Origin of the sequence: uncultured Caulobacter sp., from assembly GCF_947036865.1 — a bacterium.
Lineage (GTDB): Bacteria > Pseudomonadota > Alphaproteobacteria > Caulobacterales > Caulobacteraceae > Caulobacter.
The window spans coordinates 278614-335324 of the sequence record NZ_CAMQSF010000001.1 but is presented as its reverse complement, the minus strand read 5'-3'; the positions used below and the strand labels follow the sequence as shown (position 1 = coordinate 335324).

Annotated in this window: 46 protein-coding genes, 2 tRNA genes and 3 pseudogenes (2 of these 51 only partly in view); 31 read left to right on the top strand and 20 right to left on the bottom strand. The window is 69.2% G+C overall.

Annotation, left to right across the window (positions count from 1 at the left end; all coding sequences use genetic code 11):
• Together Q0V34_RS01610 and Q0V34_RS01605 are read left to right on the top strand one after the other, a co-directional pair.
• A protein-coding gene (locus Q0V34_RS01610; RefSeq protein ID WP_367272020.1) for a carboxylesterase/lipase family protein crosses the window boundary here: on the top strand, window positions 1-1270 show its 3' portion. The gene continues 380 nt to the left of window position 1, outside the view; the window shows 1270 of its 1650 coding nt (coding positions 381-1650); its start codon lies off the left edge, out of view; its stop codon occupies window positions 1268-1270.
• Complete coding sequence (locus tag Q0V34_RS01605; RefSeq protein WP_297506806.1) at window positions 1267-2823, top strand: AMP-binding protein; 1557 nt, start codon at window positions 1267-1269, stop codon at window positions 2821-2823. Before Q0V34_RS01610 ends, Q0V34_RS01605 begins: the two co-directional genes overlap by 4 nt.
• A 134-nt stretch (window positions 2824-2957) precedes the next feature.
• On the opposite strand, the gene Q0V34_RS01600 is transcribed toward Q0V34_RS01605, so the two are convergent.
• The 4 genes from Q0V34_RS01600 to Q0V34_RS01585 are packed head-to-tail and all read right to left on the bottom strand — an operon-like array spanning window position 2958 to window position 9515.
• Entirely contained in the window at window positions 2958-3662 is a 705-nt protein-coding gene (locus Q0V34_RS01600) for a hypothetical protein (protein ID WP_297506804.1), read from the bottom strand.
• A complete protein-coding gene (locus Q0V34_RS01595) occupies window positions 3650-5095 on the bottom strand; it encodes an efflux transporter outer membrane subunit (protein ID WP_297506802.1) in 1446 nt (481 codons plus the stop codon). The genes Q0V34_RS01600 and Q0V34_RS01595 overlap by 13 nt, the downstream gene beginning before the upstream one ends.
• Window positions 5092-8256: a CusA/CzcA family heavy metal efflux RND transporter gene (locus Q0V34_RS01590; RefSeq protein ID WP_297506800.1), complete on the bottom strand. Its 3165-nt coding sequence runs from the start codon at window positions 8254-8256 to the stop codon at window positions 5092-5094. The genes Q0V34_RS01595 and Q0V34_RS01590 overlap by 4 nt, the downstream gene beginning before the upstream one ends.
• On the bottom strand, window positions 8253-9515 hold the full coding sequence (locus Q0V34_RS01585) for an efflux RND transporter periplasmic adaptor subunit (protein WP_297506798.1): 1263 nt from the start codon (window positions 9513-9515) through the stop codon (window positions 8253-8255). The genes Q0V34_RS01590 and Q0V34_RS01585 overlap by 4 nt, the downstream gene beginning before the upstream one ends.
• A 108-nt stretch (window positions 9516-9623) precedes the next feature.
• On the opposite strand from Q0V34_RS01585, the gene Q0V34_RS01580 reads away from it, so the two are divergent.
• Window positions 9624-10298, top strand: coding sequence for a response regulator transcription factor (locus tag Q0V34_RS01580; protein ID WP_297506796.1), 675 nt, complete (start codon window positions 9624-9626; stop codon window positions 10296-10298).
• Complete coding sequence (locus Q0V34_RS01575; protein ID WP_297506794.1) at window positions 10295-11653, top strand: ATP-binding protein; 1359 nt, start codon at window positions 10295-10297, stop codon at window positions 11651-11653. The genes Q0V34_RS01580 and Q0V34_RS01575 overlap by 4 nt, the downstream gene beginning before the upstream one ends.
• Before the next feature lie 284 nt (window positions 11654-11937).
• Here Q0V34_RS01575 and Q0V34_RS01570 read toward each other — a convergent pair.
• Both Q0V34_RS01570 and Q0V34_RS01565 read right to left on the bottom strand, forming a co-directional pair.
• Window positions 11938-12012 (bottom strand) — tRNA-Val (locus tag Q0V34_RS01570).
• A 46-nt stretch (window positions 12013-12058) separates the two neighbouring features.
• Window positions 12059-12784, bottom strand: coding sequence for a phosphoglycolate phosphatase (locus Q0V34_RS01565; RefSeq protein WP_297506792.1), 726 nt, complete (start codon window positions 12782-12784; stop codon window positions 12059-12061).
• Window positions 12785-12852: 68 nt separating this feature from the next.
• Between Q0V34_RS01565 and glmU the strand changes: the two genes are divergently transcribed.
• The 9 genes from glmU (at window position 12853) to Q0V34_RS01520 (ending at window position 22914) form a co-directional block, all read left to right on the top strand.
• Window positions 12853-14235 (top strand): bifunctional UDP-N-acetylglucosamine diphosphorylase/glucosamine-1-phosphate N-acetyltransferase GlmU, encoded by a 1383-nt coding sequence (glmU, locus tag Q0V34_RS01560; protein WP_297506790.1) that lies wholly within the window; start codon window positions 12853-12855, stop codon window positions 14233-14235.
• A complete protein-coding gene (rpiA, locus tag Q0V34_RS01555) occupies window positions 14232-14915 on the top strand; it encodes a ribose-5-phosphate isomerase RpiA (RefSeq protein WP_297506788.1) in 684 nt (227 codons plus the stop codon). Before glmU ends, rpiA begins: the two co-directional genes overlap by 4 nt.
• A 45-nt stretch (window positions 14916-14960) precedes the next feature.
• The gene (gene gor, locus Q0V34_RS01550; RefSeq protein WP_297506786.1) at window positions 14961-16361 is read left to right on the top strand and encodes a glutathione-disulfide reductase; all 1401 of its coding nucleotides are present in this window, start codon (window positions 14961-14963) and stop codon (window positions 16359-16361) included.
• Window positions 16358-17581: an O-antigen ligase gene (locus tag Q0V34_RS01545; RefSeq protein ID WP_297506784.1), complete on the top strand. Its 1224-nt coding sequence runs from the start codon at window positions 16358-16360 to the stop codon at window positions 17579-17581. The genes gor and Q0V34_RS01545 overlap by 4 nt, the downstream gene beginning before the upstream one ends.
• Before the next feature lie 114 nt (window positions 17582-17695).
• Window positions 17696-19075, top strand: coding sequence for a class II 3-deoxy-7-phosphoheptulonate synthase (locus tag Q0V34_RS01540; RefSeq protein ID WP_297506782.1), 1380 nt, complete (start codon window positions 17696-17698; stop codon window positions 19073-19075).
• Window positions 19076-19217: 142 nt separating this feature from the next.
• Complete coding sequence (locus tag Q0V34_RS01535) at window positions 19218-21008, top strand: long-chain-acyl-CoA synthetase (RefSeq protein WP_297506780.1); 1791 nt, start codon at window positions 19218-19220, stop codon at window positions 21006-21008.
• Window positions 21009-21060: 52 nt separating this feature from the next.
• The gene (locus tag Q0V34_RS01530; protein ID WP_297506778.1) at window positions 21061-21675 is read left to right on the top strand and encodes a hypothetical protein; all 615 of its coding nucleotides are present in this window, start codon (window positions 21061-21063) and stop codon (window positions 21673-21675) included.
• Window positions 21676-21680: 5 nt separating this feature from the next.
• The gene (locus Q0V34_RS01525; RefSeq protein WP_297506775.1) at window positions 21681-21986 is read left to right on the top strand and encodes a transcriptional regulator; all 306 of its coding nucleotides are present in this window, start codon (window positions 21681-21683) and stop codon (window positions 21984-21986) included.
• Between the two features lie 58 nt (window positions 21987-22044).
• Window positions 22045-22914, top strand: coding sequence for an alpha/beta hydrolase (locus Q0V34_RS01520; RefSeq protein WP_297506773.1), 870 nt, complete (start codon window positions 22045-22047; stop codon window positions 22912-22914).
• Window positions 22915-23015: 101 nt separating this feature from the next.
• On the opposite strand, the gene Q0V34_RS01515 is transcribed toward Q0V34_RS01520, so the two are convergent.
• Together Q0V34_RS01515 and Q0V34_RS01510 are read right to left on the bottom strand one after the other, a co-directional pair.
• The gene (locus Q0V34_RS01515; RefSeq protein WP_297506772.1) at window positions 23016-23915 is read right to left on the bottom strand and encodes a M23 family metallopeptidase; all 900 of its coding nucleotides are present in this window, start codon (window positions 23913-23915) and stop codon (window positions 23016-23018) included.
• A 2-nt stretch (window positions 23916-23917) separates the two neighbouring features.
• Window positions 23918-24547 (bottom strand): hypothetical protein, encoded by a 630-nt coding sequence (locus Q0V34_RS01510; protein ID WP_297506770.1) that lies wholly within the window; start codon window positions 24545-24547, stop codon window positions 23918-23920.
• Window positions 24548-24739: 192 nt separating this feature from the next.
• Here Q0V34_RS01510 and panD point away from each other — a divergent pair, with 192 nt between their 5' ends.
• Window positions 24740-25096, top strand: coding sequence for an aspartate 1-decarboxylase (gene panD / locus Q0V34_RS01505; RefSeq protein ID WP_297506768.1), 357 nt, complete (start codon window positions 24740-24742; stop codon window positions 25094-25096).
• A gap of 3 nt (window positions 25097-25099) precedes the next feature.
• Window positions 25100-25564: a hypothetical protein gene (locus Q0V34_RS01500; RefSeq protein ID WP_297506766.1), complete on the top strand. Its 465-nt coding sequence runs from the start codon at window positions 25100-25102 to the stop codon at window positions 25562-25564.
• 106 nt (window positions 25565-25670) lie between these two features.
• On the opposite strand, the gene Q0V34_RS01495 is transcribed toward Q0V34_RS01500, so the two are convergent.
• The gene (locus Q0V34_RS01495) at window positions 25671-26414 is read right to left on the bottom strand and encodes an SIMPL domain-containing protein (RefSeq protein ID WP_297506764.1); all 744 of its coding nucleotides are present in this window, start codon (window positions 26412-26414) and stop codon (window positions 25671-25673) included.
• Window positions 26415-26561: 147 nt separating this feature from the next.
• Here Q0V34_RS01495 and Q0V34_RS01490 point away from each other — a divergent pair.
• Together Q0V34_RS01490 and Q0V34_RS01485 are read left to right on the top strand one after the other, a co-directional pair.
• Window positions 26562-26637, top strand: a tRNA-Ile gene (locus tag Q0V34_RS01490).
• A 269-nt stretch (window positions 26638-26906) separates the two neighbouring features.
• A pseudogene (locus tag Q0V34_RS01485) lies at window positions 26907-27128 on the top strand (hypothetical protein); the annotation flags it as partial.
• A gap of 100 nt (window positions 27129-27228) precedes the next feature.
• Here the strand turns inward: Q0V34_RS01485 and Q0V34_RS01480 are convergent.
• The 3 genes from Q0V34_RS01480 to Q0V34_RS01470 form a co-directional block, all read right to left on the bottom strand.
• Window positions 27229-27996: a hypothetical protein gene (locus Q0V34_RS01480; protein ID WP_297506762.1), complete on the bottom strand. Its 768-nt coding sequence runs from the start codon at window positions 27994-27996 to the stop codon at window positions 27229-27231.
• A gap of 60 nt (window positions 27997-28056) precedes the next feature.
• Complete coding sequence (locus tag Q0V34_RS01475) at window positions 28057-29559, bottom strand: tryptophan halogenase family protein (protein WP_297506760.1); 1503 nt, start codon at window positions 29557-29559, stop codon at window positions 28057-28059.
• A 95-nt stretch (window positions 29560-29654) separates the two neighbouring features.
• On the bottom strand, window positions 29655-32381 hold the full coding sequence (locus tag Q0V34_RS01470) for a TonB-dependent receptor (protein WP_297506758.1): 2727 nt from the start codon (window positions 32379-32381) through the stop codon (window positions 29655-29657).
• 303 nt (window positions 32382-32684) lie between these two features.
• On the opposite strand from Q0V34_RS01470, the pseudogene Q0V34_RS01465 reads away from it, so the two are divergent.
• Window positions 32685-34488, top strand: a pseudogene (locus Q0V34_RS01465) (alpha-amylase family glycosyl hydrolase).
• Window positions 34467-36110 carry an alpha-amylase family glycosyl hydrolase gene (locus tag Q0V34_RS01460; RefSeq protein WP_297506756.1) on the top strand — a complete coding sequence of 548 codons (1644 nt, stop codon included), beginning with the start codon at window positions 34467-34469 and terminating at the stop codon, window positions 36108-36110. Before Q0V34_RS01465 ends, Q0V34_RS01460 begins: the two are co-directional and overlap by 22 nt.
• 179 nt (window positions 36111-36289) lie before the next feature.
• Here Q0V34_RS01460 and Q0V34_RS01455 read toward each other — a convergent pair whose 3' ends face one another.
• Window positions 36290-37375 carry a LacI family DNA-binding transcriptional regulator gene (locus Q0V34_RS01455; protein ID WP_297506754.1) on the bottom strand — a complete coding sequence of 362 codons (1086 nt, stop codon included), beginning with the start codon at window positions 37373-37375 and terminating at the stop codon, window positions 36290-36292.
• Window positions 37376-37608: 233 nt separating this feature from the next.
• On the opposite strand from Q0V34_RS01455, the gene Q0V34_RS01450 reads away from it, so the two are divergent.
• The 3 genes and pseudogenes from Q0V34_RS01450 to Q0V34_RS01440 all read left to right on the top strand — a co-directional run.
• Entirely contained in the window at window positions 37609-39123 is a 1515-nt protein-coding gene (locus tag Q0V34_RS01450; RefSeq protein ID WP_297506752.1) for an MFS transporter, read from the top strand.
• Between the two features lie 13 nt (window positions 39124-39136).
• The gene (locus Q0V34_RS01445) at window positions 39137-41455 is read left to right on the top strand and encodes a glucan 1,4-alpha-glucosidase (RefSeq protein ID WP_297506750.1); all 2319 of its coding nucleotides are present in this window, start codon (window positions 39137-39139) and stop codon (window positions 41453-41455) included.
• A gap of 221 nt (window positions 41456-41676) precedes the next feature.
• Window positions 41677-43050, top strand: a pseudogene (locus Q0V34_RS01440) (methyl-accepting chemotaxis protein); the annotation flags it as partial.
• A 120-nt stretch (window positions 43051-43170) separates the two neighbouring features.
• Here the strand turns inward: Q0V34_RS01440 and Q0V34_RS01435 are convergent.
• Window positions 43171-43935: a hypothetical protein gene (locus Q0V34_RS01435; RefSeq protein WP_297506748.1), complete on the bottom strand. Its 765-nt coding sequence runs from the start codon at window positions 43933-43935 to the stop codon at window positions 43171-43173.
• A 376-nt stretch (window positions 43936-44311) separates the two neighbouring features.
• Between Q0V34_RS01435 and Q0V34_RS01430 the strand changes: the two genes are divergently transcribed.
• The 6 genes from Q0V34_RS01430 to Q0V34_RS01405 all read left to right on the top strand — a co-directional run bounded on the left by Q0V34_RS01430 (window position 44312) and on the right by Q0V34_RS01405 (window position 49458).
• A complete protein-coding gene (locus Q0V34_RS01430; protein ID WP_297506746.1) occupies window positions 44312-44809 on the top strand; it encodes a GAF domain-containing protein in 498 nt (165 codons plus the stop codon).
• Between the two features lie 81 nt (window positions 44810-44890).
• Window positions 44891-46042, top strand: a complete 1152-nt coding sequence (locus tag Q0V34_RS01425) for a GNAT family N-acetyltransferase (RefSeq protein ID WP_297506982.1) — start codon at window positions 44891-44893, stop codon at window positions 46040-46042.
• Complete coding sequence (locus Q0V34_RS01420; protein WP_297506744.1) at window positions 46042-46962, top strand: glycosyltransferase family 2 protein; 921 nt, start codon at window positions 46042-46044, stop codon at window positions 46960-46962. Before Q0V34_RS01425 ends, Q0V34_RS01420 begins: the two co-directional genes overlap by 1 nt.
• A complete protein-coding gene (locus tag Q0V34_RS01415) occupies window positions 46878-47873 on the top strand; it encodes a hypothetical protein (RefSeq protein ID WP_297506742.1) in 996 nt (331 codons plus the stop codon). Before Q0V34_RS01420 ends, Q0V34_RS01415 begins: the two co-directional genes overlap by 85 nt.
• A gap of 48 nt (window positions 47874-47921) precedes the next feature.
• Window positions 47922-48446, top strand: coding sequence for a flavin reductase family protein (locus Q0V34_RS01410; protein WP_297506740.1), 525 nt, complete (start codon window positions 47922-47924; stop codon window positions 48444-48446).
• Window positions 48447-48486: 40 nt separating this feature from the next.
• Window positions 48487-49458 (top strand): M15 family metallopeptidase, encoded by a 972-nt coding sequence (locus Q0V34_RS01405; RefSeq protein ID WP_297506739.1) that lies wholly within the window; start codon window positions 48487-48489, stop codon window positions 49456-49458.
• Here Q0V34_RS01405 and Q0V34_RS01400 read toward each other — a convergent pair.
• The 3 genes from Q0V34_RS01400 to Q0V34_RS01390 form a co-directional block, all read right to left on the bottom strand.
• On the bottom strand, window positions 49433-50167 hold the full coding sequence (locus Q0V34_RS01400; RefSeq protein WP_297506737.1) for a DUF72 domain-containing protein: 735 nt from the start codon (window positions 50165-50167) through the stop codon (window positions 49433-49435). The genes Q0V34_RS01405 and Q0V34_RS01400 overlap by 26 nt on opposite strands.
• A 30-nt stretch (window positions 50168-50197) precedes the next feature.
• Complete coding sequence (gene nth, locus Q0V34_RS01395; protein WP_297506735.1) at window positions 50198-50920, bottom strand: endonuclease III; 723 nt, start codon at window positions 50918-50920, stop codon at window positions 50198-50200.
• A gap of 80 nt (window positions 50921-51000) precedes the next feature.
• Entirely contained in the window at window positions 51001-51567 is a 567-nt protein-coding gene (locus tag Q0V34_RS01390; RefSeq protein WP_297506733.1) for an NUDIX hydrolase, read from the bottom strand.
• Window positions 51568-51850: 283 nt separating this feature from the next.
• Here Q0V34_RS01390 and Q0V34_RS01385 point away from each other — a divergent pair, with 283 nt between their 5' ends.
• The 3 genes from Q0V34_RS01385 to upp are packed head-to-tail and all read left to right on the top strand — an operon-like array spanning window position 51851 to window position 55159.
• Window positions 51851-52315 carry a (2Fe-2S)-binding protein gene (locus tag Q0V34_RS01385; protein ID WP_297506731.1) on the top strand — a complete coding sequence of 155 codons (465 nt, stop codon included), beginning with the start codon at window positions 51851-51853 and terminating at the stop codon, window positions 52313-52315.
• 2 nt (window positions 52316-52317) lie between these two features.
• A complete protein-coding gene (locus Q0V34_RS01380; protein ID WP_297506729.1) occupies window positions 52318-54495 on the top strand; it encodes a xanthine dehydrogenase family protein molybdopterin-binding subunit in 2178 nt (725 codons plus the stop codon).
• A gap of 34 nt (window positions 54496-54529) precedes the next feature.
• Window positions 54530-55159, top strand: a complete 630-nt coding sequence (gene upp / locus Q0V34_RS01375) for a uracil phosphoribosyltransferase (RefSeq protein WP_297506727.1) — start codon at window positions 54530-54532, stop codon at window positions 55157-55159.
• Window positions 55160-55162: 3 nt separating this feature from the next.
• Here upp and Q0V34_RS01370 read toward each other — a convergent pair whose 3' ends face one another.
• The 3 genes in view from Q0V34_RS01370 to Q0V34_RS01360 are tightly spaced (each overlapping or abutting the next) and all read right to left on the bottom strand, a layout consistent with a single transcriptional unit that may run on beyond the window.
• Window positions 55163-55549: a response regulator gene (locus Q0V34_RS01370; RefSeq protein WP_297506725.1), complete on the bottom strand. Its 387-nt coding sequence runs from the start codon at window positions 55547-55549 to the stop codon at window positions 55163-55165.
• The gene (locus tag Q0V34_RS01365; RefSeq protein WP_297506723.1) at window positions 55549-56637 is read right to left on the bottom strand and encodes a sensor histidine kinase; all 1089 of its coding nucleotides are present in this window, start codon (window positions 56635-56637) and stop codon (window positions 55549-55551) included. Before Q0V34_RS01365 ends, Q0V34_RS01370 begins: the two co-directional genes overlap by 1 nt.
• Window positions 56634-56711, bottom strand: partial view of an alpha/beta hydrolase gene (locus Q0V34_RS01360; protein WP_297506720.1) — the 3' portion only. Its footprint extends 768 nt past the window's final position; 78 of the gene's 846 nt are visible here — the last part of the coding sequence; its start codon lies off the right edge, out of view; its stop codon occupies window positions 56634-56636. The genes Q0V34_RS01365 and Q0V34_RS01360 overlap by 4 nt, the downstream gene beginning before the upstream one ends.

Sequence of the window (56711 nt, the reverse complement as noted above, 5' to 3'; positions counted from 1 at the left end):
CTGGATCCATGGCGGCTCCTTGGTCGGCGGCTCCAGCAGCGAGAGCCTTTACGATGGCGCGGCCCTGGCGCGACGGGGCCTGGTGGTCGTGTCCATCAACTATCGACTCGGCGTCCTGGGCTACATGGCCCACCCGGAACTCAGCGCGGAATCGCCGGACCACGTCTCGGGCAACTACGGCCTGCTGGATCAGATCGCGGCGCTGAAGTGGGTGCGAAAGAACATCGCCGCGTTCGGGGGCGATCCTGGCAACGTCACCATCGCGGGTGAATCCGCCGGCGGTCTCAGCGTCATGTATCTCCTGGCCTCGCCGGCCGCGCGTGGGCTGTTCCACAAGGCCATCGCCCAAAGCGCCTACATGATCTCGACGCCGGAACTGCGCGAGAACACCTACGGTCACGACCCGGCCGAGGCCATGGGCCTGGCGATCGGCCAGAAGCTGGGCGCCAAGAGCCTGGCCGACCTGCGCGCCATGGACGCCGAGACCCTGACCGGCGCCGCCCTGGCGGCCGGCTTCCAGACCTTCGGCGTGGTCGATGGCAAGATCCTGACGCGGCAGCTGGTGGACACGTTCGACAGGGGCGAGCAGGCCCGGACGCCGATCCTGGCGGGTTTCAACAGCGGCGAAATCCGCTCGCTGCGGATCCTGGCTCCGCCGCCCCCGGCCGACGCGGCGACCTATGAGAAGGAAATTCGGGCCCGCTACGGCGATCTGGCCGACGACTTCCTGACGCTCTATCCGTCCGGCGACCTGGCCGAGAGCGTGCTGCTGGCCCCTCGCGACGCCCTCTACGGCTGGACGGCCGAGCGGCTCGTGATCAAGCAGACGGCGGTCGGCCAGCCGAGTTTCCTCTACTATTTCGATCACGGCTACCCGGCGGCCGAAGCGGCGGGCCTGCATGGCTTCCACGCCAGCGAACTGCCCTACGTCTTCGGCACGGCGCGGGCCACCCCGCCGGCCTGGCCGAAAAATCCCGATACGCCCGCCGAGGCGCGGCTGACGACCGCCATCGGCGACTACTGGGCGTCCTTTGCCCGCGACGGCGTCCCCAAGGCGGCGGGCGAGCCCGCCTGGAAGCCATACGGCGCTGGACGGAACTACATGGCCTTCGTCGAAGAGCCTCGCCCTGGCGCGAACCTGAGGCCTGGCATGTACGCGCTGAACGAAGCCGTGATGTGCCGCCGCAAGGCGTCGGGTGGCATCCCCTGGATCTGGAACGTCGGCATCGTCTCGCCGCCGCTTCCCCCTGGAGTTTCTCAGTGCCGATGATTGACGGTGAGATGCAGGCGTACGCCCTGACGCTGGATAAGTTTATCGACCACGCCGCCAAGTGGCGGCCGAACGCCAAGGTGGTCACCGCGCGGGACGACGGCGGGATCCACCGCATCGGCTACGCCGAGCTTCGCGACCGCGCGGCGCGGGTTTCGGCGGTTTTGGCGGCCATGGGCGTGGAGACCGGCCAACGCGTGGCGACCCTGGCCTGGAATTCCCAGGCCCACGTCGAGGCGTGGTACGCGATCATGGGCATGGGCGCGGTCTGCCATACCTTGAACCCGCGCGTCACCGCCGAGCAGTTGGCGTCGATGGTCGTCCAGTCCGCGGCGCGAATCCTGATCGCCTCGGCCGATCTCGCCCCGCTGGCGGGCCAGATCATGGCCGGCGCGCCGGGCTTGCGGCGTCTGCTGATCATCGACGGCGAGGCCGAGGGCGGCGAGGCGCTGGAGCCGATGCTGGCGGCCGAACGCGGAACCGCGGCCTGGGGCCGGTTCGACGAGACCGCGCCGTGCGGCCTCTGCTTCACCTCGGGCACGACGGGCGCGCCGAAGGGCGTCACCTACACCCACCGCTCCAGCTACCTGCATACGCTCAGAGCGTTGCAGGCCGACGTCATGGCGATCACCGGGGAGGACTCGGTGCTGGCGGCCGTGCCGATGTTCCACGCCAACGCCTGGGGCCTGCCGTTCGCGGCGCCGGCCGTGGGGGCCAAGCTCGTCCTGCCGGGCCGTCACACCGACGGCGCGAGCCTGGCGCGCCTGATCGCCGCCGAGGCGGTGACGATGGCCGTGGGCGTGCCGACCGTTTGGCTCGGCCTGGTCGAGCACCTTGAAGCGCACGGCGGCGCCTTGCCGTCGTTAAAGCGCATCCTGGTCGGGGGCGCGCCGATGCCGCCGGCCCTGATGGAGCGCATCGAGGGACGTCTGGGGGCGAAGGTCCAGACGAGCTGGGGCATGACCGAGCTTTCGCCCTGCGGCACGGTCGCGCCGCTCGGCGCGCCCTCGGCGGCCGCGCTTTCGGGGCGTCCCGCCGTGGGATTGGACCTGCTGCTGACCGACGCCGACGGGGTGGCGCTCGCCGAGCAGCGCGATGTGGAAGGCCATCTTCGCGTACGCGGAGCCTCGGTGGTCGAACGTTACTTCGGCGCCGACGCGTCGGCCACCGACGCCGACGGCTGGTTCGCCACGGGGGATCTGGCCCGCATCGACGCCGAAGGCAATCTGACGATCACCGGACGCGCCAAGGACCTGATCAAGTCGGGCGGCGAGTGGATCAATCCGGCCGAGATCGAGGCGGTGGTTTGCGCCCTGCCGGAAGTGTCTCTGGCCGCCGTGATCGGACGATGCGACCCCAAATGGGGCGAGCGCCCGATTCTGCTGGTCGAGACCCAGGGCGAGGTCAGCGACGAGGCGTTGCTGGGCTCCCTGCGGGGCCGCGTGGCCTCGTGGTGGATGCCTGACGCGATCTACCGGCTGCCGCGCATGCCTCTGGCGGCGACCGGCAAGATCGACAAGATTCGTCTGAGATTGGAGTTTGGCGCGGGCTGACGGCCCACCCCGTCGCGCGGGCCGGCGCGGAGCCGCGCGCCGGATATCTCGGCGCCAGCGGCGTCGGCCAGGCGACGTTGAGCCACGGCCATCAGCTTGGCCCGCGCGCGCGGCGCGTCGGCCGTCTTCCCTCGCTATCGTTCGGTTCTCGACGGGGCGATCCAGAGGCTCCGATCCGGCAGAGCGAGCAGAACGCGGGCCGTGGCGAAACCGCGCCATCCGAGCCTGAAAGGCAGCGTGGACGTCGTGTCCGCCGCGCAGGCGGTTGGCTGCAACCGGACAGCGCCGAAGCCGATGTCGGGACAGGGCGATACCGGTACGCCGTTGACCATCAGAGCCGCAGGCGAAGTCAGATCCAAGGCGCCGTCCTTCTCGCCGCCAGGGCCAAGTCGCGCATTCAATCGCCATAGGCCGGGTCCCGCCGGAGTCAGCGGAACACGAACACGTCCACGGACCGCGGCTTTGTATTCGGCGGGCGTGACAAGGCTCAGTTGGTCGCGCGCGAAGTCGAGTTCGAGGCGCTCGGCTTCGAGGACGTCGCGGCCGATCACCAGGTCGACGCCCTTAGGGGCGCGCGACGCGCCGATGATGAGTTTTGGCGCGTCGAACTCCCTCGCGCCGAGACCGACCGTCGTGCCGCGCCTGGGCGCCAACTCGTCGCCGTCGCGATGGGCGCCGTGGGGATCGAGGCGATCCGCCAAGGATCGGCTGATCTCCGTCCGGGCCAGGCTGGCGTCGATCAAGGCGCGCACGCGCTCGTGGCCAACCCGCGAGTCGACCAGCAGGCCGGCCGCGACGAGGACGAATTTTCCGCTGACCGCGCCGACTACCCCGCCCATGACGCGTGCTCCTTTTTGATGTCGGGACCGCCGATGGCCTGGAAGAAGGCGACCGTGTCGCCGAGACGGGCGGCGCGGGCCTGGATCAGCTGGCCCCGGGCCTGGGCCTCGGCGGCGCTGGCGTTCAGCACGCTCAGCGTTCCGGCGCCGCCCAACTCCAGCTGCCGGCGGGTGAAGGCCAGGTTGCGCGCCGCGGCCGCTTGAGCGCGATCGGCGGCGTCTAGCGCCATCGCGTCGGTGCGCAGGGCGGTCAGGGCGTCGTCGACGTCCGCGAAGGCCTGCAGCACGGCCGCGCGATATTGCGCCTTGGCCCCATCCAGCGCCGCCTGCGCGCCCTTCTGTTGAGCGCGCAATTGGCCGCCGTGGAACAAGGGTTGCGTCGCCGCGCCGACCAGACTCCAAACAGCGGCGTCCGGTCCCAGCAGCGAGGAGAACCGAGTGCTCTCGCCGCCGACCTGTCCGGTCAGCTGCAGGTTGGGCAGCCGAGCGGCTATGGCCGCGCCGAGGTCCGCCGCGGCGCCGCGAACCTGGGCGTCGGCGGCGCGGATGTCCGGTCGGCGCGCCACGATCGCGGCGGGCGCGACCGCCGGCAGGTCGCCAGGCAGGGCCAGGGCCTCCAGGCGCGGAAGGGCGGGCAGCGGCGCGCCGGGCGCTTGGCCGATGAAGATCGCGATCAGCGCCCGTTGGTGGGCCTGTTGCCGGACCAGCGGCGGCAGCGCGCCTTCGGCGGTGGCCAGAGCGGTCTGCTGGGCGGCGACATCGGCGGACCCGACCTCGCCGAGGGCCTGCCGCTTCTGGAGGATGGCCAGCAGTTCGCGGTTGTCGCGGACCGATTGCTCCGCCGCTTCGATCTGAGCCTGCAGCGCGGCGTTCTGGATGACGGCCAGCGTCAGGTTGGCCGCGACCGTCGTGCGGGCGGCGTCGAGGCGGGCGGCGGCGACCTCGGCGGCGGCCTTGGCCGAAAGGCGCTTCTCGCGATTGGCCCCGAACAGGTCCAGCGGATAGCTGACGCTGAGTTGGGCGCTGTGCAGGGTGTAGAGGAACTGGTCGGGATCCGGCAGCGGATTGGAGAGGGCGCGCGGCGCCTTCACCCGCTGGCTCTGCGCGCTGGCGTCCAGCTGCGGCCAGAACGCGCCCGATGCGGCCGAGGCCTGGGCGCGAGCTTGGCGCAAGGCGGCCTCGGCGACGGCCAGGTCGTTGTCCGCGCCCAACGCGCGCGCGACCAGGGCGTCGAGGTCCGCGCTGCCGAACCGAGTCCACCAGTCGGCGGGCCGTTCGGCGTCGGCGACGAAGGTCTGGGCCGGTCCGCTTTCCGGTCGGATCGGCCTGGCGTCCGGCGTGGGCGGCGGCGCGACCGTCGGGATCGGATGCCGCGGGCCCAGCGCGCAGGCCGAGGCGCACAGCGCCAGCAGGGGGACGAAGCGCCGGATCATGCGCCGGCCTCCGGTTGCGCGACCGGCGGACGCGGCTTCTCTGCGCTGGCGCCGATGTGGCGCGAGAAACGCACGATCAGGACCGGCAGCACCACGAGGATCAGCAGCGGCGCGAGGCTCATGCCGCCGACCACCACCAGGGCCAACGGACGCTGGACCTGGCTGCCGATGCCGTTGGAGACCGCGGCCGGCAGCAGGCCGATGGCGGCGGCCAGACAGGTCATCAGCACCGGGCGCATGCCCTTCTTGACCGTCGCGACGACCGCCTTCTCGCGCGGCAGGCCGTCGTCCCTGGCCTGGTTGAAGATGGTCACCATCAGGATGCCGTCCATGACGGCGATGCCGAACAGGGCCACGAAGCCGATCGCGGCCGAGATCGAGAACGGCGTGCCGGTCAGGGCCAGGGCCAGCACCCCGCCGACGACGGCCATCGGGATGGCGCTGAAGGCCAGCAGGGTGTCGATGACCGACGTGAAGTTGGCGTAGAGCAGGATCAGGATCAGGGCCAGGCTGATCGGCACCACGATCTCCAGCCGCGCCACCGCGCTCTTCAGATTGGAGAGTTCGCCGGCCCATTCCAGATGATACCCGGGCGGCAGCTTGACGGTGCGGGCGATCGAGGCTTGGGCGTCGGTCACCGCGCCGCCCAGGTCGCGGTCGCGCACGCTGAACTTGATGGGCAAGTAGCGCTCCTGGTGCTCCCGATAGATGAAGGACGCGCCGGAGGTCAGGCTGACCTTGGCGACCTCGGACAGCGGGACTTGGACGATTCCCTGGCCGTCGGGCGAGGGCGCGCCGATGGTGATCCGCCGGATCGCCGCCAAGCTGCCGCGCTGGTCCTTGGGCAGGCGCACGACGATCGGGAAGTGGCGGTCGGTCCCGCGCTCGTAGAGGTCGCCGGGGCTCTGGCCGCCGATCGCCGCGGCGATCACGCCGTTGATGTCGTCCGGCGTCAGGCCATAGCGGGCGGCGGCCAGGCGATCGACCTCGATCCGCACGGTCGGCTGGCCGAGCGAGGCCGAGACGCCCAGGTCGGCGATGCCGCGCACCCGACCCATCTGGTCCTGCATCTGGCCGGCCAGACGCGTCAGCACCGCCAGGTCGGGCCCGAAGATCTTGACCGAATTGGCGCCCTTCACGCCCGAGGCGGCCTCATCCACATTGTCCTCGATGTACTGCGAGAACTCGAAGTCGACGCCGGGGAAGCGATCCTTGAGGCGCTTCTGCAGCTCGGCCGTCAGTTTCTCCTTGGTCATGCCATGCGGCCAGGAGTCGAACGGCTTCAGCGGCGTATAGTACTCGGCGTTGAAGAAGCCCGTGGCGTCGGTGCCGTCGTCCGGCCGCCCGTGGGTGGAGATGACGTGGTCGACCTCCGGATAGCCGGCGATCACGTTGCGGATGGCGTTGACCGTCGGCTGCCCCGCCTCCAGCGAGATCGAGGCGGGCAGGGTGGCGCGGATATAGAGATTGCCTTCCTCCAGGTGGGGCAGGAACTCGACGCCCAGGCCCCGCACGGCGACCACGGCGGCGACCAGCAGGACGGCCGCGCCGCCCATCACCACGTACCGATTGGCCAGGGCGAAAGCGGCCACCGGGTCGTAGATCCCGCGCAGCCAACGGACGACCCGCGTCTCGACCTCGCTCAGCTTGTCGGGCAGCAGCATGGCCGACAGCACCGGCGAGACCGTGAAGGTGGCGATCAGGCCGCCCGCGATGGCGTAGGCGTAGGTCTCGGCCATGGGGCCGAAGATGTGGCCCTCGACGCCGGTCAGGGTGAACAGGGGTATGAAGCTGGCGATGATGATGGCGGCGGAGAAGAAGATGCCGCGACTGACTTCGCTGGAGGCATGCAGGATGGCCGAGAAGCGGCTGGCCTGGGTGGCGTGACCGTGGCCGGCGCTGATGTGCTCCGACCGTTCCGCCATGTGGCGGAAGATGTTCTCGACCAGGATCACGGAGGCGTCGACCACGAGGCCGAAGTCCAAAGCCCCGACCGACAGCAGGTTGGCGCTCTCGCCTTTCAAAACCAGGATCAGCACGGCGAAGGCCAGGGCGAACGGGATGGTCGTCGCCACGATCAGCGCGCTGCGCAGGTCGCCGAGGAACAGCCACTGCAGCAGGAAGATCAGCACCACGCCCTCGACCAGGTTGTGCATGACCGTGTGGGTGGTGACGTCGATCAGGGCCGAGCGGTCGTAGAGCGGCGTCAGCTTGACGCCCGGCGGCAGGACGTTGCCGGCATTGATCGCCTCGACCTCCTTCTGAACGGCCTTGATGGTCGGCAGCGACTGGGCGCCGCGCTGCATCAGGACGATGCCCATGACGATATCGTCGTCCTTGCCCTCGCCGGCGATGCCCAGGCGGGGCTGGGCGCCGATGGTGACGTCGGCCACGTCCTTGAGCAGGATCGGCGCGCCGGGCGCGGGGGCGACCAGGACGTCGCGGATCTGGCTCGTCGACTGGATCAGGCCGACGCCGCGCACGATCGCCGCCTGAGCGCCGAAGTTGACGGTCTGGCCGCCGACATTGCCGTCCGACTTGCCGATGGCCTGGATCACCTGGCCGATCGTCACCCCGTGGGCGCGCAGCTTGTCGTTGTCGACCGTGACCTCGTAGGTGCGCAGCTTGCCGCCCCAGCCCGTGACGTCGATGACGCCCGGAATGCGCTTGAACCGGCGCTGCAGCACCCAGTCCTGCAGGGTCTTCAGGTCCATGACCGAGTAGCCGGCGGGCGCCTCGAGACGGTAGCGGAAGATCTCGCCGACCGGGCTGGTGGGCGAGATCTGGGGCTGCGCGCCCGCGGGCAGGCTGCCCAGCTGCGACAGCCGGCCCAGCACCATGCGCTCGGCTTCCTGGAAGCTGACGTCATAGGTGAACTGGATTTTCACGTCGGAGAGGCCGAACAGCGAGATCGAGCGCACGGTGGTCATGTGGGGCAGGCCGGCGACCTGCACCTCGATCGGTGTGGTGATGTTGCGTTCGATTTCCTCGGCCGAGACGCCAGGACTCTGGGTCACGATCTCGACCATCGGCGGCACCGGGTCGGGATAGGCTTCGATGTTCAGGTGGGCGAACGCGAAGCCGCCGGCCAGCACGAGGCCGACCAGCACCATGACCATCAAAAGGCGCTGACGCAGAGCGAATTCAACGACCCGGTTCACTGGCCCGAACCCGCCTCGTTCACGAAGATCGCGCCGGCGGTGACGATGCGCTCGCCCGCCGCCAGGCCGGAGTCGATCCGCTCGAAGCCCTCCGGCCCCTCCGAGGTTCGGACGGGGCGCGCTTGCAACAGGCCATCGGCGCGCGCGACCCAGACACGGGCGGCGTCGCCCTCGTGGATGACGGCCGCGGCCGGCACGAGAATAGCCGATCCGGCCTTGGGCGCGTGGATCGAGAAGTTGGCGAACATGCCCGGCTTCAGGGCCTGGTCGTGGTTCTCGACCGTCGCGCGGACGGGCAGGCGGTGGGTGACGGGATCCAGGGCCGAGCCGACATTGTCGACCACGGCGTGGAAGACGCGGCCGGGATAGGCGGGCGTCGTCACCTCGACCGCGTCGCCCAGATGCACCTTGGCGGCCAAGGCCTGTTCGACCTGGGCGGTCAGCCAAACACGGCTGAGGTCGGCGATCGTCATCACCGGCTTGTCGCCGCCGGCGGTGACATACTGGCCGGGGGATACCGCGCGGATCGCGATGGTGCCGGCGATGGGCGCGTGAAACGTGGTCTGGGCGTAGATCCCGGACACCTCCTTGGCCGCTTCCAGTCGCCTGATCTCGTCGGACGACTTGCCCAGCAGGGCCAGCTTGTCCCGCGCCGCGCCCAGAGCGGCGTCGGCGGCGCGCATCGCCGATTGCGCCGAGACCAGGTCGGTCTGGGCCTGGCGGTAGTCCTTGAAGGCGCCGCCGGCGGACTTGTAGATCGCCTCCTGCCGCGTGGCGTTGTCCTGCGCCGTGCGCAGCAGGGCCGAGGCGGTCAGATGCTGGGCCGCGGCGGCGAAGAGGGCGTTGCGCGCCTCGACGAAGTCGGGCGACTCGATCTTCAGCAGGGGCTGGCCCTTGGCGACGCGTTGGCCGGGCTGGGCCAGAACCTGGGTGACCTGGCCAGAATAGGGCAGCAGCAGCGGCGTCGCCTGATCCTCGTCGACGGCGATCGCGCCGCTGATTTGCAGGCTGTCGGGATCCGCGCCGACGTTCACGGTCTGGATCTTCAGTTCGGCCAGTTGGTCGGTGGTCGGGCGGAAGAGACCCGGCGGCAGGCTTCGCGCGGCCGGCGGCGGATGGTTCAGGAGCTTGCCCGCCAGGGTCACCGCGCCCCAGCCTACGAACAGGACACCGGCCGCTGTTGCGACCAGGCGGTACTGCCGCGCCTTGTCAAGACGGCGCGCGACTGGCAGTTCGCTGACTTGTTCTGCGCCCGTCATCTAAGTCGTTCCGCGCGATCGATTGGAATGTTGCGGCGCAACCTAGTGAGGCTGGCTTACACCAGACTTATGGCGGGGCCGCCCGACGGTCCCAGGCGCGAGGCATTGATGCGTCTCTTGATCGTCGAGGATGACGCCGCCCTGGCGGACGCCCTGGGCGAGGCCCTGGCGGGGGCTAGCATCGCCTGCGACAAGGCGGTTACGGCGGCCGACGCGGCCCTGATGTTGGACGCGACGCGCTATGCCGCGGTCATCCTCGATCTGGGTCTTCCCGATGGCGATGGACGATCGTTGTTGCGCAGGTTGCGGGCGCGCAGGGATCCCGTGCCGGTCCTGATTCTGACGGCGCGGGGCGACCTCAAGGACCGGATCGACGGGTTGGACGCGGGCGCCGACGATTATGTGACCAAGCCCTTCGCGTTCGACGAGCTGCTGGCGCGGCTGCGGGCGGTGCTGCGCCGCAAGGGCGACTTTCAGGGCAGCCACCTGACCTTCATCGATCTGCGCTTCGACACTCAGTCACGCGAGTTGCGGGTAGGCGAGGCGCCGCTCATCCTGTCCCAGCGCGAGGGTGAGCTGATCGAGCTCCTCATACGGCGCGGGGGGCAGGTGGTCAGCCGCCAACTGGCCGAGGACCAACTGTTCGGCATGAGCAACACCCTGGGGTCCAATGCGGTGGAGGTCTACATCCACCGCCTGCGCCGCAAGCTCGAGGACGCGGGCGCGACGGCGCGGATCGAGAACATTCGAGGGGTCGGCTATCTCTTGAGAGGCGAGGGGTGAGGATCCGCTGGCCGCGTTCGCTGATCGCCCGCATCCTGCTGGCCGAGGTCGTGACCTTCGCCTTGGCCGCCATCCTGCTGTTGTCCTTCACTCAGTCGGCCCTGCGCGGCGCGGTGGCTCGCTATCAGAGCGATATCTTCGTGGCCCAGGCCGACGCGGTGGCGAGCGGCCTGCGTCCGGGGCCCGACGGCCGCTGGCGCGTGGAGCTCAGTCCCTCGCTGTCGCCGATCTTCCAGACCCACTACGATGGTCGCGCCTATCGCGTCGTGGACACGCAAGGCGTCGTGGTCGCCAGGAGCGCCTTCGCGCCGACCGAGCCGGCGCCCGCGGCGCCTCGCGGTGATCGGCCCTCGGTCTTCAGCACGGGCCATCTGGCGGGCGTGAGCCTGCCCGTCGACACCGACGGTCAACGGCTGTGGGTGATCGTCACACAGGAGCAGGACCGCCCCGGCGCGATCCTCGACGACGTGGTCGCCGCCTTCATGCGCGCCCTGGCCGTGATCGCGCCGCTGATCCTGCTCTTGCCGATCGTCAACGGTCTGATCATCCGCCGCCTTGTGGGCGCGGTGCGGCGGGTGTCGGAACGCGCGGCCGAGATCGACGCCGATCGGCTCTCGGATCGCCTGCCCGAGGCGGGGCTGCCCTCCGAGGTCATTCCGCTGGTCCATGCGGTCAACGCGCTGGTCGACCGGCTGGAAGTCGGCTTTCGCCGGCAGGCCGAGTTCAGCTCGAACATCGCCCACGAGCTGCGCACCCCGCTGACGACCCTGAGCCTGAAGCTGAACCTGGTCGAGGACACGGGGTTACGCGCGCAGCTGGCCGCCCAGGTCGAGCGCCTCTCGCACGTCTTGTCGCAGTTGCGCGACTTGGCGGCGCTGGAAACCTTGGACAAGCAGAACTTCGAGGCGGTGGACCTGAAGGCGCTGGCGATCAGCGTGGTCGGCGAGATGGCCCCGAGCGTGGTCGCGCGTCACCACATGATCGAGGTGTCGGGCCCTTCGTCCGCGCCGGTGCTGGCCGAGCCCGCCCTGGTCGGCTTGGCGCTGCGCAATCTGATCGAAAACGCCGTGCGGCACACGCCCGACGGCGTCCGCATCCGGGTCAGCGTCGACGTCGACGGCAGTATCAGCGTCGTCGACGACGGACCGGGCATCGCCTCCGAGAAGATCGGCGAGGTCGTCCGCCGCTTCTGGCGCGCCGACCACGGGCGCACCGACAGCGCCGGCATTGGCCTTTCCATCGTCCAGCGGATCATGGACGTCCACGGCGGCGTTCTGACCGTCCAGAACCGCAAGCCGCGCGGCGCCAGCTTTTCGCTTCGCTTCCTTGGGGAACGCATTGCACGGGCCGATTGAACCCAAGCGGCGGCCGGAGTTTCATAAGGGAGCCAGTCGCGTTCCCCGCGCCTTGGCGCGAGGCGACGCTCGAACCGCGCTGGGTCGGCGAAGTCTCGGTGGGTTTGAAGCGCGCACTCCTGGCGACGCCTTCCGTTCGACGGTGAGCGGAGTGACGCTCGAGCGTGATCGCGCTCATGCCCAAATGGCAGGCCGTCAGCCCGATATCGACATTGGCCTCCATAAGCAGACGCCCCGAGGGACCCGGTCCGCGCGCCGCAAGTCATTTTAAGATAACGAGAAAATGGTGGATGCGACAGGGATTGAACCTGTGACCCCCTCGGTGTGAACGAGGTGCTCTCCCGCTGAGCTACGCATCCGCCGTGGGGAAGGTCCGAAACGGACCGATCCGCGAGAGGAGGGGGCCTATAGCCCGGCGCTCGGCGCGGGGCAAGAGGTCAAAAGCGTCAGGCAGGCGGGCGGGACGTCCAAAAAGCTGTGGATCACCAGATCCGCGCCCAGGGTCTCGACCGGCTCCTCGGTATAGCCGAACGACACCAGCACGCTGGGCACGCCGGCGTTGCGCGCGCCCAGCGCGTCGTTGACGCTGTCGCCGACCATCACCGCGCGTGCCGGATCGCCGCCGACGGCCGCGATGGCGGCGGCGACATGCCGGCCGTCGGGCTTGGCCGCCGGGGCGCTGTCGGCGCCGATCACCGCGTCGAAGAACGGCAGCAGGCCCACCGCCTCCAGCAGGGCGTCGGACAGGTTGGTCAGCTTGTTGGTGCAGACCACGAGCCGGGCGTCGGCCGCCTTCAGCCGGGTCAGCACCTCGACCACGCCGGGGAACGGCGCGCTCTCCTGGGCGATGCGGGTCAGGTAGTGAGCGATGAAGCGCTCGACCAGCGGCGGGGCGCGCTCGGCGTCCAGCGGCGCGCCGGCGGCGGCGAACCCGCGCTCCAGCAAGGCTCGCGCGCCGCGCCCGACCATCAGCCGCACGTCGTCGAACGGCAGGGGCGGCAGGGCCTCTTGCGCCAGGATCGTGTTCAGAGACCCGACCAGGTCCGGAGCGGTGTCGACCAGGGTGCCGTCGAGGTCGAAGGCGATGGTGGCGCCCTTCAAGGCCCCGTTCAGGTCATGAAGCTCGTTCATGGGTCTGGCCTTTCCGCCAATTGGGCGGCTAATGCAACGCTGAACGCTCGTGAGGGAGTCGCCCGGCCATGACTGACAACGCGCCCAAGCCCGCGCGCCGCCGCGCCGCCGTGATCCTGGCCGCCGGCCAGGGCACGCGGATGAAGTCCCCGACGCCCAAGGTGCTGCACAAGCTGGCCGGTCGCACCTTGATGGACCACGCGATCGACGCCGCCGAGGGCTTGGGCTGCGAGCGGATCATCGTGGTGGTCGGCGCCCATAGCCCGCAGGTGGGCGAAGCGGCCCGCAAGCGGCTGGGCGAGGGCGCGACGGTCGTGCAGGACCCGCCGCTGGGCACCGGGCACGCGGTGCTGGCGGCCAAGGAGGCCCTGGCTGACTTCGACGGCGACGTGGTCGTCACCTACGCTGACTGCCCGCTGACCACGCCCGGCGTGATCGCGCCGCTGTTCGACTTGCTGGCGGGCGGCACGGACGTCGCGGTGCTGGGCTTCGAGGCCGCCAACCCGACCGGCTATGGCCGCCTGGTCCTGGCCCCGGGCCACGTGCTGCTGCGCATCGTCGAGGAGAAGGAGGCGGATCTCGCCACCAAGCAGGTCAAGCACTGCAATTCGGGCGTGCTGGCCGCCGACCGGAAGGTTCTGTTCGACCTGCTCGCCCAGGTCCGCAACGACAACGCCAAGGGCGAGTACTATCTGACCGACATCGCCGGCCTGGCGCATGACCGCAAGTTCTCGACCCGCGCGGCCTTCGCGCCCGAGCCGGCGGTTCAGGGCGTCAATTCCCAGGCCGAGCTGGCCGCCGCCGAGGCCGTGTGGCAGCGCGGTCGCCGCAACGCCCTGATGGTCGAGGGCGTCACCATGCCCGCGCCGGACACCGTTCACCTGTCCTGGGACACCAGGATCGCCGGCGGCGCCGTGGTCGAACAGTTCGTCGTCTTCGGCCCCGGCGTCAGCGTCGCCTCGGGCGCGGTGATCAAGGCCTTCAGCCACCTGGAAGGCGCCGTGGTCGGCGAGGGCGCCCTGATCGGTCCCTACGCCCGCCTGCGGCCCGGCGCCGAGATCGGTCCCGAGGCCCACATCGGCAACTTCGTCGAGGTCAAGAAGGTCAAGGTCGGCAAGGGCGCCAAGGCCAACCACCTCAGCTATCTGGGCGACGGCTCGGTGGGCGAGAAGGCCAACATCGGCGCCGGCACCATCTTCTGCAACTACGACGGCTTCGACAAGTTCGAGACCCACGTGGGGGCGGGCGCCTTCATCGGCTCCAACAGCGCCCTGGTCGCGCCGGTGCGGGTAGGCGACGGGGCGATGACCGGCTCGGGGTCGGTGATCGTCAAGAACGTGCCGGCCGAGGCGCTGGCCCTGTCGCGCGCCGAGCAGGTGGTTAAAGCCGGCTGGGCGGCCAAGTTCCGCGCCGCCAAGCAGGACAAGAAAGCCAAGAAGGACAAGAAATGACCGCCGACGATCAGAAGCGCGCCTCGGGCCAAGCCGCCGCCGAGCTGGTCGAAAGCGGCATGGTGGTCGGTCTCGGCACCGGCTCGACCGCCGCCTGGTTCGTCAAGGCGCTGGCCGCGCGCGGCCTCTCTGACATTCGCGGCGTGCCGACCTCGGACGCCACCGCCGCCCTGGCCCGCGAGCTGGGCATTCCGCTGGCGGCGCTGGACGACGTCAAGACCGTCGACCTGACCGTGGACGGCGCCGACGAGATCGGTCCGGGTCTTTCCCTGATCAAGGGCGGCGGCGCGGCCCTGCTGCGCGAGAAACTGGTCTGGGAAGCCTCCACCCGCTGCGTCGTCATCGCCGACGCGGCCAAGCGGGTCGAGGCGCTGGGCAAGTTCCCGCTGCCGATCGAGGTGGTCCGCTTCGGCCACGTCCACACCGGCCACCGGCTGGCCGACATCGCCGCCGAGTTCGACCTGCCGCCGCCGCGCCTGAGGACGGCCGAGCGCGGCGTCGTCGTCACCGACGGCGGCAATCTGATCTACGACATGGCCTCCGGCCGCATCGACGAGCCGGCCGCGCTGGCGACGGCGCTGAAGAGCGTGACCGGGGTCGTCGACCACGGCCTGTTCCTCGATCTCGCCGACGAGGCGCTGGTCGGTACGGACGAGGGCGTGGTGCGCCTGGTTCCCTGACGTCCTACATAGAGCCGCGCGCTCAAGTTCCTCCGGAGGCCGGCCATGGCTGACTACGACTACGATCTCTTCGTCATCGGCGCGGGCTCCGGCGGCGTGCGCGCCTCGCGCCTGGCGGCGATGAGCGGCGCCAAGGTGGCCGTGGCCGAGGAGTATCGGGCGGGCGGCACCTGCGTTATCCGTGGCTGCGTGCCCAAGAAGTTCATGGTCTACGCCAGCGAGGTCACCAGCCAGCTGAAGACCGCCAAGGGCTATGGCTGGACGATCGGCGAGGCCAAGTTCGACTGGAAGGGCTTCATCCACGACAAGGACGTCGAGATCGCCCGTCTGTCGGGCATCTATGTCACCAACCTGCAGAAGGCCGGCGCGGATCTGCTGCATGGTCGCGCCCAACTGCTCGATCAGCACACGGTCGAGGTGCTGCCGAAGGAGGGCGGCAAGGACGCCGGGACCTATACGGCGCGCAAGATCCTGATCGCCACCGGCGGCCGCCCGGTGCGTCCCGACTTCCCGGGCGCCGAGCTGGGCATCACCTCGGACGAGGCGTTCCATCTACCGACCCTGCCGAAGAGCATCCTGGTCGTCGGCGGCGGCTATATCGCCGTCGAGTTCGCCGGCATCTTCGCGGGCCTGGGCGTGCAGACCACGCTCCTCTATCGCGGCGCCAACATCCTGCGCGGCTTCGACGACGACGTCCGCGCGCACCTGGCCGACGAGCTGGGCAAGCGCGGCATCAAGGTGGTGCTGGGCTGCGCGCATACGCGGATCGAGAAGCAGGACGACGGTTCGCTGCTGAGCACCCTGAACAACGACCTGACCTTCGAGACCGACGCGGTGATGTTCGCCACCGGCCGCGAGCCCTATGTCCAGGGCCTGGGCCTGGAAAAGGCGGGCGTGAAGCTGAACGCCCGCGGCGCGATCGAGGTCGACGACTATTCGCGGACCAATGTCCCCAACATCTGGGCGGTCGGCGACGTGACCGATCGGATCAACCTGACCCCGGTCGCCATTCGCGAGGGCGCGGCCTTCGCTCAGACCGAGTTCTACGACAATCCGACCAGCTTCGATCACGAGATGGTCGCCTCGGCGGTGTTCTCGCAGCCGCCGGTCGGCGCGGTGGGCATGACCGAGGCCGAGGCCCGCCACGCGTTCGGCGCGGTGGACATCTACCGCTCGGTGTTCCGCCCGATGAAGGTGACCTTCTACGGCGGTCAGGAGCGCTGCCTGATGAAGCTGGTGGTCAAGCAGGACGACCAGCGCGTGGTCGGGGTCCACGTCGTGGGGCCGGACTCGCCGGAGATCATCCAGATGGCCGCCATCGCGCTGAAGATGGGCGTGACCAAGGCTCAGTGGGACTCCACCTGCGCCGTGCACCCGACCCTGGCCGAGGAACTGGTCACGATGCGCGAGAAGTACGTGCCCATGGACGTCGGCGGCGTGGGATGACCCTGGCGGACGCCGCGGAGCGGCGCACACGCTGGCTGGGGGCGCTGGCCGTCTTCCTGTTCGTGATGACGCCGCTGGTCGGCTATCTGATCCCGCTGTGGTTCGCTGGCGTCATCAGCCTCGTGGGGCTGCTGGGCGCGCCGGTCTTGGCGCGTCCGCGCGCCCCGCTGCTGCCGATATTCGCCCTGCTGCTGATGGCGGCCTGGTCGCTGATCAGCCTGAGCTGGAGCCCCGCCACGCCGGCCTTGGCCGAGCTGAAGACGGGCAAGGCGTTGGAGCGGTTCACGGCCGTGAAGCTGGTGCTGGAGCTGGGTCTGTACAGCGCGGCCGTGGCGGCGCTGGGCGAGATGTCCGTCCGCTCGGCGCGACGGGCCGGACGGGTGATGCTGGTCGGCCTGGCCCTGCTGGCCCTGGTCGCCTGCGCCGACGCCGCCCTGAAGGCCAAGCTCTATATGAGTCTGCACAAGACCACCGGCGAGGGCATCCGGCCGGACCTCGCCATGGTCAAGGTGTCGATCGCCACCTATCCGCTGGCGCTGCTGTTCTGGCCCAGCGCGCGGCTTCTGGACGCCTGGCGGTTCCGGGGGCGCAATCTCGTGATCACGGCCCTGGCGCTGCTGACCATCGTGGCGGCGCACCTGACCGGCGCCGACGCCCCGATCGCCGCCCTGCTGGCCGGCGGCCTCGTCTGGCTGGGCGTTCGGTTCGTCGGCAAGCCCGTGGTCCGCGCGCTGATCCCGCTGGTTTCGGCCGTGTTCATCTTCGCCCCGATCGTCGTGCTGTGGTCGGTGCGGTCGGGCTTCATCGCCTGGCTGCACGTTCTGGCGCCGCCGTCGTGGGACGCCCGTCTGAACATCTGGGCCTTCGCGGCCAACGAGATCGTCCGCCATCCGCTGCGCGGCTGGGGGATCGACGCCAGCCGCACCTTCGGACCGGCCATCCCGCTGCACACCCACAACGCCGCCTTGCAGCTTTGGCTCGAGCTCGGTTCGGCGGGGGCCGCGATGGCGGCGGCCTTCTTCGCCTGGGTGCTTTATCGGATCGTCGGCCTGACCGGCGAGAACCGTCGCGATGGCGCGATGGCCGCCGCCGCCACGACCAGCTATCTGGTGATCGGCGCCATCAGTTTCGGCGTCTGGCAGGAATGGTGGCTGGCCCTCGGAGCGTTGACGGTCATCGCGTGCGACGTGGCGCAAAAATCGGTCGCCGAGCCTCGGTAGCGCGACAATGAAAATCCCCGCTCAGGCGCGCGTCTCCCATACATCCGCACGATTTTGCCTTTCCGGTCTATTCGCGCTATCTACCCCGCCCTTCGCCCACACCGAGCTATGATCATGACCGCCCGCTGGACCCCCGCCGCCTGGAGAGCCAAGCCCGCCAAGCACATGCCCACCGACTATCCGGACATGGGCGCCGTGGAGCGGGTCGAGAACACGCTGCGCCAGATGCCGCCTCTGGTCTTCGCGGGCGAGGCGCGCCGGCTGAAGAGCCTGCTCGGCGACGTGGCCGAGGGCCGGGCCTTCCTGCTGCAGGGCGGCGACTGCGCCGAGAGCTTCAAGGAGTTCCACGCGGACAACATCCGCGACACCTTCCGCCTGATCCTGCAGATGGCGGTGGTGCTGACCTTCGCCGGCGGCAAGCCCGTGGTGAAGGTCGGCCGCATCGCCGGCCAGTTCGCCAAGCCGCGCTCGGAGCCGACCGAGGTCCAGGGCGACGTGACCCTGCCGTCCTATCGCGGCGACATCATCAACGGCATGGACTTCAACGAGGCCGAGCGGGTCCCGGACCCGGACCGCCTGCTGAAGGCCTATGGCCAGTCGGCCGCGACGCTGAACCTGCTGCGGGCCTTCGCCAGCGGCGGCTATGCCGACCTCTACAACATCCACCGCTGGACCCTGGGCTTCGTCGGCGACAGCCCGCAGGGCGCGCGTTACCGCGAGCTGTCGGAGAAGATCTCCGAGGCGCTGACCTTCATGTCGGCGGTCGGCGTGACGCCCGACACCCAGCCCGATCTGCGCCGCGTCGAGTTCTTCACCAGCCACGAGGCCCTGCTGCTGGGCTTCGAGGAAGCCATGACCCGCGTCGATAGCACCTCGGGCGACTGGTACGACACCAGCGCCCACCTGCTGTGGATCGGCGAGCGCACCCGCCAGCTGGACGGCGCCCATGTCGAGTTCATGCGTGGCGTGAAGAACCCGATCGGCCTGAAGTGCGGTCCGACCATGGAGGGCGACGACCTGCTGCGCCTGATCGACGCGCTGAACCCCAACAACGAGCCGGGCCGCCTGACGCTCTACGGTCGCTTCGGCTCGGACAAGATCGCCGACCGCCTGCCGCGCCTGATGCGCGCCACCAAGAGCGCGGGCCGCTCGGTGGTCTGGGCGACGGACCCGATGCACGGCAATACGCTGAAGGCCTCGACCGGCTACAAGACCCGCCCGTTCGACCGGATCCTGTCCGAGGTGAAGAGCTTCGTGGAGATCGCCCAGGCCGAGGGCGTGCACCCTGGCGGCGTTCACCTGGAGATGACCGGCCAGAACGTCACCGAGTGCCTGGGCGGCGCGCGGGCGGTCTCCGAGACCGAACTCGCCGATCGCTACCACACCCACTGCGACCCGCGGTTGAACGGCGAGCAGGCGCTGGAGCTGGCGTTCCTGGTGGCCGAGAAGCTTAAGGCCGCCCGCGACGACCAGCGTCGCCTCGCCGCCGGCTAGGTCGAGGGGCCGCTTTCGGCGGTGTCGGCGCCGCGCCGACAAGGCGCGATTTGATCGAACGTCGATAGCTTTTGCATTGCAGCGCGCGGCGGCTTGACCCGTCGCGCGGCGCTCTCCAATGGTTGTTTGAAGGGAGAGCCGAATGCGTCTGCGTCAAAAGATCAAACGGGAAATCCGGTTCCTGAAGGGACTGTCCCGGACGCTGAAGCGGGTGAAGTCCATCGCTCCCGACAGCGCCAACCTGATCTGCGACGATCTGGAAGCGGCGGTCGACAAGTGGCGCGATCGTCCGGCGATCTCGTTCGAGGGCAAGACCGTCACCTATGCCGAGCTCGACGCCATCGCCAACCGCTACGCCCACTGGGCCAAGGGCTTGGGCCTGACGCGCGGCCAGACCGTGGCGCTGTTCATGCCCAACCGGCTCGACTACCTGGCCATCTGGTACGGCCTGACCAAGGTCGGCGTCGCCACGGCCCTGATCAACAACCAGTTGACCGGCGCGGCCCTGGCGCACTGCCTGAACATCTCCCAGGCCATGCACTGCATCGTCGACGCGGAAACCTCGCCCTGTTTCGAAGAGGTCAAGGGCCTGCTCGAGCGGCATATGCAGCAGTGGGTGCTGGGCCCGGTGCATGGCGACCAGCGGGATCTGGTCAAGGCGCTGAAGAGCTGCAGCCAGCTGCGCCCCGACCGCGAGACCGCGCGCGACGGGCTCACCGCCAAGGACACCGCCCTCTATATCTACACCAGCGGCACGACCGGCCTGCCCAAGGCCGCGCGGATCACCCACATGCGCGCCCAGCTCTACATGCGCGGCTTCGCCGGCTCGACCGGCGCCAACCAGAGCGACCGCATATATGTGACCCTGCCGCTCTACCACGCCACCGGCGGCCTTTGCGCCATGGGCGCGGCCCTGCTGAACGGCGCCTCGGTGGTGCTGCGCAAGAAGTTCTCGGTGACCCATTTCTGGCCGGACGTGGTCAAGGAGAACTGCACCATGTTCGTCTATATCGGCGAACTGTGCCGCTATCTGGCCAACCAGCCCGACGGCGAGTTCGACCGGGCGCACAAGATCCGCCTGATCTTCGGCAACGGCCTGCGGCCTGATGTCTGGGACCAGATGCTGGACCGGTTCAAGGTCGGCGGCGTGCTGGAGTTCTACGGCGCGACCGAGGGCAACGTCTCGTTCTTCAACTTCGACGGCAAACGCGGCGCGATCGGGCGGATCCCGGGCTATCTGCGCAGCAAGTTCAACTTCCGGATCGTCAAGTTCGACGTCGAGGCCGAGATGCCGGTCCGAAGCCCCGACGGCCGCTGCATCGAAGCCGCGGCGGGCGAGGTCGGCGAGTGCATCGGCCATATCGGCGGCGACGCCCGCTCCAATTTCGTCGGCTATGCGGACAAGGCCGCCACCGAGAAGAAGGTGCTGCACGACGTCTTCGAAAAGGGCGACGCCTGGTTCCGCACCGGCGACCTGATGCGCGTCGACCGCGACGGCTACATCTATTTCGTCGATCGGATCGGCGACACGTTCCGCTGGAAGGGCGAGAACGTCGCCACCAGCGAGGTGGCCGAGCGACTGGCGGGCTTCGAGGGCGTGCAGGAGGTCAATGTCTACGGCGTCAAGGTCGGCGACCTGGACGGCAAGGCCGGCATGGCGGCCCTGGTCACCGAAGACGACTTCGACATGGAGGCTTTCGGCCAGCACGTCGATCAGCACCTGCCAAGCTACGCCCGCCCGCTGTTCGTGCGGCTGCAGAAGGCGATCGAGACCACCGGCACCTTCAAGTACCGCAAGATCGATCTGGTCACCGACGGCTTCGATCCGACGCGCACCAAGGATCCGCTCTATTTCCGCGATCCGGGCAAGGGCTATGTGAAGATCACCAAGGCTCTGTACGGCAAGATCGAAAGCGGTCAGTACAAGCTCTAGGCCCGGAGCGCTTTACGTCGCAAAGTCGGCCGGTCTCGAACCGGGGATTCGCATGACCGACGACGTGAAGGCCCTCCGTGACGATCTCGCGTTCCTGCGCGCCCTCGCCGAGGACGGCCGGAGCGCGCCGCTGACCGGGGGCTCGATCCTGGCCGCCGCCGGCGCGATCTTCGGCCTGGCCAGTCTCGGCCAGTGGCTGGTGCTGACGGAGCGCGTCGCCGTCTCTCCGGTCTGGCTGCCGGCGCTCTGGCTAAGCGCCATCGTGCTGCACACCATCCTGACCGTCGCGATCAAGCGCCGGATCGGCGCGCGGACGACGCCGGCCGGCGCGCGCGTCAACCGCGACGCCTGGACCGGCGTCGCCATCGGCTGCGTCGCGCTGTTCGCCGCGCTTGGCCTCGCCAGCTGGCGGGCCCAGACCTGGGTGCTGATCGGCTTTACCCCGACGATCGTGCTGGTGCTGTACGGCGCGGCCTGGTGGGTCAGCGCCTCGGTGACCAAGATCGCCTGGATCCGCGCGGTCGCGCTCGGCGCCTTCGCCAGCGCCGTGGCGCTGGCCATGCTGGCGACCAGTCCGCTCATCTGGCTGGCCTACGCGGCGGCGCTGTTCCTGCTGGCCTTCCTGCCCGGGCTCGCGCTGATGCGGCGGGCGGCGGCGGGGACCTGACGCCGTTGGCCGGCGACTTCGAGATCGAGCGGTTGGACGAGGTCATCCACGGGCGCGCGCGCCTGGGGATCATGGCCTTCCTGTCCGGCGCCGAGGCCGCCGACTTCACCACGCTGAAGGCCAAGCTGGCCCTGACCGACGGCAACCTCTCGATCCATCTGCGCAAGCTGGAGGCCGCCGGCTATGTGGCGATCGAAAAAAGCTTCGTCGGCCGAAAGCCGCTGACGCGCGTTTCGCTCACCGACGCCGGTCGTGAAGCCTTCGCGACCTATCTCGACGTCATTGGCAAGTTGGTCGAGGGACGGCCGTGAGCATCCAGGCCGCGGTCGCGACCGTACCCTGTCCCGTGAAGGCGATGGAGAACGACACATGGCGGAGCGTTCGTTGAGCCGGCGCGCGGGTCTGATCGCCCTGGCGTCGACCCTGACGGCGGCCTGCTCGCCCCTGTCGGTGTTCGCCACCCTCACGCCCAAGGACGCCGCCCGCCGGGAAGGGCGCGGCGCGCGCTACGCCGACGGCCCGCGCGGCGGTCTCGACATCTACGCGCCCCCGGTCGCCAAGGGACCCGCGCCGGTCGCCGTGTTCCTCTACGGCGGGTCCTGGAACAGCGGGCGGCGCGAGGACTACGGCTGGGCGGCCCGGGCGATCGCGGCCCAGGGCTTCCTGACCCTGGCGCCCGACTATCGGCTTTATCCGGAGGTCAAGTTCCCCGCCTTCCTCGACGACTGCGCGCGGGCGGTGCGGTGGGCGGTCGATCACGCCGCCGGCCTGGGCGGCGATCCGCGCCGGATCGTGCTGATCGGGCACTCCGCTGGCGCCTACAACGCCGCCATGCTGGCGCTGGACCCGCGCTACCTGCGGGCCGCCGGGGTCGATCCCAAGGTCATCCGCGCCTTTGCCGGTCTTTCGGGGCCTTATGATTTCCTGCCGCTGAAGGGGCCGGTGACCCAGCAGACCTTTGGCGACGCCCCCGACCTCGCGGCCACCCAGCCGGTCAACTTCGCCCGCGCCGACGCGCCGGCGGCCTTCCTGGCGACGGGCGACAAGGACACCACGGTCTATCCGCGCAACACCCGCAAGCTGGCCGCCGTGCTGCGCGACAAGGGCGTGACCGTCGAGGAGCGGCACTATCCCGGTCTCGATCACGCCGGGACGGTGCTGGCCCTGTCGCGGCCGTTCCGGGGCAAGTCCACGCTGCTGGCCGACATGGCCGCCTTCCTGAAGGCCCAAACCGCCTAGAGCCTGTCTGCTTCGAATGGAATCGAAACAGACAAACAGGCTCGCTTTCAAACATTTAGAGCGTGCTAGCCGCCGAAGCCGCTCACGCTAGAGCCGCCGCTTCAGCCGCAGGTCTGGCCGTTCAGCTTGCGCTGATAGGCCTCGGCCAGGCTGAGATAGGGCGGCAGGAAGGTGTGCAGGGTCACCGGCTTGCCGTCGGTGGTCATGCCCGAGACCCCGGCCCGCAGCTCGAAGTGCAGGTGGATCGTCGTCGGCGTGCCGCCGAAGTCGTTCGACACCTTGCCGAGGTTCTGGCCCCTGGCGACCTGATCGCCTTCCTTCACCGCCAAGGTCGACATCTGCATGTGCAGATAACGGTAGGTGTAGTGGGGCGCGGCCTTGGCCACGAGCGTCACGGTATAGGTCCCGATGTCGGTGATCGTCCCGGCCTCGGCGGCCACGGCCCAGTGCTCGTTCTTCTTGCAGGTGGCGGGGCGAATGTCCTGACCCTGGTGGCCCGTGCCAGAGCCGGCGCACAGCGGGTTCGAGCGCGAGCGCGCCTCGCAGAAGGTGTCATGCCAGGGCAGGCTGTAATTCAGGCTGTCGCACTGGTTGGGATGGCCGGCCGGGCCGCTGCCGCCGCCCGGGCCATAGACCTGCGAGTTCGGAAAACCCGCCTCTGCCAGAGGCCAGCACATGTTCGGCGACCAGACGGTGCGGTCCAGATAGCCGGGACCCTGTCCGGGCGGGATGGCGCCGGCGGGGGCGTGATCGAAGCTCGCCGAGGTCGGCCCCGGCGGATCGGCCGGCTGGGCGGCGGGATCGGGGCTGGGCGGGATCGGCTCGCTGGCCGGCTGCTCGGCGCCGCCGTCGGCGGGCGCGTCGTCGGCCTTGGGCGGACCGGGCTCGGGCGAGGGCGGCTTGGGCGCCTCGCCGGCGGGCGGCGGCTTGGTCGTGTCGTCGCAGCCGGCCAGCGGGGCCAGCAGCAGGACGGCGATCAGCGGGATCGGAGAGACGCGCATGATCAGCCCCCCAGGCCGGCGGCTTGCCGCGCGGCCTTGCCCATCACGACGGCCGTGGTCTTGCCGACCAGGCCCAGCACGTAGTTGTCGTCGTGGCACCGCGGGTCGCCGGGCGCGTCGCAGCGGATCTCGACCGTATAGAGCACCCCGAAGCGCACGAAGCTGGCCAGTTGCCCATCGACCGTGCGCTGCACCGTCAAGCCTTCCGGCCCCGTCTCGACCTTCAGCGGCTTGGCCGCCGGCAGCGGCACGGTGGCCGTGGTTCCGCTCAGCGACACCCGGCCGCCCGCCGTATTGGCCGTGATCGTGTAGTAGTCGCCGAAGCTATAGAGCCGGGCGCCAGCGGTCAGCTTCGGATCCCGCGGCAGCAGGATCGGCACGGCGGTCGCGTCGACCTGGGCGCGGTCAAGATTGGCGGCCAGGCTCTCGCCGACATTGGCCGACTGGCGAAGGCCGCCGACCGCCGCCTGCCATTCCACCGTGATCCGGGGCCGAGCCACCACGGCCGCGATCCCGAACCGAAAGGGCGGCGCGCCCGGCGGCGTCTGAGCCTCGCCCTTGGAAATAAGCGCCGCGCCCGCGATCACGGCGACGACGGCGGCCGTCGTCACCCAGCGTCTTCCATCACGCATGACATTCCCCCCACAGAACCGCGTTCGGTCAAACCTTAACGCGGAAAGGCCGCGCTGTTAACCTTTGTCCCATGCTGCGGTGCGATTGAATGGCGACCGGTTCGTCGCTATATGGCGGGACCTTGTTCTCGAGGCCTTGTGTGTGGCGGCCCCGAAGACCTCTCTTTTCGTTCAGGGGATAGGTTTCCCGCCATGCTGCTCACGATGCTGAAGGCCAAGCTGCACCGCGCCACGGTGACCCAGGCCGATCTCGACTACGAAGGCTCGATCGCCATCGACCGCGACCTGCTGGACGCCTCGGGCATCCTGCCGAACGAGCAGGTGGACGTGCTGAACATCACCAACGGCGCGCGGTTCACCACCTACGCCATCGAGGCCCCGCGCGGCTCCAAGGTGATCGGCGTCAACGGCGCGGCCGCGCGCCTGGTGCAGAAGAACGACCTCGTCATCGTCGTGACCTACTGCCAGATGCCGGCCGAGGAGGCGCGCAACTACGCCCCGACGGTCGTGCTGCTGGACGCGGGCAACCAGATCAAGACGGCGGCCTGAGGCATGATCCGGCGCCTGGCCCTCGTCGCGTTCGCCGCCGCGGGCCTCGCCGCCTGCTCGGCCAAGCTGCCCGAAGGGGTCGACGAGGACGCCCTGGCTCAGGCCGTGGGGCGTCAGATCGGCTCGCCCTCGACCTGCGTGATGATCGCCGACGCCCAGGGCCGCCTGGCCTGGCGCGCCGGCGGCTATATCACCTGCGCCCGCGAGCTGCCGTCCTGCGAGGGCGGCCAGACCACGGCCGAGGCGGTGCTGAAGGCCAATCTGGGCAAGCCGGCCCGCTTCCTCAGCTGCGCCAGCCCGGCCGCCGCGGCCAACACCGTCGGCTGGGCCGTGGGCCCGGTCCCGACCAGCCCCGGCAAGCCGGGTCGCCAGCTGACCTATGTGGCGGTCATGGAAGGCGACAAGGCCCTGCCGGGCCGCGAGATCGGCGAACGCGTCGAACGCGCCTTCGAGAAGGCCGGGTTCTAAAGCGCGAAAACCTCGCCCTTCGACAGGCTCAGGGTGAGGTTTTCGACTGAACCGACTGAGGTGACGCCCTCACCCCGAGCTTGTCGAAGGGCGAGGGCGCGGCCCGCTACTTCGCCGCCTCGTACACCGCGTTGACGTCCACCCGCACCTTCAGTTCGCCGGCCGAGACGCTGGTGGCGTCGGCCGCCTCGCGCTTGGCGAAGGCCATCATCGGCACGGGGGGCGAGACGGGCGCGTAGCCGCCGCCTTCGCTCAAATTGACCAGCCGCACCGCCTTGTAGCCGGTGGCGCGGCCATAGAGCTCGGCCTTGGCCTGCAGAGCCTTGACCGCCGCCAGCCGCGCGGCGTCCTCGGCGGCTTGCGGATTGGCGAGGCCGAAGCTGATCCCGTTGACGGTATTGGCCCCGGCCCCGACGGTGGCGTCGACCGTCGCGCCCAGCCGGGTCAGGTCGCGGACCGTGATCGTCACCTGGTTGCTGGCCTGGTAGCCAGTCAGCTTCGGCGGCTGGTTCTGCTCATAGGCGTACTGGGCGTTCAGGTTCAGGTTCGAGGTCTGGATGTCGCGCTCGGCGATGCCGGCCTTCTTCAGCGCGGCCATCACCTGGTTCATCCGCGCGCCGTTGGCCTTCAGGGCCTCGCCGGCGGTGGCGGCGCTGGTCTCGACGCCGAGGGTGATCGTGGCCATGTCCGGCGCGACGCGGGTCTCGCCGAAGGCCGACAGGCTGAAGGTGGTTGCCTTGAAGGCGGCGTCGCCGTCGGTCTGGGCCAGGGCCGGGGCGGCGGCGCCCAGCAGCAGCGCCCCGCCGATCAGGGCGGGGATGATGGCGGGATGGCGAGCGGTGCGGGTCATGTCTTTCTCCAGGAGCGGCCGGCGCGGTTAAAGCGTCGCCGGAGCGCTATGGATCCTTCGTGACAGGCTCTACCTGAACCGGAGCTTTAAGCCGCGTTCGGCTCATGCTAATCCGCCCGCTCGCCGCACGTTCATCCGTGTCCGCGCGGGCCTGTAGCTCAATGGTTAGAGCCGACCGCTCATAACGGTCTGGTTGGGGGTTCGAGTCCCTCCAGGCCTACCACCCGCCAGAAGCTTTCAGAGACAACCGCTTAGCGCTTCCACTGTGCGCAGAGCCCTAACGAGTTCTGCTTTTGTTCTCGTTCGCGGCCGCAGTCTAAGTTTGCTTTAGAGTCCACGTCAAACGCGGACGCACACCCCTCCGCGCCCAATCGACTCTTCCGCGCCTCGCAGGCACATTTCTTAACGGCGGGGACGTTCCGGCGCCGTCGCGAACGCGAAGCGGGACGTGCTGACGCCGTCATCCCAAGATCCCGGGCTGAGGAGGCCGTGATGGACATCGATCCCGATCGCCTGCGCGCGATCGTGGGCGCGCTGGGCGGCGTGGCCGTCTACGGCCTGGTGCAGTTCGGCGCGCTGGGCGGGGCGAGCCCGCGCGAGCTGACGGTGCGGCTGGCCTGCGCGACGGCCTCGGCCGTGATCCTGGCCGGCTTCTTCGTCCGGGCGGCGCTGCCGCTGATCCCGTGGACGCCGCTGCGCGAGGCCTATCTGTTCGGCTTCGCCATCGGGGCGTTCAGCTGGGAGCTGTTGCCGCTGCTGTTCCGGGTGGTCAAGCGCCGGGCCGCCGAGCGGGTGGAGAAGCTGTGACGACGGCTTAGAACCGCGAGGGGTAGGCGCGGGCCGTCCGCGCGGTGTTGTGTCGCGCGCCGGGGCAGTCGACGCCATAGGCCGTCGCCGTTTCGGCAAGATAAGGGCCGCGATCGGCGCCGCCGTTCAGGGCGGCGCACGACACCGCGGTCTTGTAGACCGCCGCGCCATCGCGGCCCAGTTCGCCCATGAACATGTCGAAGGCCAGGTCCATCAGGCCCCGCGTCGCGGCGCGGGCGCGTTCGCCGCCGCCGAAATCGGTCGAGACCTCCTGCCGGGCCGAGGTCTCGCGAGCGCCCGCCACGCCGGACGTCAGGCCGGTCCAGCGGGACTCGTACGAGGCGTCGACCGTCTTCTCGCGCACCACCTGGCCCGTGCGCCAACGCACCAGGCGGAAGGTGACGCGGGCAGACGCCAGCTTGTCGGCGCCCGGCCAGACATTGGGGCCGCGCAGGTCGTCGAAGTCGGCGTACAGCACGTATTCGGCGTCCAGGCGGCTGGGGGCCAGCATGTCGGCGCGGCGCAGATGGTCGGTCAGGCTGTCCAGCACCTCGGCGCGGGTGGGGCGAGTGTTGAACAGGCCGCTTTCGGGCGCGCCCTCCACCGCCTGGACGGCGACGTTGCGATAGAACGGGCGGGCCGGAGAGGCCACCGCCACGGCGCGGGGCGGCATCGGCGGCTGACGCAGCAGGGCGACGTCCTCGCGCGTCGCGCAAGCGGCCAGGAGGCCGGCGCTCGCCAGCAGCACGGCCAGTCGGATGGTGTTGGTCGTCATCGCGATGCGCTCCCCAGATAGCGCGCACTATCCGGCGCAATTCTGAAAAGAGCTTGAAGGTCAGCGCGCCGCGCGGGTTCGGGCGATGAAGGCGGCGTGGTCGGGCAGGGGCGCCACGGCGTCGTCGATGAGCGTGCGCAGGTCCGCCAGGAAGCCGTCCAGCTGCGCGTCGCTGATCCCGTCGGCCAGCGGGTGGCGACCGCGCGGGACGACGCCCTGGCCGATCAGCACCTGCAGCCACGAGAGCTCCAGGAACAGGTCCTGGTCCTCGCGCAGCAGCTGGCCGGCGCTCTGGAACAGGGCGATCTTGCGCGCCAGCGTCTCGGGGATCGGCATGGCCGCGCAGTGGCGCCAGAACGGCGTGGCGGCGCGCCGCGTGGCCTTGTAGTGCAGCACGATGAAGTCGCGGACGCGCTCGTATTCCAGCGCCGTCTGGCGGTTGTAGGCCTCGACGACGGCGGCGTCGAAATGCTTGTCGGGAAACATCGAGACCAGCCGCGCCAGGCCCGATTGGATCAGGTGGATACTGGTGCTCTCCAGCGGCTCCATGAAGCCCGACGCCAGGCCGATGGCGACGACGTTACGGTTCCAGAAGCGCTTGCGGCGCCCGGTCACGAACTTCAGCGGGCGCGGCTCGGCCAGCGGCTCGCCGTCCAGCCCGGCCAGCAGGGCGGCGGTCGCCTCGTCGTCGGTGACATAGCGGCTGCAATAGACATGGCCGTTGCCGGTGCGGTGTTGCAGGGGGATGCGCCAGCGCCAGCCGGCCCGGTCGGCGGTGGCGCGGGTGTAGGGCAGCAGCGGTTCGGTTCGCGCGCTGGGAACGGCCAGGGCTCGGTCGCAGGGCAGCCAGCGCGACCAGTCTTCATAGCCGGTCTCGAGCGTCTCCTCGATCAGCAGGCCTCGGAAGCCCGAGCAGTCGATGAAGAGGTCGCCGGCGACGGTCTCGCCGCGCTCCAGCACGACGCTGTCGACGAAGCCGTCCGGCTCGCGCAGCGCGGCGCGGGCGATCTTGCCCTCGATCCGGGCCACGCCCAGGCCTTCGGCGAAGGTTCGCAGGAAGCGGGCATAGAGGCCGGCGTCGAAGTGGAACGCGTAGGCCAGGCCCTGCAGCCGCGTGTCGCCCACGCGGGGCAAGCGCCCGAACCGGTTGGCCTTCGCCGCCGCCGCGTTCAGCGAATAGTCCCAGAGGTCGCTCGCTCCGCCCGCCTGCCGATGCCGCAGCCAGAACTGGTGGAAGTCGGTGATCCCCAGATCCACCCCGATCCCGCCGAACGCGTGCAGATAGCGCTCGCCCACCCGGCCCCAGTCGACGAACTCGATGCCGAGCTTGAACGAGCCCTGGGTCTCGCGGACGAAGGCGTCCTCGTCGAGACCCAGCGTGGCGTTGAACAGCTTGATGGCCGGGATGGTCGCCTCGCCGACGCCGACCGTGCCGATCTCGTCGGATTCGATCAGGCGGATGTCGAGGGCGCGGCCGAAGGTCTTGGCCAGCAGGGCGGCGGCCATCCAACCGGCGGTCCCGCCGCCGACGATCACCACCGTCTTGATGCGTGGATCGTCCATGCCTGTCTCCCTGTCCTACCCTTAGGCCAAAAAAGAGCCCCTGTCGGGCAGGTCCGACAGGGGCGCTCAAGGCTTCGGGGAAGGCTAGGCGCGGCTTAGAACTTGTAGTTCAGGCCGATCAGGTACGTGCGGCCGTAGCGCTGGTAGTCGATGACCTGCCGCTCGTCGTTGTTCTGGAAGGTGGTGAACGGCTCGTCGGTCAGGTTGTTGACCTGGGCCAGGACCGAGAGGCCGGCCATCGGACCCTTGTCGAACGTGTAGCCGATCTGGCTGTCGACCACCGACTCGCCCTTGACCATCCGGTAGTTGCGGCCGTTGCCGAAGCCGGTGACCTCGCCCAGGAACTTGGAGCGATAGCGGTCACTGACCCGGAACGAGAAGCCGTTCTTCTCGTAATAGACGGTCAGGTTGGCCACGTTCCGGGACAGGCCTGGGATCGGCTGACGCGGATCGCCCGGGTTCGGCTGGATCGAGCTCTTGGTGTACGAGGCGCTGAAGGTGGCGCCGAAGCCGTCCAGAGCCGGGGTCAGCAGCGCGCCGGGCATCGAGGCGGCGAACTCCAGGCCCTTCAGGCTGCCGCCCTTGCCGTTCTGCGGCGTGGTCACCAGGCCCAGGCGCGTGGCCGGGGTCGGGCCGCCGCCGATCGGGAAGCCGGTGAAGTCGAACACGACGCTCTGGTCGTACACGTAGGTCTTCAGGTCCTTGTAGAACGCGGCCAGCGAGATGTAGGCCTGACGACCGAAGTACTTTTCGTACGACACGTCATAGGCGTCGGCGCGCCAGGGCTCGAGCTCCGGATTGCCGCCGGAACCGCTCCAGGCCGAGAAGTTGACGTTGGTGTTGCCGGCCTTGGACTGGTCGTAGCTGAAGGTCTTGCTGGCGCGCATCTGGTCCATCCGCGGACGGGCCAGGGTGCGGGCGACCGCCAGGCGCAGGCTTTGCTCGGCCGGCAGGTGGAACTGCAGGTTCACGCTCGGCAAGAAGTCCGTATAGACCTTGCCGCCGGACAGGGTGGTGCGGACCACGCCCGTGCCGGTGCCGCTGGCGCCCAGGGCGGTCGAGCTCTGGTCGGTGCGGACGATCTCGAAGCCGAAGTTGCCGGTGACCGGCACGTCGCCCATGGCGGCGTCGATATTGGCCTTCAGATAGCCGACCGCGACCTTTTCGGTGACGTTCCAGCTCTTGACCAGCACGTCGGCGTTCGGGTTGCGGACCAGGTCATAGGCGCCGCTGGCGACCAGGGCGAACGGGTCGTAGCTGACCATGTTGCCCAGCCCGATGAAGGCCAGCGAGGTGTTGCCGACGATCGCCGACGAGGGGATGGAGACGCTGGCCGGCGAGCCCTTGGCGCGCAGGAACCATTCGTCATTGACCAGGCCCTTGGTGCGTTCGCTGTAGTTGAAGCCGGCCTCCACGCTCGACAGCCCGCTGTCCAGCGCGCGCTGGGCCGACAGGCGGACGGCCTTCAGCTCGTCCTGGATACGCGGCTGGTTCAGATAGCCGTCCTGACCGCCGGTGATGATGTCGCCGCCCCAGCCTTGCGGGCTGGTCAGCTTGATCAGGCTGGGATCGGCGTAGTTCAGCGTCGACTTGAAGATCGCCTTGCCGTTCTCGTCGATCGTGAAGGTCATGTTGTCGGTCGCGCCCACGCCGGCCCGGCCCGTGCCCGAATACGATTCCAGAACCTGGTCGGTGCGCTTGACCCGCGACCAGGACAGGTCGCTCATCAGGGTCCAGGCGTCGCCGACGTGGTACTTGGTGTTCCAGCCCACCGACCAGATGTCGGCGTCGCGATCGTTGCCGTCGTTGCGGACCACGCCCTTGACGCCGTTGAAGGCGCCGCTGGTGACGAATCCGCCCGAGGCCTTGGCGTTGGTCAGCGGCACGCCGCCCCACACCAGCGGCAGTTCGATGCCGCGCTGGATCTGGTGGTTCTTGAAGGTCGAATAGAAGACGTCCAGCGAGGTGCTGACCTTGTCGGTCGGCGCGTACTCGACGACGCCCATGAAGCCGTCGCGCTTGAGCATGCTGGACTGCACGTACGGCTTGGCGCCGCCGATCACCAGGTTGCCGGCCGAGTCGGTGGGATAGCCCCAGGCGTTCCACCGCTCGGCTTGATACGGCGACTCCAGGTGGGCGTAGCCGAGCGCCAGGCCCAGCTTACCGTCCATGAACTGATCGATGTACGAGATCGACAGGCGGTTGCCGTGCGCCTTGGTGCCGGCGTTCAGGGCGCCGATGTCGTTCCACTCGTAGCGCGCGCCGATCGCCAGGGCGCGCTTGCCGAACGCTAGCGGACGGACGGTGCGCATGTCGGCGGTGCCGGCCAGGCCCTGGCCGATCAGGCCCGCGTCCGGGGTCTTGTAGACCACCACGGCGCTGAGCAGCTCTGACGGGTACTGGTCGAACTCGACGCCGCGGTTGTCGCCGGTGGTGACTTGCTCGCGGCCGTTCAGCAGGGCGGTGGTGAAGTCCGGCGCCAGGCCCCGGATCGAGATCACTTGCCCGCGGCCGTCCAGGCGCTGGGCGGTCAGGCCCGGCAGGCGCGCCAGCGACTCGGCGATCGACACGTCGGGCAGCTTGCCGATGTCCTCGGCCGAAACCGCTTCGACGATCGAGGTCGAGCTCTTCTTCAGCGAGATGGCGCCCTCGATGCCGCGGCGAATACCGGTGACGACGATCTCCTCGACCTTGGAGTCGTCCGTGGCGGCGGCGGTCTTGGTCTGGGCTTGGGCCGCGCCCGTCATGGCGAAGGCCAGCGCCAGGCCCGTGGCCCCGCCGGCCATCAGCCAGGCGCGACGGCGCGAAAATGCGGTGGTCATGAAGTCTCCCTCCCTGTCCGGCTCTGCGCTGTTGGAGTCTGCGATCGGGCCGTTGTGCAAATTACCGCAAATTAACGCGCGGTAATCAACCCAAAAAATTGCAAATTGACGACAGGGCCGTCCGCGATGGGGCGGAAGAGGGCCTTGTGTGGCTTCCGTGCGCCACTGATCGGCGGGTTCGGCTCGGTCAATCTCCTGCAAACCGCATAAAGAGAGGCGATTGACAGGGTGTCCCGGCTTCTGCAAATTCTTGCAAAGAATTGCAGCGGCGGTCGAGACGGGTCGCTCACGGGGGAGGGAGCTATGCGGGCCTTGGCGCCTTGGCGACGAACGTTGCTGGCCGTGACCGCCCTGGCCGCGCTGGCCGGGGGCGCGACGGCGAAGGCCGAGCCCGGCGCCTACCGCCTGCGTCAGCCACGCGACGAGGTCATCTACTTCCTGTTGCCCGATCGCTTCGAGAATGGCGACGCGACCAATGATCACGGCGGCCCGGCGGCGGGACCGCTGGTCGACGGCTTCGATCCGACGCGGGCGGGCTTCTATCACGGCGGCGACCTCAAGGGCGTGACCCGCCGGCTGGACTATATCCAGGGTCTTGGGGCGACGGCGATCTGGCTGGCGCCGATCTTCAAGAACCGTCCGGTACAAGGCCCGCCGGGCCACGAGTCGGCGGCGCACCACGGCTACTGGATCACCGACTTCACCGATGTCGATCCGCACTTCGGGGACCAGGGCCGACTTCAAGGCCCTGGTCGACGCGGCTCACGCGCGGGGCCTGAAGGTCTATATGGACATCGTGGTCAACCACACGGCGGACGTGATCCGGTACAAGGAATGTCCCGAGGGGCCGTGCCCCTATCGAAGCGTCGCAGACTACCCCTATGTCCGCCGAGGCGGCGTGGCGGGCGCGCCGATCAACGACGGGTTCGACGGCAAGGATTTCAGCAAGCTGACGCGCCCCGACTGGGCCTATACGCCCTATGTCCCGGCCGGTCAGGAACACGTCAAGAAGCCCGACTGGCTCAACGACCCCATCTACTACCACAACCGCGGCAACAGCACGTTCGCGGGCGAGAGCTCGCTGACCGGCGACTTCGACACGCTGGACGACGTCTTCACGGAAAACCCCCGCGTGGCGGCCGGCTTCATCGCGATCTACGGCCAGTGGATCGACGATTTCGGCGTCGACGGCTTCCGCATCGATACGGCCCGTCACGTGAACCCGGAGTTCTGGCGGGCCTTCGTTCCAGCCATGCTGGCGCGGGCCAAGGCCAGGGGGATCCCGAACTTCCACATCTTCGGCGAGGTCTTCGACCCCGATCCCGCGATCCTGGCCAGCCATACCCGCCGCGACAAGCTGCCGGCGGTGCTGGATTTCGCCTTCCAGGCGGCGGTGACCGACGTCGCGATCGGGCGCGCGGGGACCGACCGCTTGGCGCGCGTCTTCGCCGCCGATCCGGACTACGAAGGCGGGGAAGAGGGCGCGGCTCAGCTGCCGACCTTCCTCGGCAACCACGACATGGGCCGCATCGGCTGGTTCATGCTCAAGGCCAAGCCGGCGATCTCCGACGACGAACTGCTGGCCAGGGTGACCTTGGCCAACGCCATCATGCTGACCGCGCGCGGCGTTCCCACGATCTATTATGGCGACGAGCAAGGCTTTACCGGCGACGGCGACTACGCCGACAGCCGCGAGGACATGTTCGAAAGCCAGGTCCCCAGCTACAACGACAACCGCCTGATCGGGTCCTCGGCCAGGGGCCCGCGGTCGGCGTTCCGGACGGACGCCCCGCTCTACGGCCGCATCGCCGAGCTGGCCAAGCTGAGGCGCGTGACGCCCGCCCTTCGCGAGGGCCGGCAGGTGACGCGCGTGGCGGGCGACAAGCCGGGCCTGCTGGCGTTCTCACGCCTTCTGGACAAGACCGAGGTGCTGGCGGTGTTCAACACCGGCGACCAGACCTTGAAGGCTAACATTCCGGTCGAGGCGAGCTCGGCGGCTTGGCGATCGCTGCGCGGCGCTTGCGCCGGGACGGCGGCGGCGCCGGGCAGCTATACCATCGAGCTCAAGCCGCTCGACTACATGATTTGCGTTTCCGAGGGACGATAGTGACACTGCAGGTTCTGGTTCGACCCGACGCGGAGACCGCGATGAACGCCGAATGGTGGCGCGGCGCGGTGATCTATCAGGTCTATCCGCGCAGCTTCGCCGACTCCAATGGCGACGGCGTCGGCGACCTGCCGGGCATCACCGCCCATCTCGAGCATATCGCCTCGCTGGGCGTCGACGGCGTGTGGCTGTCGCCGTTCTTCCGCTCGCCGATGAAGGACTTCGGCTACGACGTCTCGGACTATCGCGACGTCGATCCCATCTTCGGGACCCTGGCCGACTTCGACGCCCTGATCGCCAAGGCGCATGCGCTGGGCCTGAAGATCATCATCGACCTGGTGTTCTCCCACACCTCCGAGGAGCATCCCTGGTTCGCCGAGAGCCGGGCCAGCCGTGACAACGCCAAGGCCGACTGGTTCGTCTGGGCCGACGCCAAGCCCGACGGCAGCCCGCCCAGCAACTGGCAGTCGGTGTTCGGCGGTCCCGCCTGGACCTGGGACGCCCGGCGCGGCCAGTACTACATGCACAACTTCCTCAGCAGCCAGCCGCAGCTGAACCTGCACAATCCCGCGGTTCAAGACGCGCTGCTGGCGGTCACCCAGTTCTGGATCGACAAGGGCGTCGACGGCTTCCGCTTCGACGCCATCAACTTCTCGATGCACGACCCGGCCTTCACCGACAATCCGCCGCTGCCGCCGGGCGGTAAGCGCACGCGGCCCTTCGACTTCCAGGACAAGATCTTCAACCAGAGCCACGCCGACATCCCGAAGTTCCTCGGCCGGATCCGCGCGCTGACCGACGCCAGCGGCGGCCGGTTCTCGGTGGCCGAGGTCGGCGGCGATCATGCCGAGCGCGAGATGAAGCTGTTCACGGCTGGCGAGGAACGGCTGAACAGCGCCTATGGCTTCGTCTATCTCTATGCCGACCGGCTGGCGGCGGACATGGTGCTGGACAGCGCCGCCCGCTGGCCCGGCGAGGATGGCGAGGGCTGGCCGTCCTGGACTTTCTCGAACCACGACGCCCCGCGCGCCGTCTCGCGCTGGGCCGAAGGCCGCGACCGCAAGGCCTTCGCCGAGATGTGCCTGCTGCTGCTGATGGGGCTGCGCGGCAATGTCTTCGTCTACCAGGGCGAGGAGCTGGGCCTGCCGCAGGCCGACGTCCCGTTCGAGCGCCTTCAGGACCCCGAGGCCATCGCCAACTGGCCTCAGACCCTGGGGCGAGACGGCGCCCGCACGCCGATGCCATGGATCGCCCACGCGCCGAACGCGGGCTTCTCGGTCGTCGAGCCGTGGCTGCCGGTCGATCCCGAGCATCTTCCGCTGGCCGTCGACGCCCAGGAGGCGGACCCGGCCTCGACCCTGCACGTGGCCCGCCGCCTGATCGCCCTGCGCAAGGCCTATCCGGCGCTGCGCACCGGCGCGATCAGCTTCGTCGACACCAACAGCCCGCTGCTGATCTTCCAGCGCGGGGAGGGCGCCGACGCGGTGCTGCTGGCGTTCAACCTGGGCTTTGAGCCGGCGGCGTGGTCGCTGCCGGAGGGCTGGGTGAGGGTCGACGGGGTGAACCTGGGCGCGCCGGGGGAGATGCCGGTATGCGCGGGGCTGGTGGCGCGGCGGGAATAATCCCGAAGCGCTTTCCATTGCGCTGCCGTCCTGGGCCTTGTGCCCAGGATCCATTGTTCAATCCATGCTGCGATGGCCTGAGCGGAGCCGTTCTTGGCGGTCGCCCGAAGCGCCGAAGTTCGCGCCGCCATGGGGCCTCGCCACAAGGGCGAGGAAGGCGGCTTGGGTTTACGGTGACATCACCCCCCGCAGCTCTCCCGGATGATCAAATCCGTCGGCACGCGCTCCGAGCGGCTGGCGCGTTCGCCGCTGTCGAGCAGCTTGGAGACCATCAGCCGGCCGGCCTTGGCCGTGTCCTGCGCGATCGTCGAGAGGGCCGGGCTGGCGTAGCGGCTGAACGGCACGTTGTCGAAGCCCATCACCGACACATCGCCCGGCACCGACAGTCCGGCGTGCTTGAGCGCCCGGATGGCGCCCAAGGCGATCAGGTCGGAGGCCGCCACGACGCCGTCGAACTTCACGCCGTGGTGAATCAGCGAGTCGAGCGCGGACTCGGCCGACTCGACCTCGAAGTGGGCGGGGACGATCAGCTCCGGATCGACGCCGAGCTTGGCGTGCTCGAGGGCGTCCAGATAGCCCCGGTGGCGTTGCATGGCCTCCGGCGCCTCGGTGTCGCCGAGGAAGACGATGCGCCGGCGCCCCAGCCGCTGCAGGTGCAGCGTGGCGCGGCGGCCGCCCATGACGTTGTCGGAGCCGACCGAGCAGTAGTTCTGGTCCGGCAGTTGCGCGCCCCAGACCACGAAGCGGTTCTCGGTCTCGGCCAGCCGGTTGAAGGCCGCGTGCAGCGAGCTTTGTCCCAGGAAGATGACGCCCTCGGCGCGGCTGGTGGTCATGGCCGCCGACAGATCCTCGAAATTGGTCGGGGCGATGTGGCTGAGGATCACGTCGCAGTCGCGCTCGCGCGCCGCCTCGCCGACGCCGGCCAGCAGCTCCAGGAAGAACGGGTCGGACATGCCGCCGTTGCGGCCCTGGGGGCGGGGGGTGACGATGGCGATCGTCGCCTCGGCCCCGATCGGGCCGGCGGGCATGTAGCGACGGAACGGATAGTCCATCTCGCGCGCCAGCTTCCAGATCAGCTGCTTGGTGCGCTTGTTGACGGCGGGGCTGTCGTTGAGCGCGCGCGAGGCGGTAGAAATCGAGACCCCGGCCAGCTTGGCCAGATCCTCCAGTCGCGTCGCGCCCTTGCTCACCCAGTCCGTTCCCGCTGCAAAGATTTCTGCAAATTTTTCAGCGATCCATAAAGCGTCGTTCGGTCGGCTTTGCAACGGGGCCGGGTGAAAATCTGAGTGAAAATCACTGCAAACATAGCGCAGCCTGCTAGGGCTGATCCTGTTGGGAGGTTGCGCGAAGAAAGCAAACCCTCTTACCAAATCGTCCACAATCAAAGCGATTTGCGTTGCATCTCGCAGCGGCGCATGGGCAAATAGGCCTCGCGACAACTATGAAAAAATTTGCGAACCAGCTGGGGCAACCAGCGGTCGGAGCGGGCGGAGGATCCATGGCCAGGCAGAGGCTGACGTTCCTGCAGATCTGGAACATGTGCTTTGGCTTCTTCGGAATCCAGATCGGCTTCGGCCTGCAGAACGCCAATGTCAGCCGGATCTTCCAGACGCTGGGCGTCGATGTGAACCACCTGGCGATCCTGTGGATCGCCGCGCCCGCGACCGGGCTGCTGGTGCAGCCGATCATCGGCCACCTCTCCGACCGGACCTGGGGGCGTTTCGGTCGCCGGCGGCCTTACTTCTTCTGGGGCGCGGTGCTGACCACGCTGGGCCTCTTCATCATGCCCCACGCGCCCGCCCTTTGGGTCGCGGCCGGCGCGCTGTGGCTGATGGACGCCTCGATCAACATCACCATGGAGCCGTTCCGAGCCTTCGTCGGCGACAACCTGCCGGACGAGCAGCGGGCGACCGGTTACGCGATGCAGAGCTTCTTCATCGGCCTGGGCGCCGTGCTGGCCTCGGCCTTGCCGTGGATGCTGACCAACTGGCTTCACGTGGCCAACACCGCGCCGGCCGGCCAGATCCCCGACTCGGTGAAGATCGCCTTCTACGCCGGCGGCGCGATGCTGCTGATCTCGGTGCTGTGGACGGTGTTCACGACCAAGGAATACAGCCCCGAACAACTCTCCGCCTTCGAAGCCGCGGAGCACGTCGCGCTGGGGTTCGGTCCGCGCGAGGAGCCCGAGCCCTCGGTGAACGCCTATATCGCGCTCGCCGTGGCCGGCGTGCTCATCGGCTTGGCGCTCGCGGGCCTGGTCTGGGCGGCCAGGCTGGAGAAAGAGCTCTATGTGCTGGCCGCCATGCTGCTTGGCTTCGGCGTCGCGGGCGTGGTCGGGGCGCGCAACAAGCGGATCGGCCGCACCGACAACGGTTTCTCCGAGGTGCTCGCCGACGTGTTCCGCATGCCGCGCACCATGCGCCAGCTGGCGGTGGTGCAGTTCTTTTCGTGGTTCGGCCTGTTCGCCATGTGGATCTACACGACGCCCGCGGTGGCGGCCGTCCACTTCCATGCCGCCAGCGCCAGCTCTAAGGCCTATAACGAGGGCGCCGACTGGGTCGGGGTGCTGTTCGCCGTCTACAACGGGGTGGCGGCCCTGGCGGCGCTGGTGATCCCGCTGATGGCGCGCGCCAGCAGCCGGAAACTCAGCCACGCCGCGTGCCTGGGCCTCGGCGCGCTGGGCCTCTTGTCCTTCCTGCTGATCCGCCAGCCGGGGCTGCTCTGGATCGGCATGATCGGCGTCGGCTTCGCCTGGAGCTCGATCCTCTCCACGCCTTACTCGATCCTGGCCGGCGCGCTGCCGGCGCGGAAGATGGGCGTCTATATGGGCGTCTTCAACATCTTCATCGTCGTGCCGCAGCTGCTGGCCGCGACCGTGCTGGGCCTGCTGCTGAAGACCTTCTTCGGCGGTCAGGCGATCTTCGCGCTGGTCCTGGGCGCGGCCGCGTTCGCCATCGCCGCGGCGGCGACCTTCGCGGTCGACGATCGCGCGCCATCCTCCCTTCAAGCTTGACGAGGGTCTCGCCATGCGCAGCCTGAAACCGATCGCCCTGGCCTCGGCCGCCATCTTCGCCGCGACCTGCGCGCACGCCGCGCCGACCACCTGGGCCTACGCGGCTAAGACCGGCGTCGGCGCGTCCTACGAGGCCTATGTCGACGGCGCGTACAAGCCCGGCGGCAAGACCGGGGCGGTGTCCAAGGTCTGGTTCTCGATCGCCGACGGCGTGCTGACCGAGACCATGTACGGCCTGATCCACGAGGCCCAGATCAAGCAGATGCGCGTGGCGGTCCAGACCGCCTCCGGGCTGGCGGTCGAGGGGACCGACACGACCTCCAAGATCGAATATCTGCACGTCGACGCCGCCGGCCGGCCGCTGTCGCCGGCCTACAAGGTCACGACCACCGACAAGCAGGGCCGGTTCGTGATCGAGAAGCGGATCTTCACCGACCCGGACCGCGACAGCCTGTTCGTGCGCGTGACGGTCAAGGCGCTGAAGGGGCCGGTCACCCCAATCCTGGTGCTGGAGCCGCACATGGCCAACACCGGCGGCGGCGATGCCGGCGCGGCCTCTAGGGCGGCGCTGACGGCTTACGAGGGCAAGGCGTTTCTGAGCCTGAAGGGGACCCTACCGTTCGTCAAGGCCTCGGCCAGCGTGCTGAAGGACAACGACGCGGTTCAGGGCGTCGAAGCGACCACGACCTCGGCCAAGGGGGCGATCGTCCTGACCGGCCGGCTGCCTTCGGTGGCCAAGGAGACGACCGTCGATTTCGCGATCGGTTTCGGTCCCAACGCCAAAGCCGCCGACGCCGCCGCCGCCGCGACGCTCAAGACCGGCTATCGCGAGGTGCTCGCCCGCTTCAACGGCGAGGGCGCGCGGGTCGGCTGGGAGGACTATCTGGCCTCGCTGACCGAACTGCCCCGCCTGCGCGCGGCCTCGGAGGATGGCGGCAAGCTGGTCCAGGCCAGCGCCCTGATGCTGAAGGTCCAGGAGGACCGCACCCACGCCGGCGCCCTGATCGCCTCGCTGTCGAACCCCTGGGGCGACACGGTCGACGCGACCAAGGCCTCGACCGGCTACAAGGCCGTCTGGCCGCGCGACTTCTATCAATGCGCGATGGCCCTGGCCGCGCTCGGCGACAAGGCCACGCCGCTGGCGGCGTTCCGCTATCTGCCGACGGTGCAGGTCGGGGCGAAGACGCCGGGCAACAAGGGCGTCGGCGGCTGGTTCCTGCAGAAGTCGCATGTCGACGGGACGCCCGAATGGGTCGGCGTCCAGCTCGATCAGACCGCCATGCCGATCATGCTGGGCTGGAAGCTCTGGAAGCTGGGCTGGCTGCCCGAGGCCGAGCTGAAGACCTATTACGCCCGGATGCTGAAGCCGGCCGCCGACTTTCTTGTGAAGGGGGGCAAGGTCGATCTGGACTGGAACCACGCCACGATCACCCCGCCCTTCACCCAGCAGGAGCGCTGGGAAGAGCAGGGCGGGTATTCGCCGTCAACGACGGCCGCGGTGATCGCGGGGCTGGTCGTGGCGGGCGACATCGCCGAGGCGGCGGGCGACAAGGCCTCGGCCGCGCTCTATCGGCAGACCGCCGACGACTATTCGTCCAAGGTGGAGGCGCGGATGGTCACGACCAAGGGCGCGTTCGGCGACGGTCACTATTATCTGCGGCTCAACAGCGATCAGGACCCGAACAACAAGAGCAAGGTCGAGGAACGCAACGGCCAGCCGGCCGTCGCCGAGGACCAGATGCTGGACGCGGGGTTCCTGGAGCTCGTCCGCTACGGCGTGCGCCGCGCCGACGATCCGGCCATCGTCGCCAGCCTGCCGAAGCTGGACGACGAGTCGATGGAGGACCTTTACCGCGTTCGCTACGGGTTCACCTTCCCGGGCGTGAGCGGGACCTTCCCCGGCTGGCGGCGCTACGGCGTCGACGGCTACGGCGAGGACACCAAGACCGGCGCCAACTATGGCGCCGACGGCCGGATGCGCCCCGGCCAGCGCGGCCGGGTGTGGCCGATCTTCACCGGCGAGCGCGGCCACTACGAGCTGGCCCTCGCGGGCCTCTCGGGCAAACCGGACGCCGCCGCCGTCAAGAAGATCCGTGACACCTACGTCAAGGCCATGGAGCTGTTCGCCAACGAAGGCCTGTTGATCCCCGAGCAGGTCTGGGACGGCGTCGGCGCCGACAGCGCCCATGGCTACACGCGCGGCGAGGGGACCGACTCGGCCACGCCGCTGGCCTGGAGCCATGCCGAATACGTCAAGCTGCTGCGCTCGGTCAGCGACGGCCAGGTCTGGGACAGCTACGCGCCGGTGAAGGTCCGCTTCGGACGCCCCTGAAACGTGGTTAACGGGCGATTCAGGAATCGGCCCGCAAAGACAAGGTCGACAGCCGTCTTTCAGGCCGGAGACCCCGTTTCATGTCCCGTCGATCGTCCATCGCGCGGAAGCTGACTCTCGCCACCGGCTTGACGATGGGCGTTCTGCTGATCGCCGCCGCTGGGGGCGTCGCGATGCGGGCGGGGGCCGGCTCCGCCTTGGCGCTCGGCCTGCTGGGGGCCGGGGGCGTCTTCACCCTGGTGGTGCTGATCGCCTTGGCCCTGGCCGCCAAGGTGGTGGTCAAGAAGCCTCTCGGGGGGCTGTCTCGGTCGGCCGAGGCCTTGAGCGCCGGCCAGTACGACCAGGTCGTCCACGGGACCGAGCGCGACGACGAGATCGGCGCGGTCGCCCGGGCGCTCGACGGCGTCCGCGCGACCCTGGTCGACGGCGAGCGCCGGAAGGCCCAGCGCGAGGCGCAATGGGCGGCCGCCGAGGCCGAACACCGTCGCCAGGCCGAGGAGGCCGCGGCCCTCGCCAACGCCCAGGCGCGCGCCGCCGATGTCGTCGGCGAGGGGCTGGAACGCCTGGCCGAGGGCGACCTGATCTGGCGCATGCGCGAGGACGCCTTCCAGGGCGACGACGTCCAGACGCCGCGAGACTTCAACGCCGCCGTCGAGCGCCTGCAGAGCACGATGGCCGGCATTCTCGACGCCGCGCGCAACATCCGCGGCGGCTGCGCCGAGATCAGCGCCGCCGCCGACGACCTGTCGCAACGGACCGAACGCCAGGCCGCGGGTCTGGAGCAGACCGCCGCGGCGCTCGACCAGATCACCGCGACGGTGAGACGCAGCGCCGAGGGCGCCGAGCGCGCGCGCCAGGTGACGCTGAACGCCAAGGCCGCCGCCGAGCGCAGCGGGGTGGTGGTCAAGGAGGCCGTCGGCGCCATGAGCGGCATCGAGAAATCCTCCCGCTCGATCACCCAGATCATCGGCGTGATCGACGAGATCGCCTTCCAGACCAACCTTCTGGCCCTGAACGCCGGGGTCGAGGCCGCGCGCGCCGGCGACGCGGGACGCGGGTTCGCCGTCGTCGCCCAGGAAGTCCGCGCCCTGGCCCAACGCTCGGCCGACGCCGCGCGCGAGATCAAGGGGCTGATCAGCGCCTCGAGCGAGCAGGTGGGCAAGGGCGTCAAGCTGGTCGGCGAGACGGGCGAGACCCTGGATCAGATCCTGACCCAGGTCGCCGAAATCAACGATCTGGTCGGCGAGATCGCCGCTTCCGCCAAGGAACAGGCCGTGGGCCTGGCCGAGGTGAACAAGGCCGTGGGCCAGATGGATCAGGTCACTCAGCAGAACGCCGCCATGGTCCAGCAGTCGGCGGCGGCGAGCCACGCGCTGTCGAACGAGGCCGCCGAGCTGGAGCGCCTGGTCGGCCGCTTCCAAATCGGCGCGGTGGTTCACCAGATGCCGGCCCGGGTCGAGCGTCGGCCGGCCGCGCCCGTCTCGCGTCCGGCCGCCGCCCCGACCCGCGAAAGCTTCCGCCAGCGTTATGTGCAGGGCGCCAACGCGCTGAAGACCCAGCCGAGCTCACGGCCAGGGGCGTGGGAGGAGTTCTAGAGCCTGTCTGTCTCAAACGGGATCATTCGAAACAGATAAACAGGCTCGATTTCTTACATTTAGAGCGTGATAGCCGCCGAAACCGCTCACACTTTCGGCTATCACGCTCTAGGCGGAAGCCTAATCCGTGCCGTCCCCTAACAGAGGATCACTGGCGGGATGCTCGTCGATTTCGACTTCAAGGTCCGCCTCGTCTTCGAACACCAAGGGCGCATAGACGATGTTCTTGATCTCGGACTTGGTGAGCAGAACCCTCAGCTTCCTGTCGGCGCGCGGAGTCGCGGTCCGCTGAACCTTCCGATCCTCTAGAATCGCAAGACTGAAGGGCTCCGCGTGGGCCAGGACGAGCGAGGAGATTTGCTTTTCGGCGTCCAAGGTCACGTATTCGAGGAGCCCTTGATAGCCGACCGTGCCGTGGTCGTTCTCGAACTGGGTGAGAACATAGGCATAGGCGCCTTGGGTCTTTTCAATCTGCCAGAACCAGCCGTAAAGCGCGCTCCCGACGCGTTCGCTCCGGCCGATCGGGCTGCTCATGACCCCTCTGGTCGCCAGAAAGGTCCCGACGCAGAGCAGGGTCAGCAACAGCAAGATCCAAGCGAAACTGGCGGAGGTCGCGGTTCCATCGCCGCCCGCCAGGTGCATGGCCTGATAGTACGGGTTTGGATCGGGCGCGGGCCAGGACCAGCGCGTCCAGCTGTTTAGGACGTGACCCAGCAGGAACACGGCCGCCGCGAAGGTGTGCGCGACAAGCGATCCACCCGTGACCATGGCCAGCGCCATGATGGAGTTCGGCGGCGGAGGAGAGGCTTCATGGATCGCGCTACGACCCGTTGCGTACACGCCAGCGACAAAGGCAAATCCGGGGGCGAGCAGGAAGAGCGCCAAGACCAGATTGTAGCTGAATGTCACGTCAGCCTAACGGGTCAGCGATTCGTCGCGCGTGATACGAAACCGAATAGGCCCCGCCGCTGAGCCTTGGCGAGGACGCCTTTGGGGCGTGGAACGATGATGGCCCCATCTCGCGTGCGACGACAGGCATCGATAAACTCGTCCCACGACCGGTCGCCGCGAGCCTCGTCCAACGCTTCGATCATTTCGGGCGAAGTGACCTTCATGAGCGAAGTATATGGCCATAAATCCAGGGAAGCCAAGACCGCCCACGGCTTAAGCGCCAGCGCTCAGATCATGCTCTCAACGGCGTGGCTCGCGGGAACTTCCGGCGACCTCTCGCATCTTTCCCTGGCCGCGCTATATCCGCCGCATGGCCGAAGCGTTCAACGAACTCACCCTCTCCGCCGACAAGGCGACCCGCTATGCCGAGGTGGCCGACGAGATCGCGTCCGTCCTGGACGGCGAGAGCAACCTGACCGCCCGCATGGCGACGGTGGCCTCGATGCTGGCCAACAGCTTCGACCACTATTTCTGGACCGGCTTCTACGTCGTCGATCCGGCCAAGCCGCGCGAACTGGTCGTCGGGCCCTATCAGGGGACGCTAGGCTGCCTGCGCATCGCCTTCGGGCGCGGCGTCTGCGGCGCGGCGGCCGAGACCGGACGGACCCAGCTGGTCGAGGACGTCCACGCCTTCCCCGGCCACATCGCCTGCGACAGCCGCTCGGCCAGCGAGATCGTCGTGCCGGTGTTCGACGCGAACAGCCAACTGATCGCGGTGTTCGACGTCGATTCCGACAAGCCCGCGGCCTTCGACGCCGTCGACCAGGCCTGGCTGGAAAAGATCCTCGGATCGGTCTTCGGGCAATAGTCGGCTAACCCACATATGGCCCGCTGATTGCAGCGGACGGTCCATCTTTCCCTAACCCGCCCCGGAGTAGGACAGGTGGACATGCTGGACGTCGAGACCCTGCACCCGAGCCTGCTGGACGCCGCGGACGTGGCGTGCTGGCGGAATCTCGCCCGGGCCGAGGGCGGGTTTGACAACCCTCTGCTTGGCCCGGACTTCGCGCAAGCCGTTGGAAAGGTTCGCGAAGACGCGCGCGTGGCGGTGGTGCGCCGCGCGGGCGAGGCCGTGGGGTTCCTGGCCTATCACCAGCGCCCGGGCGGCCTGGCCCGCCCGATCGGCTCGCCGCTTTCCGACTATCACGGCCTGGTCGCGCGTCCCGATGCGGGACTTGATCTGGGACAGGTCCTGCGCGCCGCCGACATCTCGGTCTATCGCTACACCGGCCTCGTCGATCCGCACGGGGTGTTTCCGCCCGCGCCGGAGAGGGACCGCCAAGCCTACTTGATCGACCTGCGGGGCACGACCGCCGAAGCCTATCTGGAGGCGATCCGCGCCGAGAGCCCCAAGAAGATCAAGAACTACCGCCGCCTCGATAACAAGCTGGACCGCGAGGTCGGGCCTGTCCGCCTGGTGGCCGGCGACGTTTCCCGCGACGCGTTCAACCTGCTGATCGACTGGAAGCGCGAGCAGCTGGCGCGCACCGGCGGCCACGACTTCCTGCGCGCGGACTGGACGCGCGAACTGATGGCCGAGCTGTTCCAGCGCCGCGAAGGCGACTTCCGCGGCCTGATGATCAATCTCTACGCGGGCGACACGCTGGTGGGCGGCCATTTCGGCGTGCGCCAGGGCGCGGTCTACCATCCCTGGATCGCCTCGACGAACCCCGAGCACGCCGCCTGGTCGCCGGGCCAGATCTTCTTCCTGCGCGCCATCGCCGCCATGCCGGAACTCGGCCTGACCCGCTACGATCTCGGGCCGGGCCACGACCACTACAAGCGCGCTTACGGTCTGAACACCGTCACGATCGGCGAAGGCGCGGCGACGGCCTCGACCCTGGGCGGCCGCATGGCGTCGTCGATGGAGAGCGTCTGGAGCCTGGCGGGCGGGCGCGGCGCCGGGGCCGTCGGCCGCCTTCGCCGCCGCATGGACGCGATCGCCAGCACGGAGCTGACCATGTCCGGCCGCGTCCGCGACTTCGTCGAGGCCGTGGCGCTGAAGGCGAACCGCCGCCCCGGAGATCAGCCGGAGGCCTGATGGCGCGCGTCACGATCATGATCCCGACCCAGCGACGCCCCGACGGCCTGTCCGTCGCGGCGCGTTCGGTGTTCGGCCAGGTCGGGGTCGACCCGGCCGAGCTGGAGCTGGTCATCGTCGACAACGATCAGGTCCCGTCCGCCAAGCCCGTCGCGGACGACCTGGCCAGGATCGCGCCGTTTCCGGTGATCTACGTCAACGAAAAGCGCCCCGGCGTCGCCTTCGCCCGCAACGCGGGGATGGCGCGAGCCTCCGGCGACCTGATCGCCTTCCTCGATGACGACGAGGAGGCGCCGCCCGGCTGGCTGGCCGCCCTGCTGGCCGCCCAGGTCCGGTTCGACGCGGATGTCGTCTTCGGCCCGGTGAAGGCCCGCGCGCCCGCCCACATCACCCAGCACCGCGCCTATCTCGAGCGTTTCTTCTCGCGCGAGGGCCCGGCCGAGGCGGGGCTTCTCGACCGCCACTACGGCTGCGGCGACAGCCTGGTCCGTCGATCGGCCCTGCCGGACCCGGTCGCGCCCTTCGCCGTCGAGCGCAACCTGATCGGCGGCGAGGACGACATGCTGTTCGGGCGCATGGGCGCGGCCGGCAAGCGGTTCGCCTGGGAGCCGGCGGCCTGGGTCTGGGAGGATCCCGTGCCCTCGCGCCTGAACCTCCGCTACACCCTAGCTCGCGCCTTCGCCTACGGGCAGGGGCCGACCTCGCATTGCGCCGCCGCCGTCCCCCCCGACCGTCTGGGCGTCGCGCGCTGGATGCTCATCGGCCTCGCGCAGGGCGCCGTCTTCGGCTTCGTCGCCGGCTTCAAGTGGCTGACCCGCGCGGCCGACCGCGCCGAATGGCTGGACCGCGCCGCGCGGGGCCTGGGCAAGACCTTCTGGTGGGGCCCCTTCAAGATCCAATTCTACGGGAGGACCGCGTGAGCGTGATCACCGACTGGACGGCGGACAAGGCCAAGGCCTTCGGCCGCGACACCCTGATGTTCCGGCACGGCCTGCACGAGCGGCCGATGTTCGACGACGAGGGGCTGGCGCGCCTTCTGGACCAGTATCCGCGCGACAAGCTGGGCGTCTTCACCATGGGCGAGGATCCCAAGGCGTGGACGACCTGGCGCAAGGGCTCGGCGGGCAATCTCACGGGCGACCAGCTGCTGGAGGCCGCCAAGGCGGGCCGCATCTGGCTGAACCTGCGCCAGACCAACGACCATCTTCCCGAATACGCCGCCCTGGCCGACGAGATCTTCGCCGACAAGCAGGCCCACGTGCCGGGCTTGCGGACCTTCAAGCGCGACCTGGGCATGCTGATCTCCAGCGCCAACGCCCAGGTGTTCTACCATCTCGACGTGCCGCTGGTGTCGCTGTGGCAGATCCGGGGCGAGAAGAAGGTGTGGGTCTATCCGGTGGCCGATCCCTATGTGGGCGATCTGGCGCTGGAGAAGATCGTGCTGCGCGAGACCGCCGAGCAGTTCGCCTTCGATCCCGAATGGGACAAGGGCGCGCGGGCGGTGACGCTGAGGCCGGGCGCCATGGTGACCTGGAAGCAGAACGCGCCGCACCGGATCGAGAACGGCCCGATGCTGAACGTCTCGATCTCGATCGAATTCATGACCCCGCCGGCGCTGATGCGCGCCAATGTCATCTACGCCAATGGCGTGCTGCGCCGTCGCCTGGGGGCCAGGCCGCGAATCCAGGACGGCTTCGGGCCGACGGCGCTGACCAAGCTGGCGGTCGCGCGCGGGGCCAAGGCGCTGGGCCTGCAGACGCCCCACGTGCGGCATCTTCCGGTGACGTTCGGCCTCGACGCGAACCGGCCGGGCGTTCTGGTCGAGCGCTGAGGGGCAAATCCCTTCCCCATAAGGGGGAAGGGGCTTACTGCTCTTCAAATGAGTCAGGCGGTCACGATCGAATTGGGCGAAGGCGTCGAGCATGACGCGCGGGCTCTGCGCAACGCGTTCGGATGCTTCACGACCGGCGTGACGGTCATCACCACCACCGCCGCGGACGGGCGCCGGGTCGGCCTGACCGCCAATTCCTTCACCTCGGTGTCGCTGCGGCCGCCGCTGGCCCTGGTGTGCGTCGATCTGAACTCTGCCAGCCTGCCCGCGCTCGACGCCGCCGGCTGCTGGGCCGTCAACGTGTTGCACGCCGAGCACCAGGCCCTGGCCCGCCAGTTCGTGCAGAAGGACACCGACCGTTTCGCCGGGCTCGAGACCGAGACCTGGCGGACAGGCGCCCCGATCCTTCCGGGCTGCATGGCCAATTTCGAATGCGAGACGCATCACGCCTTCGATGCGGGCGACCATCGGGTCTATGTCGGGCGGGTGGTCAAACTCCGCTACGACCCCGATCACGAGCCGCTGGTCTATCTGCAGGGCCGGTTCCGCCGCGTGCATGTCGACGCGGAATAGGCGCGCGGCGCGGCGTACGCGGGCCGAGGGAGCCTTGCACATGAACGGCCTGGTTCGGCGATCCTTCCTGACGCTCGGCGCCGCCGCCTTCGCCGCGCCGAGCGCGCTCGCGCTCGTAAGATCCGAACGGGCCGCGATCGGCCAGTACGGCGACAAGGCCGCGCCGCTGACGGTGTTCGAGAAGGACGGCGCGCTGCACATCGACGGCGGCGGCTTCAAGTCGGCGCGGCTGACGGCGACGGGACGGGGCCGCTACGCGGTCGCGGGCGGCGGCGCGCTGGTCCTGGAGCGGGGCGCCGTGCGCCTGAATGGGACGCGCCTGGCCTTCCACGACTTCGGGGCCGAGACCCAGGCCGCGATCCGCGCCGGCGTGCGAGCCGATCCCGAGGCGCTGCGCCGCCAGGCCCTGGCCGCGACGCCGCCGGTCGAGACGGGCGACAAGCTGCCTTCCGACCTGGTCGACGTCGCGACGATCGAGCCTGGCGTCAAGCTCGACATCCGCTACGCGGGGGCCGACAACTTCATGGGCATTCCGCTCTATGAGCGATCGGCGGCCTATCTGCAGCGCCCCGCCGCCGAGGCGCTGGGCCGCGCGCATCGCGCCCTGGCCGCCAAGGGGTACGGTCTCCTGATCCACGACGCCTATCGACCCTGGTTCGTGACCTGGATGTTCTGGGCCGCGACCCCGTCGGAGGATCACGTCTTCGTCGCCGATCCCGCCCAGGGCTCGCGCCACAATCGCGGCTGCGCCGTGGACCTGACGCTCTACGATCTGAAGACCGGCAAGCCCGCCGACATGCCCAGCCGTTACGACGAGTTCTCGACCCGCGCCTATGCCGACTTCGTCGGCGGGACCACGGCCCAGCGCGCGCGCCGAGCCATCCTGCGCCAGGCCATGGAGGCCGAGGGTTTCGAGGTCTATCCCGAGGAGTGGTGGCACTTCGACTATCGCGACTACCGGCGCTACCCGATCGGGACCAAGACGTTCACGGAACTGGCGGTAGGGCGCTAACCGACAGTTCGCGCATCAGCCGCAAGGCGTCCGTCCCCGCCGCGCCGAGCTGAGTGTTGTCGAACACGCACCACGCCTCGACGGACGTGGCCGACAGCCGCTCGGCCAGGTTCGCCAGGAACGGTTCCTCGTAGGCCGAGCGATACATCACCGGCGAGCCATGAAGACGGTAGTAGACGAGCCCGTCCCAGCCGGCGGGCTCGGCGGCGCGCGGGACCTTGGCGGGATCGGCCGCGACGCGGGTCACGTGGAAGGCGGCCAGCATCGCGTCGGCCTCGGCGGTGAACCAGTCGGCATGCCGGGGCTCCAGCACCGTCGCGCCGTCGACCCGCCGGCGCCAGGTCTCCAGGAATGGCGCGACGATGGCGGGATCGAAGCCCAGGCTGGGCGGCAGCTGCACGAGCAGTGGGCCGAGCTTCTCGCCGAGACCAGCGCATTCGTCGATCAGCCGCGCCAGGGGCTCCTCGATATCGACCAGGCGCCGCTCGTGGGTGATGGCCTTGGGAACCTTGACCGCGAACCGGAAGTCCGGCGGCGTGCTCGCGGCCCAGCGTTCATAGGTCTGGCGCCGATGAGGACGATAGAAGGCGGTGTTGATCTCCACCGCGTTGAACCGGGTCGCATAGCGCTGGAGCCCCGTGCCCTCGGCGGGGAAGGCGTCCGCGATCCGATAGAGGCTCCAGCCCGCCGTGCCGATGCGAATGTTCATCCCCGCACAGCGCGCGAGGGGCGGCGGGGTTCACCCGCGCGGCCGCCAGGCCAGCACCGTCGCGCCCTCGACGCCGACCTTGGCGCATATCGCCTTCATCGGACACGCCCCGCACCGGGGCGCTTCATGCGGGCACAGCATCTGGCCCAGGCCGCGCTTCATCAACCAGTGCAGCTCGAAGAGGTCGTCGGCTGTCCAGGCGTCGGGCGCCAGGTCCATCAGGGCGTGATAGGCGTGGGTCGCATCCCCCGCGCCGACCAGGCCGATCCGCCGGGCGACGCGGTGGATGTGGGTGTCGACCACCAGGGCGCGCATCGCCAAGTCACTAAAGTTCAGCACGCAGGCGGCGACCTCGACTCCGACGCCGGGGAGGGCCTGAAGCTCCCAGCGGGCCTGATCGACCGTCAGGGTCTTCAGATGGCTCAGGGACAGCCAGCCCACCTTGGCCTCGATCATCGTCAGGGCGGTGGTCAGATGCCGGGCCTTGTCGGGCGCGAAGGTGACGTCGTCGATCAACCGCGCCAGGGCGGCGACCGGCGCGCGGGCCAGGTCCTCCCAGCAGCGGAACTCGGCGCGCAACCGCAGGAACGCCGCCCACGAGACGGCGTCGCGGGTGCGGCCGCTGATCGAGGCCTTCACCAGCTGAGAGATCGGGTCCATGCGCGACACCGGCCGCTGCGGGCCGAACTCGCACAGCAGGGCGTCGCGAACGCTCTCCAGCGGCGATCGGGCCAGGGCTAGGGACAGCTGCATGGAGACTCGCTCGACGAGAACATAATGCGAACATTATGTCCGCCGGGCGGACTTGTCCACAGCCTCCGTTGGTCGAGGCCTCAGCCCCGATCGCGGCCCCACAGCGCGGTGACGCGGCGGCGCAGGCGCTGGAGCGCCACCCGCATCGGCGTCGGCGCCCGCATCGGCGCCGGGCGTTCTTCCTTGGGCAGCTCGACTCCGGCGAAGCGCGCGATCAGATCGCGCAGGTCCGGCTCCTGCACCGACAAGGCCGCCTCGACGGGCGTCACCCATTGCAGGGTGCGCTGGCCCTTCTCGGGCCAGACCTTGTGCTCGACGGTGACCCGCAGCGGATAGACCTCGACCGTGACGGGTCGGGACACCCCGCTCTTCAGTCCCTTGAGGTAGTCATAGGTCCCGATCGAGGCCTGCTCGATCACGCCCTCGACGCCGGCTTCCTCGTAGGCCTCCTGGGCCGCGGCGGCGTGGTCGAGCTTGCCCTTCATCGGCCAGCCCTTGGGGATCACCCAGCGCCGAGTCTCGCGCGAGGAGACCAGCAGGACGCGCAGGGTCTCGCCTTCACCGCGCCAGGGCAGGGCGGCGACCTGACGCCGCTTGCCGCGCGTCGGCGGCTTGCTCGTCCCTTGCTTGCGCCTCGACTGCGTCACGTCACTCCAAGCCCTGCGAACCGACCACGCGGCGAGATCCTCCAAGTCCGCGAGAATACCGGTTCGCGGCCTTCACGTCGTGGGCCGCGAGACGCTCGGTCGCCGGCAGGCCCCTCGAAGCCTCCGCGCGTCCGACATATTCCGTAAACGGATCGAATGGCGGAGGGGAAAATCACGTGGGCGGGCGTCTGTCAAATTCATCCGGTGGATTTCTCGCGTCGGGCTCGCCCGCAAGGCCAAGCTGAGGCAGGATCGTCGCGACAAAGCGAACGGGAGTCGCGTCATGGCGTTCACGCTGACCGTCAATGGACAAACCAGGACCGCCGATGTTGACGGCGACACGCCGCTGCTCTGGGTGCTGCGCGACACCCTGGGGCTGGTGGGGGCGAAGTTCGGCTGCGGCGCGGCGCTGTGCGGCGCCTGCACGGTGCATCTGGACGGCGCTCCGGCGCGCGCCTGCGTCACGCCGATCAGCCGGGTGGGAACGCGAGCGGTGACCACGATCGAGGGCGTCGGCAAGACCCCCGTCGGCGCCAAGGTCCAGGCGGCGTGGCAGGCGGTCGACGCGCCGCAGTGCGGCTACTGCCAGGCCGGCCAGATCATGTCGGCCACGGCCTTGCTGACCGCCAAGCCCAAGCCCACCGACGCGGAGATCGACGCGGCGATGAACGGCAATCTCTGCCGCTGCGCGGCCTATCTTCGCATCAAGAAGGCGATCAAGGTCGCCGCCGGCCTCGTGGAGGCGTGACCATGAGCGAGCTTCTCGAAAAGCCCTCGCGCCGCCTGTTCCTGCAAGCCGGCGCGGCCGTGGGCGGCGGCCTCCTGCTGTCGTTCGAGATTCGGGGCGCGGCCCGGGCGGCCGGAACGGCGCCGTCCCTGAACGCCTTCGTCCGCATCGCCCCCGACGGGATCGTCACCATCGCCGCCAAGCGGGCGGAGATCGGGCAGGGCGTTCGGACCTCGCTGCCGATGATGATCGCCGAGGAGCTGGACGTCGACTGGGCCAAGGTCCGGATCGAACAGGCGCCGGTCGACGCCAAGGTCTATGGCGATCAGTGGGTCGGCGGTTCGACCACGACCCCCGACGAGTGGGAGCCCAGCCGCCAGGCCGGGGCCGTCGGGCGAGCCATGCTGATCCAGGCCGCCGCCCAGAAGTGGAACGTCCCGACCGAGGGGCTGGTCACCGAGCCGGGTTTCGTGGTCGATCCCAGGACCAAGCGCCGCGCCGCCTATGGCGAGCTCGTCGAGGCCGCCGCCAAGCTCGCGCCGCCCGACCCCAAGACCGTGCCGCTGAAGGATCCCAAGACCTATCGGATCGTCGGCAAGTTTCACCCGCAGTCGGACAATCTCGCGATCGTCACGGGCGAGCCGCTGTTCGGCATCGACACGCGCCTTCCGGGCATGCTGTACGCGACCTACGCCAAGGCCCCGGTGTTCGGGGCCAAGGTGGCCAAGGTCGACCTCGCCCCGGCCAAGGCGGTCAAGGGCGTGCGCGCCGCGTTCGTCGTGGAGGGCGGGACCGAGCTGGACGGCCTGCTGCCCGGCGTCGCGGTCGTCGCCGACAGCTGGTGGTCCGCCCGCAAGGGCCGCGACGCGCTGGAGATCGTCTGGGCCGACTCTCCGACCGCCGCGCAAAGTTCCGCCACGCTCGCCGCCCAGGCCAAGGCGCTTTCGGCCCAGACGCCACACAAGGTGCTTCGCCAGGATGGCGACGTCGACGCGGCCTTGGCCAAGGCGGCCAAGGTGGTCAAGGCGTCCTACGACTATCCCTTCCTGGCCCACGCCACGCTGGAGCCGCAGAACTGCACGGCGTCTTGGAAAGACGGCAAGGTCGAGATCTGGGCCCCGGCCCAGGATCCCGAGGAAGGCCGCAAGCTGGTCGCCAAGATCCTGGGGATCGCCCCCGAGGCCATCACCATCCATCTGACGCGCAGCGGCGGCGGGTTTGGCCGCCGGCTGATGAACGACGTCATGGTCGAGGCCGCGTGGATCTCCAAGGCCGTCGGCGCCCCGGTCAAGCTGGTCTGGACCCGCGAGGACGACACGCGGCACGACTTCTACCGGCCGGCGGGCTGGTACGACCTGACGGCGGGCCTCGACGCCAAGGGCGACCTCGTCGCCTGGCGCGGCCACGCGGTGAGCTTCGGCGACGACAAGGACTTCGCGCGTGGCGCCGAGATCGACGGCAATCAGTTCCCCGCCCGCGCCATCGCCAACTATGTCCAGGCGGTCTCGACCATGCCGCTGGACCTGCCGACCGGCTGGCTGCGCGCCCCGGGCAACAACGCCTTCGGCTTCGTGATGCAGGGCTTCATCGACGAGCTCGCCCATGCCGCGGGCCAGGACCCGGTCGCCTACCGCCGCCGCCTTCTGGGCGAGGCGCGCCTGCTGGGCGAGCCGGGCAAGGAAGACACCGTCGACACCGGCCGCCTGCGCGGCGTCTTGGACAGGGTCGCCGCGATGTCGGGCTGGGGCCGCGCCGTTCCCGCCGGAACCGGCCTCGGCGTCGCCATGCACTACAGCCATCAGGGCTATGTGGCCGTGGTGATCGAAGCCTCGGTGGGCGAAGGCGGCAAGCCGACGGTCCACAAGGCCTGGGTCGCGGTCGATGTCGGCCGCCAGATCGTCAATCCCAGCGGCGCCGAACAACAGGTTCAGGGTTCGGTGCTGGACGCCATCGGCTCGACCCTGCGCCAGAAGATCACTTTCGAGAACGGCGCGGCGACCCAGGCCAATTTCAACACCTTCCCGCTGCTGCGCATGGCCGAGGCCCCTCCCGTGGAAGTCGCCTTCGTGCTGACCGACCACAAGCCGACGGGCCTGGGCGAGCCGGCCTATCCGCCGACGCCGCCGGCGCTGTGCAACGCGCTGTTCGCCGCCACGGGCAAGCGCATCCGGTCCTTGCCGATCGCCGACCAACTGGCCTAGGTCAGGGGGTCACGCGCTCAGGCAAGGTATCGCGATGTCCCAGGTCACCGTCGTCAGCCACCCGCTGGTCCAGCACAAGCTGACCAAGATGCGCGACCGGACGACCTCGACCAAGACCTTCCGCGCCCTGATGCGCGAGGTCGCGACCCTGATCTGCTACGAGATCACCCGCGATCTGCCGATGGATCCGGTCGAGATCGAGACCCCCGTCGCGCCGACCACGGCCTATGAGATCGCCGGCAAGAAGCTGGTCTTCGCGCCGATCCTGCGGGCCGGCCTGGGCATGGCGGACGGCATGCTGGATCTCGTCCCCTCGGCGCGGGTGGCCCATATCGGCCTCTATCGCGACCACGAGACGCTGGAGGCGGTCGAGTACTACTTCAAGGCGCCCGAGGACATCGCCGGTCGTCTGGTGATCGTCGTCGATCCGATGCTGGCCACCGGGCACTCGGCCATCGCCGCCGTGACCCGGCTGAAGCAGGCGGGCGTCACCAGCCTGCGCTTCGTCTGCCTGCTGGCGGCTCAGCCCGGCGTCGAGGCGCTCCAGGCGGCGCACCCGGACGTGCCGATCTGGACGGCGGCGATCGACGAGAAGCTGAACGATCACGGCTACATCGTTCCGGGCCTCGGCGACGCCGGGGACCGCACCTTCGGCACGCGGTGAGGCTCAGGCGCCCTCCGAAGCCTCGGCCCGCAGGCGCTGGATCGTCGAGACGAGCTGGCCTTCCGAGATCGGCTTGAACAGGATGCCGGCCGGATGATCGCTCTGGATGCGCGTCAGGGTCGCCGGCTCGCGCGAGCCCGTGATGAAGATCACCTTGGCCCCGACCTGCTCATGGATGGCCAGCGCGGCGTCGACCCCGTCGCGTTCGCCTTGCAGGCGGACATCCATCAGGACCAGAAAAGGCTTTTGGGCTAGCGCCATGTCGACGGCGGCGTCGGCCGTCGCCGCCGTGCCGCAGACCTCCAGGCCCAGATCCTCGACATAGATCCGCAAGGTCTCGGTGATGATGAACTCGTCGTCGACGATCAGGACGCGGTCGGGATGCAGCATCAGGCCACGCTCGGCGCGGGCAGGCGCGCTTCCCACCGGACCCCATCGCCCTCGCCGGTCTCGATACGCCCGCCCAGCTGGCGGACGAGCCCCTTGACGATGGCCAGCCCGAGCGACGGCTTCGCATCCTCGGCGGCGGCGGGCAGACCCACGCCGGTGTCGGAGACGCGCAGCGCCATTTCGCCCTCGACGGGCCCCTCCAGCGCCACGGCGATCTCGCCTCCGCCCGAAGGGAAGGCGTGCTTCATGGCGTTGGTGACGAGCTCGGTGATCAGCAGGCCCAACGGCACGGCGAAGTCCAGATCGACCTTCAGAGGCGAGCAATCGATCTTCAAGGTCACATTGTCGGGCGCGCCGGCCTGAAGATGCATCGTCAGCTCCGATAGAAACGCCCCGATGTCGAACGTTTTGAGATCCGCCGAGCCCATCAGCTGGTGGTGCACGAGACCCAAGGCGAAGACCCGCTTGCGAACGTCGTCGAAGGCCGCTGTTCCGGCGGGATCCCTGATCTTGCGCGCGTGCATCATCAGAAGTCCATCCACCACTTGCAGGTTGTTCTTGACCCGGTGGTACACCTCGCGGAGCAGCAGATCGCGTTGCGCCAGGGCGGCGGTGCGCTCGTCGACCAGCCGGGCCAACTCGGCGTTGGCGTCCTGCAGCGCGCCCTGGGCGCGCTCGAGCGCCTCGAGATTCTCGACCGCGAGGCGGCGGGCGGCGATCAGCTCCAGTTCGTACGCGCGCCGCTCGGGGGCCGCGAAGAGGGCGCCGTACAGGCGCTCCTGACGATCGGCGTCCGGCCGCACGGTCAACAGGACCGCGCGAGGACGGCCGTCGCGGTGGTCCAGTTCCAGGAAGGTCTCCTCGGTGGCGCGACGCGTGACCAGCGACGGCTCGGCCTTCAGCGCGTAGACGAACTGCGAGGAGCGGGTCAGGAACGAGCGGAAGGAGCGGCCGACGATCTCCTCCATCGGCAGCCCCAGCATCTCGGCCATTCGGGCGTTGGCCGCCCCGATGACCATGTCCGGGTCCGCTTCGAACAGCGCCACGGGAACGGCGTCGACAAGCGCGGGGGCGCCGCCGCCGTTCAACCCGTCGTCTCCGCCAGGAACGTCTCGACGGCCGCGAACACGGCGTCCGGCGCGCTCAGTTGCGGGTAGTGGCC

Coding starts and splice junctions, on each gene's coding strand:
- Q0V34_RS01545 (WP_297506784.1), top strand. CDS start 16,358: ATGACCCTGGCGGACGCCGCGGAGCGGCGCACACGCTGGCTGGGGGCG.
- Q0V34_RS01595 (WP_297506802.1), bottom strand. CDS start 5,095: ATGATCCGGCGCTTCGTCCCCCTGCTGGCGCTGTGCGCCTCGGCCTGC.
- Q0V34_RS01470 (WP_297506758.1), bottom strand. CDS start 32,381: ATGACCACCGCATTTTCGCGCCGTCGCGCCTGGCTGATGGCCGGCGGG.
- rpiA (WP_297506788.1), top strand. CDS start 14,232: ATGACCGCCGACGATCAGAAGCGCGCCTCGGGCCAAGCCGCCGCCGAG.
- Q0V34_RS01385 (WP_297506731.1), top strand. CDS start 51,851: ATGGCGTTCACGCTGACCGTCAATGGACAAACCAGGACCGCCGATGTT.
- Q0V34_RS01410 (WP_297506740.1), top strand. CDS start 47,922: ATGAGTCAGGCGGTCACGATCGAATTGGGCGAAGGCGTCGAGCATGAC.
- Q0V34_RS01475 (WP_297506760.1), bottom strand. CDS start 29,559: ATGGACGATCCACGCATCAAGACGGTGGTGATCGTCGGCGGCGGGACC.
- Q0V34_RS01495 (WP_297506764.1), bottom strand. CDS start 26,414: ATGACCCGCACCGCTCGCCATCCCGCCATCATCCCCGCCCTGATCGGC.
- Q0V34_RS01535 (WP_297506780.1), top strand. CDS start 19,218: ATGCGTCTGCGTCAAAAGATCAAACGGGAAATCCGGTTCCTGAAGGGA.
- Q0V34_RS01605 (WP_297506806.1), top strand. CDS start 1,267: ATGATTGACGGTGAGATGCAGGCGTACGCCCTGACGCTGGATAAGTTT.
- Q0V34_RS01530 (WP_297506778.1), top strand. CDS start 21,061: ATGACCGACGACGTGAAGGCCCTCCGTGACGATCTCGCGTTCCTGCGC.
- Q0V34_RS01370 (WP_297506725.1), bottom strand. CDS start 55,549: ATGCTGCATCCCGACCGCGTCCTGATCGTCGACGACGAGTTCATCATC.
- Q0V34_RS01420 (WP_297506744.1), top strand. CDS start 46,042: ATGGCGCGCGTCACGATCATGATCCCGACCCAGCGACGCCCCGACGGC.
- Q0V34_RS01565 (WP_297506792.1), bottom strand. CDS start 12,784: ATGAACGAGCTTCATGACCTGAACGGGGCCTTGAAGGGCGCCACCATC.
- Q0V34_RS01500 (WP_297506766.1), top strand. CDS start 25,100: ATGATCCGGCGCCTGGCCCTCGTCGCGTTCGCCGCCGCGGGCCTCGCC.
- Q0V34_RS01400 (WP_297506737.1), bottom strand. CDS start 50,167: ATGAACATTCGCATCGGCACGGCGGGCTGGAGCCTCTATCGGATCGCG.
- Q0V34_RS01430 (WP_297506746.1), top strand. CDS start 44,312: ATGGCCGAAGCGTTCAACGAACTCACCCTCTCCGCCGACAAGGCGACC.
- nth (WP_297506735.1), bottom strand. CDS start 50,920: ATGCAGCTGTCCCTAGCCCTGGCCCGATCGCCGCTGGAGAGCGTTCGC.
- glmU (WP_297506790.1), top strand. CDS start 12,853: ATGACTGACAACGCGCCCAAGCCCGCGCGCCGCCGCGCCGCCGTGATC.
- Q0V34_RS01585 (WP_297506798.1), bottom strand. CDS start 9,515: ATGACGGGCGCAGAACAAGTCAGCGAACTGCCAGTCGCGCGCCGTCTT.
- Q0V34_RS01600 (WP_297506804.1), bottom strand. CDS start 3,662: ATGGGCGGGGTAGTCGGCGCGGTCAGCGGAAAATTCGTCCTCGTCGCG.
- Q0V34_RS01480 (WP_297506762.1), bottom strand. CDS start 27,996: ATGACGACCAACACCATCCGACTGGCCGTGCTGCTGGCGAGCGCCGGC.
- Q0V34_RS01415 (WP_297506742.1), top strand. CDS start 46,878: ATGGCTGGACCGCGCCGCGCGGGGCCTGGGCAAGACCTTCTGGTGGGG.
- upp (WP_297506727.1), top strand. CDS start 54,530: ATGTCCCAGGTCACCGTCGTCAGCCACCCGCTGGTCCAGCACAAGCTG.
- Q0V34_RS01580 (WP_297506796.1), top strand. CDS start 9,624: ATGCGTCTCTTGATCGTCGAGGATGACGCCGCCCTGGCGGACGCCCTG.
- Q0V34_RS01520 (WP_297506773.1), top strand. CDS start 22,045: ATGGCGGAGCGTTCGTTGAGCCGGCGCGCGGGTCTGATCGCCCTGGCG.
- Q0V34_RS01540 (WP_297506782.1), top strand. CDS start 17,696: ATGACCGCCCGCTGGACCCCCGCCGCCTGGAGAGCCAAGCCCGCCAAG.
- Q0V34_RS01380 (WP_297506729.1), top strand. CDS start 52,318: ATGAGCGAGCTTCTCGAAAAGCCCTCGCGCCGCCTGTTCCTGCAAGCC.
- panD (WP_297506768.1), top strand. CDS start 24,740: ATGCTGCTCACGATGCTGAAGGCCAAGCTGCACCGCGCCACGGTGACC.
- gor (WP_297506786.1), top strand. CDS start 14,961: ATGGCTGACTACGACTACGATCTCTTCGTCATCGGCGCGGGCTCCGGC.
- Q0V34_RS01450 (WP_297506752.1), top strand. CDS start 37,609: ATGGCCAGGCAGAGGCTGACGTTCCTGCAGATCTGGAACATGTGCTTT.
- Q0V34_RS01445 (WP_297506750.1), top strand. CDS start 39,137: ATGCGCAGCCTGAAACCGATCGCCCTGGCCTCGGCCGCCATCTTCGCC.
- Q0V34_RS01405 (WP_297506739.1), top strand. CDS start 48,487: ATGAACGGCCTGGTTCGGCGATCCTTCCTGACGCTCGGCGCCGCCGCC.
- Q0V34_RS01425 (WP_297506982.1), top strand. CDS start 44,891: ATGCTGGACGTCGAGACCCTGCACCCGAGCCTGCTGGACGCCGCGGAC.
- Q0V34_RS01510 (WP_297506770.1), bottom strand. CDS start 24,547: ATGCGTGATGGAAGACGCTGGGTGACGACGGCCGCCGTCGTCGCCGTG.
- Q0V34_RS01515 (WP_297506772.1), bottom strand. CDS start 23,915: ATGCGCGTCTCTCCGATCCCGCTGATCGCCGTCCTGCTGCTGGCCCCG.